Source organism: Paenibacillus sp. 01T442, from assembly GCF_056398345.1.
On the sequence record NZ_JBFTPF010000052.1, the window covers coordinates 1 to 43,548 of the forward strand.

General features: G+C 44.4%; 37 protein-coding genes. 34 read left to right on the plus strand and 3 right to left on the minus strand.

Features of this window, described 5'->3' with window-relative positions; all coding sequences use genetic code 11:
* Nucleotides 1-83: 83 nt before the first annotated feature.
* The 8 genes from AC1DLM_RS26415 to AC1DLM_RS26450 all read left to right on the plus strand — a co-directional run bounded on the left by AC1DLM_RS26415 (nucleotide 84) and on the right by AC1DLM_RS26450 (nucleotide 9,647).
* A complete protein-coding gene (locus tag AC1DLM_RS26415; protein ID WP_441990617.1) occupies nucleotides 84-1,097 on the plus strand; it encodes a transposase in 1,014 nt (337 codons plus the stop codon).
* A gap of 145 nt (nucleotides 1,098-1,242) precedes the next feature.
* Nucleotides 1,243-1,677, plus strand: a complete 435-nt coding sequence (locus AC1DLM_RS26420; protein ID WP_441990618.1) for a hypothetical protein — start codon at nucleotides 1,243-1,245, stop codon at nucleotides 1,675-1,677.
* Nucleotides 1,653-6,482, plus strand: coding sequence for a sugar-binding protein (locus AC1DLM_RS26425; RefSeq protein ID WP_477571635.1), 4,830 nt, complete (start codon nucleotides 1,653-1,655; stop codon nucleotides 6,480-6,482). Before AC1DLM_RS26420 ends, AC1DLM_RS26425 begins: the two co-directional genes overlap by 25 nt.
* A gap of 54 nt (nucleotides 6,483-6,536) precedes the next feature.
* On the plus strand, nucleotides 6,537-7,151 hold the full coding sequence (locus tag AC1DLM_RS26430; RefSeq protein WP_441987187.1) for a polysaccharide deacetylase family protein: 615 nt from the start codon (nucleotides 6,537-6,539) through the stop codon (nucleotides 7,149-7,151).
* A 173-nt stretch (nucleotides 7,152-7,324) separates the two neighbouring features.
* Nucleotides 7,325-7,702, plus strand: a complete 378-nt coding sequence (locus AC1DLM_RS26435; protein ID WP_477571636.1) for an HAD family hydrolase — start codon at nucleotides 7,325-7,327, stop codon at nucleotides 7,700-7,702.
* On the plus strand, nucleotides 7,584-7,907 hold the full coding sequence (locus AC1DLM_RS26440; RefSeq protein ID WP_477571637.1) for an HAD family hydrolase: 324 nt from the start codon (nucleotides 7,584-7,586) through the stop codon (nucleotides 7,905-7,907). The genes AC1DLM_RS26435 and AC1DLM_RS26440 overlap by 119 nt, the downstream gene beginning before the upstream one ends.
* Nucleotides 7,908-8,249: 342 nt before the next feature.
* Complete coding sequence (locus AC1DLM_RS26445; RefSeq protein ID WP_477571638.1) at nucleotides 8,250-9,161, plus strand: aminoglycoside phosphotransferase family protein; 912 nt, start codon at nucleotides 8,250-8,252, stop codon at nucleotides 9,159-9,161.
* A gap of 90 nt (nucleotides 9,162-9,251) precedes the next feature.
* Entirely contained in the window at nucleotides 9,252-9,647 is a 396-nt protein-coding gene (locus AC1DLM_RS26450) for a VOC family protein (protein ID WP_477571639.1), read from the plus strand.
* Between the two features lie 434 nt (nucleotides 9,648-10,081).
* Here AC1DLM_RS26450 and AC1DLM_RS26455 read toward each other — a convergent pair whose 3' ends face one another.
* Complete coding sequence (locus AC1DLM_RS26455; protein ID WP_477571640.1) at nucleotides 10,082-10,417, minus strand: hypothetical protein; 336 nt, start codon at nucleotides 10,415-10,417, stop codon at nucleotides 10,082-10,084.
* Between the two features lie 132 nt (nucleotides 10,418-10,549).
* On the opposite strand from AC1DLM_RS26455, the gene AC1DLM_RS26460 reads away from it, so the two are divergent.
* From AC1DLM_RS26460 to AC1DLM_RS26555, 20 genes are all read left to right on the plus strand, one after another.
* A complete protein-coding gene (locus AC1DLM_RS26460) occupies nucleotides 10,550-10,852 on the plus strand; it encodes a hypothetical protein (protein ID WP_477571641.1) in 303 nt (100 codons plus the stop codon).
* Nucleotides 10,853-10,918: 66 nt separating this feature from the next.
* Nucleotides 10,919-11,665, plus strand: coding sequence for a hypothetical protein (locus AC1DLM_RS26465; RefSeq protein ID WP_477571642.1), 747 nt, complete (start codon nucleotides 10,919-10,921; stop codon nucleotides 11,663-11,665).
* Nucleotides 11,666-12,582: 917 nt separating this feature from the next.
* Nucleotides 12,583-13,686, plus strand: a complete 1,104-nt coding sequence (locus tag AC1DLM_RS26470) for an amidohydrolase family protein (protein WP_477571643.1) — start codon at nucleotides 12,583-12,585, stop codon at nucleotides 13,684-13,686.
* Nucleotides 13,687-13,698: 12 nt separating this feature from the next.
* Nucleotides 13,699-14,622 (plus strand): ABC transporter permease, encoded by a 924-nt coding sequence (locus tag AC1DLM_RS26475; protein WP_477571644.1) that lies wholly within the window; start codon nucleotides 13,699-13,701, stop codon nucleotides 14,620-14,622.
* Entirely contained in the window at nucleotides 14,623-15,498 is an 876-nt protein-coding gene (locus tag AC1DLM_RS26480; RefSeq protein WP_477571645.1) for a carbohydrate ABC transporter permease, read from the plus strand.
* Between the two features lie 22 nt (nucleotides 15,499-15,520).
* A complete protein-coding gene (locus AC1DLM_RS26485; RefSeq protein ID WP_477571646.1) occupies nucleotides 15,521-15,916 on the plus strand; it encodes a Rieske (2Fe-2S) protein in 396 nt (131 codons plus the stop codon).
* A gap of 74 nt (nucleotides 15,917-15,990) precedes the next feature.
* Nucleotides 15,991-17,490 (plus strand): extracellular solute-binding protein, encoded by a 1,500-nt coding sequence (locus AC1DLM_RS26490; protein WP_477571647.1) that lies wholly within the window; start codon nucleotides 15,991-15,993, stop codon nucleotides 17,488-17,490.
* A gap of 98 nt (nucleotides 17,491-17,588) precedes the next feature.
* Complete coding sequence (locus AC1DLM_RS26495) at nucleotides 17,589-19,898, plus strand: AraC family transcriptional regulator (protein ID WP_477571648.1); 2,310 nt, start codon at nucleotides 17,589-17,591, stop codon at nucleotides 19,896-19,898.
* A 15-nt stretch (nucleotides 19,899-19,913) separates the two neighbouring features.
* A complete protein-coding gene (locus AC1DLM_RS26500) occupies nucleotides 19,914-21,365 on the plus strand; it encodes a glycoside hydrolase family 88 protein (RefSeq protein ID WP_441987173.1) in 1,452 nt (483 codons plus the stop codon).
* A gap of 117 nt (nucleotides 21,366-21,482) precedes the next feature.
* Nucleotides 21,483-23,432 carry a PAS domain S-box protein gene (locus tag AC1DLM_RS26505; RefSeq protein ID WP_441987172.1) on the plus strand — a complete coding sequence of 650 codons (1,950 nt, stop codon included), beginning with the start codon at nucleotides 21,483-21,485 and terminating at the stop codon, nucleotides 23,430-23,432.
* A gap of 1,049 nt (nucleotides 23,433-24,481) precedes the next feature.
* Nucleotides 24,482-25,378 (plus strand): AraC family transcriptional regulator, encoded by an 897-nt coding sequence (locus tag AC1DLM_RS26510; RefSeq protein ID WP_441987171.1) that lies wholly within the window; start codon nucleotides 24,482-24,484, stop codon nucleotides 25,376-25,378.
* A 74-nt stretch (nucleotides 25,379-25,452) separates the two neighbouring features.
* Complete coding sequence (locus tag AC1DLM_RS26515; protein WP_441987170.1) at nucleotides 25,453-25,863, plus strand: GNAT family N-acetyltransferase; 411 nt, start codon at nucleotides 25,453-25,455, stop codon at nucleotides 25,861-25,863.
* An 80-nt stretch (nucleotides 25,864-25,943) separates the two neighbouring features.
* On the plus strand, nucleotides 25,944-26,435 hold the full coding sequence (locus AC1DLM_RS26520) for a shikimate kinase (RefSeq protein ID WP_441987169.1): 492 nt from the start codon (nucleotides 25,944-25,946) through the stop codon (nucleotides 26,433-26,435).
* 83 nt (nucleotides 26,436-26,518) lie between these two features.
* Entirely contained in the window at nucleotides 26,519-26,821 is a 303-nt protein-coding gene (locus AC1DLM_RS26525) for a hypothetical protein (RefSeq protein WP_441987168.1), read from the plus strand.
* A gap of 211 nt (nucleotides 26,822-27,032) precedes the next feature.
* Nucleotides 27,033-28,013, plus strand: a complete 981-nt coding sequence (locus AC1DLM_RS26530) for an NAD-dependent epimerase/dehydratase family protein (RefSeq protein WP_441987167.1) — start codon at nucleotides 27,033-27,035, stop codon at nucleotides 28,011-28,013.
* 33 nt (nucleotides 28,014-28,046) lie between these two features.
* Entirely contained in the window at nucleotides 28,047-28,604 is a 558-nt protein-coding gene (locus AC1DLM_RS26535; protein WP_441987166.1) for an NAD(P)H-dependent oxidoreductase, read from the plus strand.
* A gap of 85 nt (nucleotides 28,605-28,689) precedes the next feature.
* A complete protein-coding gene (locus tag AC1DLM_RS26540) occupies nucleotides 28,690-30,165 on the plus strand; it encodes an MFS transporter (RefSeq protein ID WP_441987165.1) in 1,476 nt (491 codons plus the stop codon).
* A gap of 6 nt (nucleotides 30,166-30,171) precedes the next feature.
* Nucleotides 30,172-31,641: a multicopper oxidase family protein gene (locus AC1DLM_RS26545; RefSeq protein WP_441987164.1), complete on the plus strand. Its 1,470-nt coding sequence runs from the start codon at nucleotides 30,172-30,174 to the stop codon at nucleotides 31,639-31,641.
* Between the two features lie 79 nt (nucleotides 31,642-31,720).
* Nucleotides 31,721-32,275 (plus strand): SRPBCC family protein, encoded by a 555-nt coding sequence (locus tag AC1DLM_RS26550; RefSeq protein ID WP_477571649.1) that lies wholly within the window; start codon nucleotides 31,721-31,723, stop codon nucleotides 32,273-32,275.
* 125 nt (nucleotides 32,276-32,400) lie between these two features.
* The gene (locus AC1DLM_RS26555; RefSeq protein ID WP_441987162.1) at nucleotides 32,401-32,922 is read left to right on the plus strand and encodes a TetR/AcrR family transcriptional regulator; all 522 of its coding nucleotides are present in this window, start codon (nucleotides 32,401-32,403) and stop codon (nucleotides 32,920-32,922) included.
* A gap of 142 nt (nucleotides 32,923-33,064) precedes the next feature.
* Here the strand turns inward: AC1DLM_RS26555 and AC1DLM_RS26560 are convergent, their stop codons facing one another.
* Nucleotides 33,065-34,414 carry an MATE family efflux transporter gene (locus AC1DLM_RS26560; protein WP_441987161.1) on the minus strand — a complete coding sequence of 450 codons (1,350 nt, stop codon included), beginning with the start codon at nucleotides 34,412-34,414 and terminating at the stop codon, nucleotides 33,065-33,067.
* A 528-nt stretch (nucleotides 34,415-34,942) separates the two neighbouring features.
* On the opposite strand from AC1DLM_RS26560, the gene AC1DLM_RS26565 reads away from it, so the two are divergent.
* Both AC1DLM_RS26565 and AC1DLM_RS26570 read left to right on the plus strand, forming a co-directional pair.
* The gene (locus AC1DLM_RS26565; protein WP_441987160.1) at nucleotides 34,943-35,278 is read left to right on the plus strand and encodes a hypothetical protein; all 336 of its coding nucleotides are present in this window, start codon (nucleotides 34,943-34,945) and stop codon (nucleotides 35,276-35,278) included.
* 18 nt (nucleotides 35,279-35,296) lie between these two features.
* The gene (locus tag AC1DLM_RS26570) at nucleotides 35,297-35,716 is read left to right on the plus strand and encodes an NUDIX hydrolase (RefSeq protein ID WP_441987159.1); all 420 of its coding nucleotides are present in this window, start codon (nucleotides 35,297-35,299) and stop codon (nucleotides 35,714-35,716) included.
* A 72-nt stretch (nucleotides 35,717-35,788) separates the two neighbouring features.
* Here AC1DLM_RS26570 and AC1DLM_RS26575 read toward each other — a convergent pair whose 3' ends face one another.
* A complete protein-coding gene (locus tag AC1DLM_RS26575; protein ID WP_441987158.1) occupies nucleotides 35,789-38,497 on the minus strand; it encodes an MGH1-like glycoside hydrolase domain-containing protein in 2,709 nt (902 codons plus the stop codon).
* 148 nt (nucleotides 38,498-38,645) lie between these two features.
* Here AC1DLM_RS26575 and AC1DLM_RS26580 point away from each other — a divergent pair, with 148 nt between their 5' ends.
* The 4 genes from AC1DLM_RS26580 to AC1DLM_RS26595 all read left to right on the plus strand — a co-directional run bounded on the left by AC1DLM_RS26580 (nucleotide 38,646) and on the right by AC1DLM_RS26595 (nucleotide 43,277).
* Nucleotides 38,646-39,539, plus strand: a complete 894-nt coding sequence (locus AC1DLM_RS26580; protein WP_441987157.1) for an AraC family transcriptional regulator — start codon at nucleotides 38,646-38,648, stop codon at nucleotides 39,537-39,539.
* A gap of 209 nt (nucleotides 39,540-39,748) precedes the next feature.
* The gene (locus AC1DLM_RS26585; RefSeq protein ID WP_441987466.1) at nucleotides 39,749-40,666 is read left to right on the plus strand and encodes an ABC transporter permease; all 918 of its coding nucleotides are present in this window, start codon (nucleotides 39,749-39,751) and stop codon (nucleotides 40,664-40,666) included.
* Between the two features lie 14 nt (nucleotides 40,667-40,680).
* The gene (locus tag AC1DLM_RS26590; RefSeq protein ID WP_441987156.1) at nucleotides 40,681-41,553 is read left to right on the plus strand and encodes a carbohydrate ABC transporter permease; all 873 of its coding nucleotides are present in this window, start codon (nucleotides 40,681-40,683) and stop codon (nucleotides 41,551-41,553) included.
* A 131-nt stretch (nucleotides 41,554-41,684) separates the two neighbouring features.
* Entirely contained in the window at nucleotides 41,685-43,277 is a 1,593-nt protein-coding gene (locus tag AC1DLM_RS26595; RefSeq protein ID WP_441987155.1) for an extracellular solute-binding protein, read from the plus strand.
* The last annotated feature ends 271 nt before the right edge of the window (nucleotides 43,278-43,548 follow it).

The following is a 43,548-nucleotide window of genomic DNA, read 5'->3' on the forward strand; positions in this document are numbered from 1 at the left end:
CTACGACTGACCAATTGACTAACAGGTAATTCCAAATCCTCTGTCGAATTAGTTAATAGCTAATTTGACGGAGGTCTTGCTCTATGCCATTACCAAAAAACCGAATCATTCCTGAAAAGAAAGTTTACTTTCACCCTGAAATTCTTCATTGTCCAGATTGCGGAATAAAACTAAAGAGGCATCATACCGCTTGGAAAAAGAATATTTCTACTCTTCAAGGCGTTATTCAAGTTTGGAATATGGCCTATTTCTGTCCAAGTGAAGCTTGTGGTCCTCTTAGACGGTACTTTCGGTCTGCGCAGGCCGATGCCTTATGCATGAAGCACACTTCCTACGGTTTTGATGTTCTTGCCTTAGTCGGAGACCTACGGTTCAAACAACATAAGACCATTGGAGAGATTACTGAAGCGCTAAACGAACGCGGAGTCGCAACATCGGAGAGAAATTCCATGAGACTGTATGAGCGGTATTTAGTGTTGCTACGTGCTTCTGTGACGGATCATACCCGCATTCAGTTAGAAAAAGTTGTTCAAGAGAACAAAGGTATTATGTTGTCCATGGATGGCGTCCAACCCGAGAAGGGAAACGAGACGCTCTATGTTGTACGTGAAGTTTTTAGCGGTACAATTCTAGCGGCAAAAAATCTCAAAAGCGGATCAGCGAGCGAGCTCATGGCCCTTTTGCAACCTGTAAAAGACATGAACTTTCCTGTAATTGGGCTGGTCAGTGACGGCCAGCAATCCATTCGCATAGCTATGGAAACCATGTGGCCGAATTCACCCTACCAGTACTGCCAATATCACTACCTAAAAGATATCGCTAAGCCGGTTGTTGACATCGATCGTAAGCTTAAAACCGGTATTAAGAAAACGCTACGCGGAATCCGTGAAATCGAGAAGGTAGTAGAGAAAGACACATCCGATGAAGCCGAGATTGCAAAAGACTATCTAGCGGCTGTTCGTTCCATTTTGCTTGAAGATGGCAATCCACCTTTGGATTTGCCTGGTATTCGAATATATGAAAACGCACAAGCCGTTCAGAAATCGCTGGAGAACTGCTTGAGTAAAAAAAGAGCTTCCTCTCCTGAAAAAGGTTAACAGAATATTCAGTAAAATCAACGATTTTCAGGAAGCCTACAAAGCAGTCAGCCGCTGGCAGCTTGTTATTACACATGTGGCAAAAATATTTGAACCCGCGCTTGACCAGACAAGTGAATCCGTTCGTTTTCACCTAGAGAATCTATTGAATTGGATGCAACAGACATATACGGAGAAAGGTGATGAAGTGCTCGTAAACAATGTAAAGAGCTATTCAAAAGGATTTTGGAGAGGCCTCTTTACTTGTTACGATGCACCTCATGTCCCCAGAACGAATAACGATCATGAACGTTTTTTTCGTCAAACTAAAACCCGTCATCGCCGGATGACTGGACGCCGAAGTTGGAATGATTACATCCTTCGAAGTGGAGAGTTTGTTGTGTTGGTTGACGATGCTCTTAAACAGGAGAATGTATTAGAACGTCTCCAACTTGTTGATTACAGCACTTTTGCTCAAGAACGTGACAGGTGGAACGAGCGTCTTCATGAAGGAATTAAGCGTCAACGCTTTAGAAGAAACCCTATCCAATACCTCAAAGATATTGAATCGAGGGCTTGTGCGTTAATTGGTCAGTCGTAGAAAATGTTAGCATCGGTGGTGGCGGATTTGTAACTGGAATTGCCATTCATCCGACTGAGCCGAATCTCGTCTATATTCGCACCGACGTCGGCGGGGCCTTACGGTGGGACTCGGTTAATCAGAAGTGGATTCCACTATTGAATGCGCTTCCAAGAGAAAAATACAATCAGTACGGCATTGACAGCATCGCCCTTGATCCAGCGGATCCGAATGTGGTTTACGTTGCAGCGGGCAAGTTCGACTATGTAGGAGCTCCTTCGGATATTCTGAAATCAACAGATCGGGGAATCACATGGACGTCAACCGGGTTCGCTCCCAGGCATTATGGCAACGGGCCAGGACGAGATTTGGGTGAACGGCTTGTGGTAGACCCCAATAATAGTCAAATCATTTATATGGGAACTCGTTATGACGGGCTGTGGAAAAGCACATCGGGGGCCAGCGTAGGCTCATGGGAGCAAGTTACTAACTTCCCGAGCATCGGTGCTGCTCCGACTGGACTCAATTTCGTTTTATTTGATAAGAGTACAGGATCTCCCGGCATTACGACACAAACCATCTATGTCGGGGTCAAAGGAACTGGTATCTACCAGAGTGTGAATGGGGGGACAACATGGGCGCTGATGAATGGAAGCCCGCTTACTCCACGTCGGGCTGTTCTGGCGGATGGCGGCACCCTATATGTCACTTATGAATCTGGTGTCACTAAGTTTGCAAACGGCGTATGGACCGACATTTCGCCTCCGGCGGTAGGAAGATACAATGGCATTACGGTAGACCCTACAAACCCGAACATCGTGATGACAGCCATAGAAGATGGTTCGAACACGCCGGCGCCGATCTACCGGTCGACCAATGGAGGCGTGAATTGGTCGCAAATCACCTTCGTCAAACATCAGAATGTTCCCTGGTGGACGAGTAACTGGTTTGCTGCTAATACATCGACCTTGACCATCGATCCCCATTTTCCAAATCGGGTATGGTTAACCGACTTTTACGGCACATGGCGCACAGATGATATAACGGCAAGTCCGTCCCACTGGTATACGTACGAAGAGGGCCACGAGGAAGTGGTGACGTTCGCTTTACGCAGTACGCCGATCGGTGCACCGCTGCTTAGCGGGCATGCGGATGTCGATGGTATGCGTCATACGTCGCTTACGACGTATCCAAGCAGCAAATTAGGCAGTCCGTCACTAGGCGATACGGTTTCCATCGATTTTCAAGAGAGTAATCCGAACTTCATCGCTCGGGTAGGTTCCACCCGTTATGCCGGCTCAGGGGGCGGCGGCTACAGCACCAACAACGGTGCAACCTGGACGGCATTTCCCAATCCGCCCGGAATCGCAGGGCGCATCGCCGTATCGGCTGGCAGCGAAACGATGGTCTGGGTTCCGCAACACGGAAGTCCGTTATATTCAAATGACCGTGGACAATCATGGACACCGGGAACAGGTGCACCATCCGGAACCGTACACGATTTCTGGGTCTGGTACCAGCCGCTGGCGTCCGATCGCGTCAATAGCAATACGTTCTATCTATTGGAACGTAACACGTGGAAACTATTCCGCAGCACAGACGGTGGCGCGTCTTGGAATATTGCGTCCACGATGCCAACAATTCCGGCGAAAACACCCGCGTATTTCAGCGTAAAGGCAGCTCCTGGGAAGGCGGGCGAAGTGTGGGTTAGCCTGGATGGGGGAGGTCTCTGGCGTTCCAGCAACTCCGGCGATTCTTGGACACAGCTGCCGAATGTGCAGCAGGCGACATTGTTTGCATTTGGTAAAAATAAGTTAGGTTCTCCAGATCCCACTGTCTTCGTCTATGGCAAGGTGGATAATAGTGTGGGTATTTTCCGATCCGATGATTTCGGCACGACCTGGGTGAAGATTGACGTCATCGATCCGGCGATTGGCGCTGAAGCCAATACGATGGAAGGCGACCGTCAAACATGGGGGCGTGTTTATATCGGAACGAACGGAACCGGAGTTTTCTACGGCGACACTTTGATGAGCGAAGGAATCGATACGGAGCCGCCGACACCTCCTTCGAACCTGTCATCTCCGTCGCATACGTCTACAAGCGTCAACCTCTCTTGGACAGCTTCAACCGATAACACCGGTGTAGCGGGGTACAACATTTACAACGGAGGCGTCTATGTCGGTGCCACGACATCGCTTTCGAGTACAAACTATACTGTAAACGGTTTGACGCCTAGCACCACCTATTCATTTACTGTGAAAGCCAAAGATGGAGCGGGCAACCTCTCAGCTCTGAGCAATGCGCTGACTGTGACAACAGCGCCTCCGCCGGCACCGCCGACGAATCTGACAACGACATCAGCGTCACTCACTACGCTTAGTCTGAGTTGGAGTCCGCCATCCAATCTCTCTGGTGTAGTCGGTTATGCCCTTTACGTCGGATCCAAACAGGTGGCTTCTACCTCGGGCACTACGTATACACTCACGGGACTGCTGCCCGACCGAACATACTCGGTTACAGTTCGTTCCGTAGACGGTGCAGGGAGCGCGTCTGTATCTAGCAATACTCTGGCTGCGACGACTGCGGCAGGCCCGGGCACGCTCGCCTTCAGTGACGATTTTCAGGATGGAGTGGCGGATGGCTGGACCCCTGCGAACGGAACTTGGTCTGTCGTAACATCAGGCGGGTCCAAAGTTTATAAGCAATCTTCCTGGCTGGGGACGAATGCGTTCAGCACAGTCGATACCAGCACTTATACCAACTATAGTGTGGAAACGAATATCAAACTTACTCAAAATGATATTGATTTGGCAGCCGGTATTACGGCTCGTTATCTCGATCCGAACAATTTTTACTATTTCCGGATCAAAGCAGGCAAGCTGCAGATTGGCAAATCGGTGAACGGAACCGTCACGATCCTGATTCAGAAAAATTATACGATGACAACGAATGAAGTTTACTCTTTCACCGCAGTTTTAAACAATAGCACACTCGAGTTATATGTGAATGGGTTCAGGGAATTATCCGTTACGGATACGAGCCATGTCTCGGGCAAAATCGGTCTCTATGCCTTCAAAACGAGTGTTGAATTTGACAATGTGAAAGTCGTTCATAATCGCGATTTCACGCCGCCGACAGTTCCTGGGAATTTGCGCTTATTGGCAAAAAGCGAGACTACGGCAGATTTGTCTTGGGATGTATCCTCGGACAATACTGCTGTAACCCAATACGAGGTGTATCAAGGTTCAGCTTTGATAGGAACCGTAACATCCAACACGTATTCCGCAACCAATCTTGCAGCGAACACCGCTTATACGTTCAGCGTAAAGGCAAGAGATGTAGCAGGCAACATGTCCGGAGCGAGCGCGCCGCTTAGCGTCACGACAGACCCATATCTGTTTCAAGCGAAGAAAACGATTACCGCCATTACCGTTAACGGATCTCTTGACGAACAAGTTTGGTCAACGTTCAAGCAATTAAAGAAACCGGTTATTGGCACTCCGAACAATACGGCGGAATTCAGCTCGCTCTGGGACAATACTTATTTGTATGTTGGCGTCAAAGTCATCGATGGCAATCTGTACAATACATCTGTGCAACCTTATTATGATGACTCCATCGAAATCTATATCGATAGCAACAACAATAAGAGCGCAACTTATGACAGCTATGACCAGCAGTATGTCAAGGGTTGGAACGACAGCACGCTCTGGCTGCAGAGAGTGATGCCGAACGGAGTGCTGCATGGATGGGCGCAGATTCCAGGTGGATACAGCGTGGAGTTGGCGATTCCTTGGAGCACGCTCGGCCTTACACCATCCGCCGGCATGACCATCGGCTTTGACGTCGCGAACAATGACACCGACACCGGAACCGGCAGGGAAAGCCAGCTGATGTGGGCCGGAACGAACGACAACTGGACGAATACGTCCGCATTCGGAAGCCTGCAGCTTTCCACGGTCTCCATTGGGGATACGCAGCCGCCTTCAATTCCATTGAATTTGACATCGCCTTCACACACGGACCGAACTGCAGTATTGTCTTGGACGGCTTCTACTGATAATGTAGGTGTTACCGGATACGAAATTTATAACAGCGGAAACCTAGTTGCAACGGTAACTTCGACGACCTATACGGTCAACGGGTTAACGCCGGGAACTAGCTACAGTTTTACTGTAAAAGCGAAAGATGCGGAAAACAATGTGTCGGCGGCGAGCAACTCAGTCAGCGTCACGATGGATGCGTCTTACACGCTGATCCCTGTTACTAAAACGAGTTCCACCATCCTAGTCGATGGCTCGCTGAACGAAACAGCATGGGCAATAACGAAGCAAGTGAACAAAAACGTGATCGGAACTTCTAACAACCAGGCGCAATTTGGGGTATTATGGGATGATACTTATTTGTATGTCGGGGTCATCGTCACCGACGGAAATCTGTATAACAATTCGGCGGAGCCTTACTCCGACGATTCCGTTGAGATTTATATTGACGGTAATCATAACCAAGGCGCAACATATGACAGCTATGACCGGCAATTTATCAAAGGTTGGAACGACTCCGCTCTGTATGAGGCTCGAAGTCTCACGAACGGCGTGCAGCATGCATGGGCCACGATACCAGCTGGATACAGTGTGGAGATGGCAATTCCGTGGAGTTCACTTGGCATTACACCATCAGCGGGGATGATGATCGGCTTCGACGTGGCGAACAATGACGAGGATGATGGAAACGGTCGACAAAGCCAGACAGTATGGGCAGGAACATCCAATAACTGGTCGAGCACGTCGGCATTCGGAGAGTTGAAGCTGGTATTGCCATAAATACCTATGGCGTCGAAGGAAATGTAGAGTTCAAACAGATGGAGGGCTAGACGCATGAATATCATTCAGCAAGTTTCAACAACACAAAAAGTTATTGCTTTTACATTCGATGATGGCCCTAACCCCGTGTATACGCCTCAATTGTTAGATATTTTCGACGAGGTTTCCGGCCATGCTACCTTTTTTATGATGGGAAAACAAATCGAACTATATCCCGAGACTGCGCTTGATGTTCATGTCAGGAAACATGAAATTGGGAACCATACTTACTCTCATCCTTTTATGACCCAAATCAGTTTAGAGGAAAGTGAGCGAGAACTTCTCGATACGGACGCCATAATTACACAGGTAACAGGAACTAAGCCAGTTGTCATGCGTCCACCTTACTTGGATTTCAACGAGGAGGTTCAGACGATTACTGCCAAAATGGGGTATCCCGTCATTGGTGCCCTCAATGGAAGTGCAAGGGACTGGGAGATGCCAGGGGTAGAACATATACTTGAGGCAACCCGAGAGCAGATCGGATGCGGGAGTATCTTGCTCTTTCATGATGGCTTTGGAGACCGCTCCCAGTCGATAGAGGCTGTTCGAATTTTGGCAAAGGAATTAACAGCCGATGGTTATCGACTTGTAACGGTTAGTGAGTTATTGCAAATGTCGGAGTCATAATTAGGTCATACAAAATGAATATTGAGAGGAAGTTGAGAAAAGCTGCGTAGAATTTAATTTCTATGCAGCTTTTTTATGTGAATAGGGGACGGCATAATAATTCAAAATTGAGTCTATCTTCTCTCCTGGAATTAGGTTATATTTGGAAGAATTATTTGTGAGGAGAGATGCAGATGTCGGACATACAGGCAATTGTATTAGACTTGGACGGAACATTGCTCGGTAGTGACAAATCCATATCACCTAGAAATTATCAGAGTGTTAAAAGATGTTTTGATTCTGGCATTCATATTATTGTTGCCACTGCGCGACCGCCTAGAGCAGCTAATCAGTTTGTACAGAATTTTCCTTTTGTAGACTGCTTTGTTTATTACAATGGTGCCCTAGTAACATGCAAGTCTAAGCAAACTCAGCTTCACATTAGTATCCCAAATGAGATTTGCCAACAGATTAACCAATTCATCGAGTTACAAGCTCCTCAATGGCGGTGCATTAATTCAAATCATGCAAAAATCAGCATCAAAGGAAGAAGCTGTGCAATGGGTACTTAACGATATCGGGGTGAAGTCAGAAAATGTAATGGTATTCGGGGATGACTTTAACGATTTAGGGCTATTCCAAATGTGCGGAGTTCCAATTGCAATGGAGAACGCGATCGTTGAACTGAAAAATTGTGCAGCGCACGTAACCGATTCGAATGATAACGATGGTGTTGCTGTTGCAATTGAGAGATTTATGGGTGTAATCAATTGCTGATAATTAACGAGCTATAAGTAAGGAGTTCATTTTTTTATGAGATATGTAAAATGGTGCATGGCCTCTATATCACTTTATACACTTTTAACAATCTTAGCTTGGTTCATTGATGAATTAGGATGGAAAAAGGGAGTAACAGAAGGAAATTACCAAATATACGCAAACTTATTTTCAAACATTCAATTCCCTATTAAACAGCTTCTAGGAATGGATGATGTGATAAATTATAACTTTAGACTTTTACCGTATATAATGGGTGCCATCTGTTGGATATTTATAGCAATTTTGTTTTGTAGGCTGAGAACTAGTACACATCATTAACCTGAAAGGAGCCATTCCGGCATGATTGTGATCCCCGATACATTTATAAAAAGAATGCACGAGCTCCACGGTGAGCAAGGTGTTGCCTGGTCGGAGGCGCTGCCAAGGCTAATCGCGGATTGTGCAAGCCGTTTCGACATTAGCCCTGAAGTTTCATTTCCTAATTTATCTTATAACTTCGTGCTCCGCGCAACGCGCAGTGATGGGAAACGAGTCGTCCTTAAATTATCTTTCAAGAAGGATGAGCTATCTAGAGAAGTTAGTGTTCTTCGTGCCTTTGAGGGCAGAGGGGCAATTCATGTGCTTGATGCAAATGAGGAATGGGGAGTTGCACTACTGGAGGGCGCCGTGCCTGGCATACCTTTGTCGACAATTGAGAATGATGCACGTGCGACGGATATCTTTTGCGATGTGTTTCGCCGCCTTCACCTTTCTCCACCACCGGGGAGTCTGTACCCGTCAATGAAGCAGCATTTTGCGGCAATTGAGCGATACCGAGAGCGAATCAATGACATGGAAGTTGAAGGACCACTGCCACCGAGTTGGGTGGAGAATGCCGAAGAATGTCTGGAATATCTCATCGCGACCACGAATGAGAATCTCTTACTGCATGGCGATCTGCATCATGATAACATTCTTCGCCAAGACGAAGAGAAATGGGCTGTCATTGACCCCAAAGGAATCATCGGTGACATCCATTTTGATACGATCCAGTATCTGCTTAACTACGAGGATCGGGGTGGTGACTGCGAGCAGTTGCTGCAGAACAGGATAGCGATTATGGCCGATCGACTTGGTCTTGACCCTCGCCGAATCGCGATGTGGGGTGTGGCACGAGGTGTGTTGGAGGCGTGCTGGACGATTGAAGACGGAGGAACGGATTGGCACAGAGGCATCCAAATCACGGAACGCTTTGCTAAATTTCTGGATTAAATGAACCGTCATAGTAGCATTGACAATGGAATGGCAAATTCGTATGATCCAAATAGGATTGTAAAAAAGTGTAAATGAGGTTGAATATGGATGGCGACAGCGGACTGGGAGAAAAAAATTACGGAAATCACATTATTTGTTGAAGATTTGCATCGGTCAAAGGTATTTTACCAAGAGACGTTCGAACTTGCGATCATATATGAAGATGAAAATTGCACGGTGTTTGATTATGGCAATACAAGCATCAATCTGTTAAATCAATCGAATGCACACGAGTTGATTGAGCCGGCGCAGGTAGGTCGCAGCGGAGATGGCGCGCGGTTTCAGTTCACGATCCAAGTGCCAGATGTTGACCGGGTTTGCGATGAGCTGGAAGTGCGGGGCGTTAGGTTATTGAATGGACCGATAACTCGCCCTTGGGGGCGGCGGACGGCTTGTTTTGCTGATCCAGACGGGCATGTGTGGGAGATTGCGCAGGTGCTATAGTTGGGCTACTTGGCGGGTAGCGTAGATGAGGCTTTCAATTATGATTTAATGGCAGCTGGTATTTAATCGGCTGCCGTTTTTTTTGAAGTAATGGGCAATTTTCTGGAACTTTTATTACATCTCTTTATAGAATTTGAAACGGTAATACGAGCAATATCCAAGGATAAACAGATAGGCAAAAATCAATAGCAATAGTATTGTTAAATCTATATCCATCAAGGCAAATGGTATAATTAAGGCTCCAAACATAAAGACCATCATGTTATATGCTTTCGTTTTTGCCCGACTATTTCTCCCATGCCATGACCGAAAATACTACAGCCAACCCCAAAACAGATATAAGGCAACGCTCGCAGCATACCTTGTGGATCTTCCATTGTTTTGATGAAGTACAGACTACCTGCAAATAGTGCTAAGCATACAACGGAGAATTACTACCAGTTAAATTTACCGAAAAATATGAGTTCACCGTTCTCCGCAGGTAGGTCATAAACTCCATATATAGCAATCATAGGCGGGGATTCGATATAAGTTTTGGATAAGGTGGAATAAACTTTAACCTCAATCGTATCACCGGCTGCTATAGCGTCCTCTTTCGTTTCCCAATAACTTATTGCACAGAACTCATTCGTTATATCTTCTCCCAAAAATGTAATACCTTTAAATCCCTTTAATGTTTGATGGACAATGTTAGTTTTCTCAGCCCATTGCTCTGCGAATGATATTGGGGCATCAGGTCTTAATCTAAACATACTTAATCTAGCGTACATTAGGAATCTCCACCTTCGACAGTCAATATTAAAATTTTATGTGAGATCAGTTTAAAAAGTGTATGTTTAATGATTAAATATGAACGAAACAAATACATAGCGAGTACGTCAGATAATGTAAGGGGGGAATCAATGAAAAAAACAATATTTATCGTGGCCGGACTTGTTGTTATCGTCTCAGGGTTTTTATTTTCACCGTGGGTAACTGAAAGTTTTGCAAAACAGAGAGCTATAGATGCTTTTGAGGACAAGTGGAAAAACGTACAAGACGGATGTGGGTTTAACTGCAAAGATTGTGGTGTTAAAACCTCAGAAAAAACGCTGTTGGGTCGAAAAGTAGTTATAGAGTATGCATGTGGTTTATTGCCCTCTGATTCCCCTGAATACCACAAGAAGAAAGAGCTGTTTGTATCATTTTTGGGAACCGTCCATTAAGATTGGCGTTATTTTTTAATCTAACTGTGGTTCGAAAGCGTCCAGCCGCAAGAGGAGGCTAATAGAATGAAAAACATGATCACCCTGGGGTTATTATTGCTCGTCCTTATGCTCACAGGATGTGGGGACAGCGGAAATAGTGCAGATACGTCTGTATCGTCCATTTCCCCAATGCCTGCAACATCTGAATCGCCTCCCAGCTCAACGCCAGTATCGCCTCCGCTTGCTACAGAGACAAACTTAGCGAAAGAAGATAACTCCATCAGAGCAATAGGTACGCATTTGGATGGACGACTACTCGTCAAACCTGCGAACAAAGCGAGCATAGCTCCTTTGGGGGCACCTAGCTGTTATGGGGTGGAGACTGATCTCCATTGGACAGGAGATTATGAGGCGGTGTGGGAATCCAAACCTGAGGGAAGTGCAACTCCAATCAGTACATTTCCAATAGACTTCGAAATTGTACAACAAAATGACTCACCAGTCATCATGCAGCCATTTACTCTGGAAGATATGGATATGTTCGCTTATGTTCCTCGTTACACCGATTGTCATGGTCTCGAAACTTACCTTTTCGGAGTAAGTAATAGGAAGGCTTTTCCGATAACGTTTGAGATAAAACCAGGAGTGAATTGGGCTTCAATAAGCCAATTGCCGCACCATCCATTCAAAGTTGTAGGCGGAGAATTTATTGTGACTGGCGGATATGGGGCGGGACAGGATTTCATTACCATCTATCATTTCAGATATGATCCAAAGAAAAAGTCAATGATTCTGAAAAGTACAAATGAAGTGAAGCCTAACGATATATAACTACTGTGAAGAAATCCTATTCCTGAGCTTTCAGAGATACTATACGTAAGTAACCTCCAAATCAGAGGCTGCCGAGAGAACCGACAGCCTTTCTCAACGTGCATGATAGTGTTCAATAAGAACGGGCATTTTGTAAAGTAACCTGCGCGAATGTAAGGATTCACCTAACACAAAACTATAGTTTGAAAATGGAAGGGCAGAGGAGTACAACTGCCCTTTTTTGAAAGATAAGAATTTATATGTTTGGGGTTTACGAGAATCACGTTAGGGGTGTTGTGAAAGCGACCCCCCCTTTCTAAAAAATGGGTAGTAGGGAGACTTCACCTAGGTTAACCGTTGCTGTTGGGATAAGAGCAGATGAGGGGGGAACCAGTTGTGATGCAAGGTTAGCTTTCATTTTTTCTGAGTTACGGACAGGGGGGCCGTTATTTAATGAGAAAAGCAGGGAGTCCAAATGCTAATGGACGCCACGGCGGTTATTTAGTCCCTTGCCACGCATGTTGGCACACAAATCAGTCAATAACGCCTCTGGTGTCCATTAAAAATCAAAACGGCCTCATATTTAGCTATTAGAGGCTGTCATGTCCGTTAGAAAATTCAACCATCCTCTTTTCGCGATACTCTTTAGGTTTGGGAAGAATATGCTCGCCTGTTTACCTTGAAACATGGACAACCCTCCCTATACACATCAGATTGGGTTTTTACTAAGGACCTGAGGCAGAGCCTCAGGTTTATTTTGTCATGTGATGTAGTCACGTAATGATTATTTGTGTGAAGGTAGGGATTACTTACGTCTAAAAAACCTTATGCCGCTTACGTTTCTGGACTGTCAGGTATTGATTATAGGCGGTAAGTAAACGACGGGCTAAGATAAATAGCAAGCAGGACATCACAACGACGAGGAAAGGTGAAAACAGATGAATCACAACGATATTCAACATGTACCTACACAGTCGATGCTCATTGATACCGATGTGCACAATGGGATTAGAGACCCTCAAGATTTGCTTCCTTATTTAGATAAACCGTGGCATCAACAATGGATTGGCGCTGGGACAGGTGTAGGTACACCTTATTACTCACCAGTAGGCGTGCTGAGAAAAGATGCAATTCCTGAAGAGGGCGTTAGCTCTGGCAGTGACCCGGTCTTCATGGTGAAGGATCACATTGAACGTTATGGCTTTGATTATGTGATTTTAACAGGGCAAAATGCCCTGGAAATGTCGCTCAATCCCGATATCGATTATGGCAATGCGGTGATATCCGCCTATAACGACTATTTAATTGATCATTGGTTATCTATAGATGATCGCTATAAAGGCGCTATGGTGATTAACCATTCGGATCCCTTGTACGCTGCAAAGGAAATTATGCGAATCGGCGGGCATCCGGATATTGTTGAAGTTATCATGTGCAGCGGCAGTACACGCTTATATGGGAATCGTTTTTTTCATCCTATTTATGAAGCAGCAGAGAGGATGGGCTTGCCTGTATCCATCCATCCAGGGACAGAGGGACGCGGTACAGCTGGAACGCCGACACCTTCCGGTTATCCATCACGCTATATGGAATGGCATAATATTCTCCCGACCAATTATATGGCGCACATCAATAGCATGGTGTGTGAGGGGGTTTTCGAGAAATTTCCGGGTGTAAAAGTGGTCGCGATTGAAGGCGGTATCGCTTGGCTGCCTCATCTGATGTGGCGAATGGATAAGAACTACAAAGCGTTGCGGGATACGACGCCATGGCTGACAAAGCTGCCCTCGGAGTACATTCGGGAACATGTCTATTTAACGACACAGCCGATTGAGGAACCGGAGGTGCCGGAGCATCTCGTACAACTCATTCAGATGTGCATGATGGAGGATCGCATTCTATACTCGAGTGATTATCCGCATTGGGATTTCGATCATCCCAAGATGGTGCTCTCTGCTTTTCCTAAGGATCTTCGCAAGAAAGTTCAAGGTGGAAATGCGGCAGCCTTATATGGTTTGCATAAGAAGGAGAATTTGAAGTGAGGGGGATTATCGGTGAAGGCATCCAGCATCAGAGTAACATTGCTCAAAGATATACGACGTGATCACTGGCTGTACATTATGGCCTTGCCAGGTATTCTCTATTTTATCTTGTTTAAATATTGGCCAATGGGCGGCATCATAATCGCCTTTCAGAACTTCCAGCCATTCACCGGTTTCTTCGGAAGCGAATGGGTAGGATTGAAGCATTTTCATCGCTTATTCTCAGATCCTGATTTCTTAATGCTGTTGCGCAATACGTTAATGCTTTCGTTCTATCAATTGGTCTTTGCCTTTCCGGCGCCAATCATACTGTCCTTAATGCTCAATGAATTGCGTCGTGAGTGGTTCAAACGCTGGATTCAGACGCTCGTCTATATTCCGCATTTTATGTCTTGGGTCGTTGTTGTCGCGATGTTTTTTGTTATCTTTGAATCGGAACAAAGCTTATTCCAATCCTGGATTGCCTCGCTAGGTTTCGAAAAGTTTTCGATCATGATGGATCCCGAATTTTTCCGTCCCATGTACATTCTGCAAGTCATCTGGCGGGATAGCGGATGGGGAACCGTTATTTATCTAGCTGCGCTGGCGGCAATAAGTCCAGAGTTATATGAGGCAGCCAAAATGGATGGCGCTGGACGCTTCCGTCAAATTTGGCACATTACGTTGCCCGGCATACGCAGTACGATTGTGATCCTGCTTTTGCTCAAAATAAGTGACATATTGGAAACAAGTTTTGATCATGTCTTCAATATTGTCAACTCGTTGACGCGTGATGTGGGGGAGGTATTCGATACCTATGTGTATCGCGTGGGTTTAGTTAACGGGCAGCTTAGCTATGCGACTTCAGTTGGCCTATTTAAGGGTGTTGTAGGCCTCATCCTTGTCGTGCTGGCAAACTGGCTTGTGAAGAAATCAGGCGAGGAGGGTCTTTACTAAATGACGGATAAACGTTGGGGAAATTATTTATTTGATGGAATCAATATCATTCTGCTTAGCTTGTTTGCATTAATTACGGTAGTACCATTTATCCATGTGATTTCCAGTTCCTTTGCCTCTGTTGCCGAGTATAACTCACGATCGTTTCTACTGTTTCCAACGGAGTTTTCCTTGAAGGCCTATTCGTACATCTTTACAACCAATGCGCTGCCCAAAAGTTTAGGGATTACCGTAATGATTACCGTTGCGGGTACGCTGACAAGCTTATTGTTAACGACGTTGTTTGCGTATCCCTTATCTAGGAATCGCTTTCACTTCCGACGCAGCATCATGTTTCTCATTGTTGTGACGATGATCTTCCAAGGCGGCATGATTCCGGATTATCTTGTCGTGAAAGAGCTTGGCTTGCTGAATTCCTATTGGTCGCTGATTTTGCCAAGGGCCATTATTGCTTTCTATCTCATTATCATGATTAATTTCTTCAAGAACATTCCCGAGGAACTTGAAGAATCAGCGAAAATCGACGGTTGCGGGGACTTGCGTATGCTTTTCCGCATCATTATTCCACTTTCGTTACCGGCGATTGCCACACTAACTTTGTTCTACGCTGTGCTTCAATGGAACACTTATATGCATGCCATTCTGTACATTAACGATACGGAGAAATGGCCCATCCAAGTGCTGCTTAGACAGATTGTCATGGTTTCTCAGGCAGGCTTTGTCGAGCAGGGCTCGATAGCCGGGGAATCTGCGATACCCCCAGAAACAGTGAAAATGGCCGTGATCACGGTGGCAACTTTGCCGATCTTAATCGTCTATCCATTTTTACAAAAATACTTTGCAAAGGGTGCCCTAGTTGGCTCCGTGAAGGGATAGCCGAAAGGAGGAACACGTTCTAATGGAAAAGGTTTGGGTAGCTGCAAAAGATGAGATTATGGAAGGTACTTGTAAAATTGTTACTGTCAAAAATGCCGAATACGGCATTTATAAGGTGAAGGGCGAATATTACGCATGGCGCAATGCGTGCCCGCACTTCGGTGCTCCCGTCTGCAAGGGAATCATTACGGGGACGCGTCTTCCTTCTCTCGTCTACGAGTATAAGGTTGGACGTGAAAATGAGATTGTCAGGTGCCCTTGGCATGGCTGGGAATTCGATCTGATGACAGGTGAGCACCTGGTTGATCCTCAGACCAAGCTTCGTCAAGGAAAGTTGGACATCACAGGTGCGGAGCAGGAAAGTTTAGAGAAAGCAGAGCTGGAATTGAAGACAGATGGTATTTATATGTGGGTATAAGGGTGTCAAAGCGGCTATACTTAGACATACAGCCGCCTTACATAGATATGTTCAACAACTAAGGAGGAGTAAATGTGAAAAGCAAAAAAGTGGTTAAGTCATGGGGGCTCTCACTCACGATGGTTCTAGCTGTTTCCGCTATACTATCGGGCTGTACATCATCAACCGACACGTCGGGGACATCAAGTCCAAGTGCAGGTGCAAGTTCCGGACCTGCAGCGAGCACGGCTACGCCAACAGGACCTGCTAAAGTGTCGATGTTGAATGTGTATTTATCGAACACGGCACCGAAAGCAGATGGGCCTGTTGTCAAAGAGACAGAGCGCATCGCGAATGCGAAGCTGGATATTACGTATGTGCCGTTCAACGTGTACAGCGAGAAATTGAATGTTACGATGACTTCAGGTGAGATGCCTCAAGCGATTATGGTTGAAAATCCATTCATTACTTCGGTTCTTAACGGTGTACGGTCCGGCATGTTCTGGGATTTAACGCCATACTTAAACGAGTTTCCCAATTTGAAAAAATACGATGCGAACATCTTGAACAATCTCGCTATTGATGGGAAATACTACGTGATTCCGCGTCCGCGTCCACTTGTACGGATAGGTACGATTATTCGCAAGGATTGGCTGGATAATGTGGGTCTTGCGGAACCGAAGACGATCGATGAATTTTACAACGTGTTGAAAGCATTTAAAGAGAAGGATCCTGATAAAAATGGTGTCAATGATACGTATGGCCTTATGCTCTATGAAAATGGTATCCCAGCTGATATGTTCGCATGGTTTGGCGCACCGAACAACTGGATGGTAGATAAGAGTGGGAATTTCGTCAAAGATGTGGAAACCAAAGAGTATCGAGAAGGTTTGACCTTCATACGCAAATTGTATAACGAGAATTTAATTAATAAAAACTTTGCTATCGTTGTGCGAAATGAAGCTAGAAAAGATTTATACAACAATAAAGTGGGCCTCAGTATCGAATCCATTGATGCTGTCGTGCCGTTCTACTATCTCCAAATGGCAGATACCAAAAATAAGTACCCAATGACCGTAAGTCCGCCTATCAACGGTAAATCGTATGCGGCTGCTGGCCATTTCGGCGGTGCTTTGATCCCGAAAACGAGTGTTAAGACAGAAAAAGAACTTCGTGAGGTTCTTCGTTACTTCAATACAGAGAATAGTGATGAAGCCAAAGCAGAATTTGTCCGTATTTCCCAAGAGAATGACAAAAAGCCAGCAGCAGAGCAATTTAATGTAGACGACCTCAAAAACTTGATTACAACGGATGCGATTGTGTACCCAACAGGTACGACAGATACCGATGTATTATTGAAAAAGCGGATGACCGAGCTTGCTGCCGCAAGCGTTCAGGATCCATCCATGGGTCTGATTTCGCCAACCCAAACAGAGAAGGACGCGCAGTTGAAAACTCTCCTAATAGATGCGCGAGCACAGTACATTATGGGTAAAATCGATGATGCCGGCTTCGATGCGGCTGTCCAACAATGGAAAAAAGTTGGCGGCGATCAAGTAGCTAAAGAGCTTTCCGAGCTTTATAAGAAAAAGTAAGCAAGGCATAAAGGGGCGTATCTTATGGATGCAGCCCCTTTACTCCCTTCCATGATATGATGAATGGTGTAAGGAATATGGGGAAGAGCGAGGGGCTTATGATGAGTAGATTCCAGACATCCAGATTTTTCAAAAACTTAGTGTTGCTTAGCTGCATTATCGGGATACTGCCTGTTGTGCTTCTTGGCTATCTCTCCTTTAATAAATCCTCAGCCATTCTGGAGGAAGAGATTATCGCCAGCAATAGGCTCATCCTGAAGCAGAATAAGGAGAAAGTCGAATATTTGCTTAAAACTATTGATACTTTAGCGACACAAACGATTAGCGGAACTGTCATGACGAATGCGATTTCGATGCAAACGGTATTGGATGCACCTTTTGACTATGAATACCATGAACTCTTTGAGAAACTGCTCTATGAGCTCGTCCATATTCAAGTGTTTGAATTGGGTATTCAAGATGTGCATGTGATGAGTTACCGTCAGGATTGGATTGTTGAGGGCGGTGCTGTCTATCCGATGAAAGACCGACCATTGATCGAGACGCATGATAAACGTCTATATGATTTGCAAAAGTTATTGATCTCCTATCGAGATGACTCTCGTCGCTCCTATTGGAAGCTGACAGAGGATGAGAAGTCCGGTTATGTATTTAAGCTAATTAAGCATATTCCGTTGAATGCGATCAACCCTGACGGCATTATTTCGATCAATATTCCTTTGCAAGAGCTCAGTAAGCGTCTTGCTGGTGATGTCAGTAAAGGACGTACATTGATTATCAATGAACTAGGATCTGTCGTCGCCAGCCTGAACAATCATGACATCGGAACAAATGTGAAGGCAGAGAACTATTATCAGCAAATGCTCGCAAGCGGTGAGCAGGAAGGTTTTTTCTTCTATAAACAGGATGGCCAGGAGTTTGTCATTCATTATAATCATGCGCTATATAACAATTGGATGTATGCATCCATTACCCCTTTGGAGTATGTGATGAGCAAATCGAATGGCATCAAGTTCTATACGATTATTTTTGTAGCCATTTTGATCACACTTGTTATCACTACATCTTTCTTTTTTTCACATAAGTTATATTCACCAATTAATCGAATCTATCGCTCTATTCAACCGGATCACAAACAGAGGCAGAATAATGAGTTGACCTATATCAGCGAGCATTTGACTCATTTGACGAAATCAAGTACGAAGCTAAAAGAGGAAATGGTATTTCTGCACAGCCAAACGCGTGAATTTTTTGTGTTTAAGCTGCTATCTGGCGATATTCGGCTAGAGTCGATGGAAGATCAATTAGAACGCCATGATTTTCCAATCAATTGGGATCATTGGTGTGTACTGGCTCTGCAAATTGATACGATGGAAGGGACACGCTACACCGAAAAGGATATAGATCTGATGCTTTATGCCATTCATAATATGATCGAAGAAATTGTCCCTCAGTCCATGCGTCTCAGCTCTATTGTTCAGAACCAGGGAGTCTTTCTTTTCTTAGGTGGCGGCCTAGAAGATGATACGCCATTAAAAGTGCAGGTCTTTAACAAATCGGAAGAAATACGCAATAGCATTAAGCAATATTTGAATCTGAAAATAAGCATAGGGATTAGCAGGAGGTACTCGAATTTTATGTATGCACCGCTCGCTCATCAAGAAAGTCTGGATGCCTTGGCCTATCGCGTTAGACTGGGATCGGAGTCCATTCTGTTCATTGACGAAGTGGAGCCAAATAAAGCACAGATGTTCCGTTATCCGAAAGAGCTTGAATTTCAGATTATGGAGGCTATCAAGCAGTCGAATGAAGAGCAGGCGCAGGAAAGATTACAGGCGATTATTGCAGATTTTCTGAAAAATCAGATGAATCACTACGATTATCAGCATTTTATCGGACGTTTATTTAACAACTTAACGGGGCTTGTTCAGGATGCAGGTGAATCCGTACAAGAAGTTTTCCAAAAGGAGATTTTCACTTCAGAAATTTTGGTTCGCATGCATTCGGCCAAGCAGATCGAGGAGTGGTTCTGGAAACAGATTATTGGGCCGCTTCTTGCATGGACGGAGGAGCGTCAACGTAAGCAGGATGTGAATATTTCAAAGCTGATGATTATAGAGATCGAGGAACATTTTGATCAGGATTTAAGTGTCGAGATGTTTGCCGCGCGGTTTCATTACCATCCTAGTTATATTAGCCGTGTGTTTAAAAAGGATACCGGTGTGAATTTCTCAGAGTATGTGTCGAACCATCGCATCGAAGTTGCGAAACGCTGGTTACAAGAGACCGATATGAAGATCGCGGATATTGCAGAAAGGCTGCAATACAGCACGCCTTCAAACTTCAATCGGAATTTTAAAAAGGTTGTACAAGTTACACCGAGCCAATATCGGGATCAATTCAAATAGGGAGCGGGATGGAAGATGAGACAGGTTCATTATTATCCGGCGCTCGTTATCAGCGAGTCTAAGACTCTACTGCCTGAGGGAAAACAGATTGCAAGAGGGTGGCGTGCGGTACACTTGGGAGAAGGTCAGGAGCAACTAACCTTGACATGGCACCTGCAAGAGGATCAGTTAAAGCAAGCAGCAGGACAAGGCAGTCGTTTGCGGATCTCAATCGCATTAGATTATCGGGATGCCCAGAATGTTGATGTAATCTTGTGTCAATCCAATGAACGGATTGGAGTCATAGATATTCGGTATGCCTATGTATTTCAGCCCTTTGAGCTTCTGCTAACGGAGGAACAGACTGCAGCCGTGCTAAATGAGGGAGTGCGACTTGAGCTCATAGGTGGCAAGGAGCCGCTTTGGGTATTTGATGCACATGATGATGTGACGGAACGTGTGCTATTCGCTCCACACTTGTTGATAGGAGAACCAGATTCACGTGTCGATGAAGCTTTGAATACGATGCTCTCACTATCCTCGTTACAACCTTTCGGGTGGATGGAGGGATGTGTGTTGGATGGGCTGCACAGTTTACAGCCGATTCTGGGGGAAGAGCGAGTGAATCCCATCTTGGATTTGCATTTCAGCCAGTTTTTTAACGAGCAGGGAGATTTGCTCTATGAGGACTTGCACGGACAACAGGCTGACGGTACGTTTACAACGATTGAAGCAACCCTGCCACTGGCAGTCATTGCCAAATACCGCAGGGATCATCCTGTGATTCTCAAAGCGCTTGAATTTTTTGAAGCTGCAGGTCGCAGGAACGGTGGCGCTGTCATTGATGAGGACATGGTCACAGCAGAAGGCTCATATACAGTGGCGTACCCGCTTGCCGTAATAGCGAGGCAATTTAACCGTCAAGATATGGCGGAGCAAGCTATTGCGCAGATCCTGCTACGACGAGATTGCCTGGCACGCGAGCAGCATGTGTTCCTGCGCTATCATCGGAAATCACAAGAACATACATTTCGCAGCTGGGCGAGGGCTTTTGCTTGGTATTGCCTAGGTTTAGTCAAAACTTGCATCGAGCTGAATGATTCTCAATTCGCGAATCTGGCAGGAATGGCTGAGTTAGAGGCTGAAATTATTCGCATTGCTCAGGTGGCCGTAGCGTGGAGGCAGCCTGACGGATTGTGGTCTTGCTTCCTGGATGATGCCACGACAGGCATTGATACTTCGGGATCAGCAGGGATTTCGGCTGCATTTGCATTGGCTGCTAGTCGTCAATTGTTGCCGAACGAGTACATGACGCTGGCCCGGCATAATTTCCTGGAGCTATCTACATATTTGACGCCTGATGGTATTTTGACAGGCATTGCCCAACATAACGCAGGAGGAATGGCGTTGCAACAGAGCGGATATCGTGTACAATCGCAAATGGGACTAGGCCTGTGGGCGCAACTTTATGCGTATACGAGGTACTAGGAAACCTAGATAGATTAAGCTAACGGACAGCTACTCCTTTTATGGTAATATAGGAGTAGCTGCCAAGGGAAAAGGAAGAGGCTGCTATCGCGTTAATTCAAAAGGAGGAATACGTTGATGCAGGATCTAAAGTTATTTGACCCTGAAGCTTTATTTGAGCATTTATATATAAATGCACCGATTGGGATCGCTTTAATCTCTCTGGATCGCAAATGGATGAATGTTAACCCTGCGGTTTGCCATATTTTCGGCTATTCGAAAGAAGAATTCATGAACTTTACGCCAGATGATATTCGACATCCTGATGATAAGAACAATACCAGAGGTTTACTAACAGAATTATTGGATGGCGTAATTCCTTCATTTGAATTAGAAAATCGGTACTATAATAAAAATGGCCATATCGTTTGGACCTCCGTCTATGTTTCATTAGTTCGTGATAAGAATGACGGGAAGCCTTTATACTATATTACTCAATTTATCGATGTAACCAAGAACAAGCTAGCAGAGCTAAAGCTGCAAGAAAGTATTGAGCGGTATACGTCGCTAAAGAAATACAACCACGATGCTATTATTTCTTTTGGTTTGGACGGCATTATTATCAATGGCAATAATATGGTACAACACATGACCGGATATCTCATTGAAGAGTTAATCGGCAGTGGAATGTCCAAACTAATCGGTGAAAAAAATTCAACGAATTTGCTTCTAGCTTTAAACGATCATGTAGAAATCGAAAGAGTTGAAAAAGAAATCACGTTGATTCAACACAAGGATGGTTATTCAGTTGAAGTGTTGGTAACGCTAGCTCCAATCATCATCCAGACCCAGACGAAGGGCTTTTACATTATAGCGAAAGACATGACGGAGCAGAAGAAGTTGATTATTGAGAAAGAAGCCGCCGAAAAGACGAATAAAGCCAAAAGCGAGTTTTTGGCCATGATGAGTCATGAAATCCGTACGCCTATGAACGGGGTTATCGGTATGACGGATGTGCTACTAGAGACCGAATTGGATGAAGAGCAGATTGAATATGTTCAAATTATTAAAAAGAGTGGCGCTACGCTGCTTATGATTATCAACGATATTCTGGACTTCTCCAAAATCGAATCCGGCAAAGCCGAATTAATGGAAGAACCTTTGAATGTGAGAGATATTTTATCAGAAACGCTTAATTTGGTCATGTCTAAAGCTCATGAGAAAAATTTGGAGATCACGACATTGATATCGCCTAAGGTTCCTGACTTGGTTCATGGTGATATTACGAAGTTGAGACAAGTTTTGATGAATTTACTCAGCAATGCCATAAAGTTCACGCCGAACGGAGCGATTTCGATCAGTGTTGAACCTGTGTCGCAAGAACAGAATTCAGTACGTCTTCAATTTGCCATCAAGGATACAGGTATCGGCGTACCGAAGGAACAAGTAGGTCATTTATTTGATCCCTTTTATCAAGTTGATCACTTTATGACTCGGCGAACAGAGGGGACCGGCTTAGGATTAGCTATCTGTAAAAAGCTTGTTGAGCTTATGGACGGTGAAATCTGGCATGAATCATCCAAAGATCAAACAGGATCAACTTTCCTGTTCACGGCGAACTTGGGGGTCCAATCGAATCAAGCAGACTCATCACACTATGATATGTGGCCCCAACCTGATGACATTGTCGAAAATTCAACGGAACAATCCTTGAAAATCTTGATTGCTGAAGACAATGAAGTGAATCAAGTTGTGATAAAGAAAATGTTAGAGAAACTCGGGCACAAAACGACCTTAGTACATAACGGCAAAGAAGCGGTGGAAGCAGTTAAGCGTTATCCTTATGATATCATCTTTATGGATATTCAAATGCCTTGGATGGACGGATTAACGGCGACGAAATTAATTAATGACATGTTAAACGGTAAGAAACGCCCGTACATTGTGGCAGTGACAGCTCACGCTATTAAAGGTGACAGTGAGAAATATCTGTCTGAAGGTATGGATGCCTACATCAGCAAGCCGATCTGCATTAACGTGATAGCAGATGTCATTGATAAATATGAGAAGATGAAATTTATATATTAGATAGTAACAATTCATGGGAGTTAGTTGATATACGTATGACACTATATTCATGCTTTGGCTACTGCTATAAGTCTGCGTTATTGGATTTGTTGCTTCAAAACGAGAGTTACATAGAGAACCAAGATGAGGCTGCCAGCATGATTGGCAGCCTTTTCTCAAAATAATAGGAAGTAAAGCGCAAGGAAAGTATCCCGGTCGCTCGTCGCACACTAGCGCACAAATATTGTGCGCAAGAGAAGTATGGCGGTCGGTCATCGTAAGCTAGCGCACAAATATTGTGGCAAGAGAAGTATGGCGGTCTGTCGTCGCACGCTAGCGCACAAATATTGTGCGCAAGAGAAGTATGGCGGTCGCTCGTCGCACGCTAGCGCACAAATATTGTGCGCAAGAGAAGTATGGCGGTCGGTCATCGCACGCTAGCGCACAAATATTGTTCGCAAGAGAAGTATGGCGGTCGGTCACCGCACGCTAGCGCACAAAAATTGTGCGCTAGAAAAGTATCCCGGTCGCTCGTCGCACGCTAGCGCACAAATATTGTGCGCAAGGAAAGTCCCGGTCGCTCGTCGCACGCCGCCTTTTCTTACGGGCAGATTAGCTCCAATATATGGTAATATAAAATTAAAGGTTTAGGGAGGCATCTAAACTTGATATTAGTTTTTGATCCGTTTGATCCAGTTGCAATTGGAGATGAGGAATATATCGAGGTTAGCGGTCCTGGAGGTATTGACTTCATATTTAATCAGTTGGTTATTTTATAGATAATTTCAATGATTTAAAGAACTGAAAATAGTTTCTGTATTCAAAAATAGCACTAAAAGACGGAGAATAAACGAGGGGATTCTTACTTTAACCGTTCATCATTAATGGATTATGGGTAAATTCCCCATATATTGAGCCGTTCAATAACAAAGTTGTAATGGTAATTAGACAGGGCTGGAATCCTAGGGATAATGGTACCTTATGAAATGATGGACTAACTTACTTGTGCATAAAAAGTTGCGATACGAAGTCGATGTTACTTTATACTTCGATTGAGAGGAGGGAAAGGAATGGATTGGCTTACGAGGATGAATCGGGCAATAGATTATATCGAAATGAATATATCTGGAGAAATTGACCTATCGGAGATAGCAAGTCAAGCTTGCTGTTCCTCGCATCAGTTTCAAAGACTATTTTCCTTCATTACGGATGTAACATTGGCGGAATATATACGGCGCAGAAGGCTTACTCTGGCAGCGATTGATTTATTAAATAGCAATGCGAAAGTGATTGAGATTGCCCTTAAATACGGCTATGATTCACCGGTTTCTTTCGCAAGAGCTTTTCAATCGATGCATCGTGTTAATCCGGCTATGGCCCGTCAAGAAGGCGTCGCTTTGAAAGCCTATCCTCGGCTTTCCTTCCTTATCTCAATCAAAGGTGCTGAAGCGATGAATTATCGGATCGAGACCAAAGAAGCATTCCAAGTATTTGGCATTGAAAGAGTTTTTCAAACTAGTGGAAGTGGGGAAGGATTGACTACCCCTGGGGGATTTTGGAAACAATGCCACGCCAACGGCGAGGTAGAGAGACTTGCTGACAATGCGGGGGAATTGCCTGTAGAACTGAGCAAGGATTTATTTAAAGTACATGCAGTTTGCAGCTATCGAAAAACCGAAAAAGATACGTTTCCATATATGCTATGTTCATTCAAGAGCTATTCCAGTAAAACAGATGGATATTTAGAAATCACGATCCCTTCACACACTTGGGCTATATTCCCATCCGAACTGTTTACATGGAATCAATTTAACGATTCCATCGAGTCGCTTTACCGCCGCTTCTATTCGGAATGGCTGCCAACGGCGGGATACGAGCAGGTGGAAGGGTTGGAATTCGAAGTCTATGGAGGCAGAGATGGACTTAACTACGTTGAATTGTGGTTCGCGGTAAGAAAGATTTCCTAATAATGAAAGGATCAACCCAAACTGGAGGTTTTTTTAAACTTGCCTTGCAGATAGTACATAAGGAGTGAAAAGAAATGGAAATTGCTATTGCAACTAATTCTGACTATGGATATTTAAAAGAACGTGACCATCACATTCTACAGAGCTTACTACTGCACAAAATTAAGAGAAATGAAATATATATTCTTCGAGACGAAAATGAAAATAATATCGGATGGATGAGGTACGGGTATTTCTGGGACAACACACCATTCATGAATATGATATGGGTTGATGAACAAAATCGAGGTCAGGGTATAGGTAAGCAAGTAGTTCTATATTGGGAAGAAAAAATGAAACATATGGGTTTTAAATTGGTAATGACTTCTACTTTGGCTAATGAAGAGGCACAACACTTCTACAGAAAATTAGGTTATCGGGATTCAGGCTGTTTGTTACTTGAAAACGAGCCGTTAGAAATCATTCTTACTAAAAAAATTATGTAATCAACTTATTGAAGGAATATTTATGAAGATTGCCGAATGGATTAACGTAGCCAATCTCAATAATAATAGTGAGGAATTAAATGAATATAGTTCTTATAGGAATGTCTGGAGCTGGTAAGAGCACCTTAGGTGTTTTGCTTGCAAAAGCTTTAGAAATGGATTTCGTGGATACAGATATTGTTATACAACAACATGAAGGAAGGTTGTTACAAGATATCATTGATAATGATGGTATCCAGAAATTTTTGGAAATCGAAGAAAGCACTGTGTCTGAATTGCAACTAAAAAATTGCATTATATCTACGGGTGGAAGTGTTATATATTCAGAAAAGGCTATGAATATTCTTAAACAGGATGGTCAGATTATTTATTTACATGTCCCATATGAAGAAATTCAGCGGAGACTAATAAATGTAACAACTAGAGGCATTGTTATAAAGAAAGGAAATAGCCTTGAGGATGTTTACGAGGAAAGAGTTCCTTTATATATTCAATACAGTGATTTTATCCTGAATTGCTCAAATAAGAATATAGAACAATGTGTTAGCGAAATTATAGAACGATATACATAAAAAAATGAGGCTGCCGCTAGAATAGTTGGCTGCCTCTTGGCACATGCTTACAGCTAAGCTGCACCGATTAGGAGATTGATGACATGGCTTTCGGAATATCCAGACATGAACTGAATGAATGGAAAAGCAAATGCTCACAGGGAAAAATTGCCTTTTTGACGCATTATTGGGTAGAGCCTCGTTTTCCAGGAGTGAAGACGATCACGAAGGTGGGCTGCTGTGATCTAGAACGATTGAAGGAATGGTGCTTGGCGAATGGTTTAAATCCAGCTTACATACATTTTCGTGAAGAATATCCACATTACGATCTAATAGGGAACAAGCAGATTGAAATCTTAAAGAAAGAGCATTTGACCGATCATTTGCTCAGATTCAAGCTTTGGTAACGAGAAACGAGAATTCAATAAAAATATGAAAGGCAGTCAGTCCAGGTGGATTGGTTGCCTTTTCTCAAGCAGTCTAATGTAGATTTTCTGGACATGTATCAAAATAAGAGGACTGCTTCAATTATTGTTATTGACTGATCAATAACTACATGGTATATTGGTTTTAAGTTAGTGATTGATCAATTACAAATATAAAAAAGAGGTGATTCCTATGGAAAAAGCAATTGTAGTAGGAGCAACGGGTGGCACGGGTGCTTCGGTTGTGGAAGAGCTGGTCAAGCGAGGAATTCAGACGGTGGCTTTCGGGCGATCTCGCCAGAAATTGGAGGATCTTCGGGCTAGATTGGGTTATGCCGAGCATTTGACGATTGCTGTAGGTGATGCTTTTCGTCCAGATGATATCGTCACTGCTGCGGGAGGTGCGGACGTCATGTTCCACTGCGCTAACGTACCATATAACGAGATGGTTACTAAGCTAATTCCTCTAGGCGAATCCTTGATGGAGGCCGCTGATCGGCTGAGCATAAAAATAGTCGTGATTGACGGCATCTATCCCTATGGAAGAAGACAGATGGTTCGAGCGACGGAGGAGCATCCGAAGCAGCCGCATACGAAGAAGGGGAAGACCAGACTCGCGTACGAGAAGATGTTATTCGATATACGGTATAACCGGGCTAAGGTTATGATCGTCCGCTTGCCTGATTATTACGGTCCAACGGCCAACGAGGCTTCGTATCTGGGTTCGACACTTGCTGCTATCGCAGCGGGCAAGATGGCCTTTTTTATAGGTAATATGCGTGTTCCCCGCGAGTTCGTCTATTTACCGGACGCGGCATTCATGATCGCGGAGCTTGCGCGCAGGGATGACGCCTATGGGCAGAACTGGCATATTCCTGGCGCGGGCTTGATCTCGGGCAATGAAATCGTGCAAATTGCCCAGCGTGCAAGTGGTAGCGCGAAGTCAGTCATACCACTGGGAAGAGTTGGACTGTCCCTGCTCGGAATGGCTGTACCCGTAATGAAGGAGATTGTGGAGATGCTTTATTTGACAGAAGAGCCGCTTGTCTTGAGCGGAGATAAATACGAGCGGTTGATTGGTCCGGTGCGTGCAACGTCCTTTGAAGATGGAATCACGGTTACAGTTCACGAGTTGCAGAAAAAGAATGAATCTCTTTCGATTCCAAGTAATTGATCAATCACTAAATGAAATTTCGGGAGGCATCATATGAATCATTTAATCATCTATACACATCCAAGAAAGAGTAGCTTCAATCATGCGATTTTGGACGCGGTCACGAATAATTATCTACAGGAAGGGGAAGCGGTTATCGTTCGGGATTTATATGGCATGGGTTTCCAGCCCGCCCTTGGCGCAAGCGAAATGCTCGGTGGGGTGGGAGAGGATATTGTTCGTGAACAAGCCTATGTATCGTGGGCGGATCATATCGTGTTCATATATCCGTTATGGTGGACGGGAATACCTGCGATGCTGAAAGGGTATATAGACCGCGTATTTTCGTACGGATTCGCCTACAAGTATGACAAAGGAATTAAAACTGGGTTACTTGCGGGAATGAAAGCGACGATCATCCATACGCAAGATAAGTCTCAAGAAGAATACGAAGCAAGCGGCATGGGGAATGCTCTGCGGCTTACGATAGATGAAGGAATTCTCACGTATTGCGGCCTCGAAGTGACTCATCATCTCGTATTCGATTCAATGCATGCTTCGACCGCTGCGGAAAGGAAATCTTGGCTCGCTCAGCTTTCGAAAATGATGTGAAAATCGTCGGATACGTGAGAAAAGGCATAAGTAAATTTTTTAGTAAATAGTTATTAATCAATCAATAACAAAAAAGGAGGGAAGTATGATGAATTCCAAGTCTCAACAAATGTCAACGTCATCGCGAGCAATCCCCTATCGTTGGTGGGCGCTTATCGCACTTGCGCTTGCACAATTCCTTGTCGTACTGGATGCATCCATCGTAAATATTGCTCTTCCGTCGTTGGGGGCGGAACTTCACCTGGATACTTCTACGCTTAGTTGGGTGATCACAGCTTACGTATTGCCGTTCGGAGGGTTGCTGCTTCTGGGCGGGAGACTTTCCGATAGGTACGGACATCGCAGGTTATTTATGGCTGGAGTTGCTGGATTCGCGGTCGCTTCTGCAGCAGCTGGATTCGCGAACTCGGGAGCGTGGCTGTTGACTTCAAGAGCGGTGCAAGGTGCTTCGGCAGCTCTTCTCGCTCCCGCGGCTCTAGCTCTTCTCACCAAGCTTTTCATGGATCCGCAGGATCGGGCGAAGGCACTTGGCATCTGGGGAGCGGTTGCTGGAATTGGTAGCGCCGCGGGCGTATTACTCGGTGGGGTGCTGACTTCTTCTTTCGGGTGGTCATCCGTGTTCTATGTGAATGTTCCTGTAGGCTTATTGGTTATCCTTGCAACACCGTTTCTCATTGCCAAAGATAAGCGAGGCGAACGTGCAAGTTTGGATATGCCGGGTGCAACCGCGGTTACCGCCGCCATCGTAACCTTAGTATTCGCTCTCTCTGAAATCGAACGAGTGGGTTGGACATCGCCACTAACGTTGACGCTTGCAGGTGTATCGCTCATGCTGCTCGCCGCGTTTGTACGCATTGAGCGACGTGCGGCAAACCCGCTCGTGCCGCTTGGCATTTTTCGTAACAAATCTGTACTAGGCGGTAATCTCGCAATGTTCCTTATCGGAGGTGCGACAACTGGACTATTCTTCGCACTCTCGGTCTATATGCAGCAGGTGCTTCACTATGACGCAATGAAGGCGGGACTTACGCAGCTTCCGCTCGCTGGAGCGCTGGTTGTGATAGCGGGAGCCGTACCGGCACTTGTTAAGAAGTTCGGAACGCGACGCACGCTTGCCTCTTCGTTACTTTTGCTCGCCGCAGGTTTAATCTGGCTGTCTTTGGCGCCAAGTGATGCATCGTTTGCCGCACATTTGCTTGGACCTAGTGTCGTGATCGGAATCGGATTGGGAGGAGCTTTCGTCGCTGGGACGGAGTTATCGGTCCATGGAGTGGACGACAGCGAAGCTGGTATGGCCAGCGGACTAGTCAATACGAGCCAGCAAATCGGTGGTGCTATTGGGCTTGCTGTATTAGCAACCATCTCGTCGACCAGAACAAGAGATTTATTGAGTAATGGAATAGCCGAGCCGCAAGCGTTGACTAGTGGTTTCGCTTGGGTGTTCCTCGGAGCGGCGGCATTCGCCATCATAGGCGCGGTTATTGTCCTGCAGGTAGTTCGGCCTTCCTTGTTAAGTCATGATGATATTGATGAATCAATTACTAAACGAGTTAGAGGGTGATCAGCCATGGTTAAGAAGAAAAGCTCTAAACGTTTGTACTATTTGGGAGTCCCTTTGCTACTCCTAATCGGTGTGATGATGAGCATGTATTTCTGGCAAATGAGGCTTCAGAAACCGATAGAGGTCAATATGGCCAACCATGAGCATAGCTCAGGCACGAATTCCGAAACTGGCATGCATATGCATGCTGTGACAGGCGTTTCTTGTGGCTCGTTTGTGGCCAAAGAGACTTCAGGATCGACCCGCAAGTTCGATCTGACGGCAGCAAAGACGGTTTTGCAGCTGGATAATGGAAAAGCGGTCGATGCATGGACCTTCAACAGCACTTCTCCGGGTCCTGAGCTTCGCGTCACAGAAGGCGATCGCGTCGTCGTTACGCTCCACAACAAGGACATCGAGGATGGCGTTACGCTTCACTGGCACGGGATTAATGTTCCTTGCTCGCAGGATGGCGTTGCGGGGGTGACGCAGGACGCTGTGCAGTCCGGGGAACAGTTTACGTATACTTTTGTCGCGTCGGCGCCAGGTACTTATTGGTATCATTCCCATCAGATGAGCTCGATTCAGGCGAAGAAGGGCCTCCTTGGCTCGATTATCGTCGATCCCCTTGATAAGTCTGCTTCTCTCTCTTCTGTGAAGGAAGTAACAGCACTTTATCAACGTTTAGATTCTAGTATGCTATTGAACGGCAGCGCTAAAGGACTGAACGTGCCTGGTAAAGCAGGCGAACAAGTAAGGTTGAGGCTAACCAATGGAGACAATGAAACGTTGAACTTCTCGGTCGACGGAGCGCCCTTCCAAGTTATTGCGATGGACGGTCACGATTTACATGAACCCGGCCTCTTGAAAGGCACGAATATTCCTGTAGGAGCCGGCCAACGCTACGATCTGCTCATCAAGCTTCCCGAATCAAGTAAGGTCATCGTAAGAAATCAAACGGCTAAAGGTCTGTCGATTACGATCGGCAGTGGCAGCGAACCGGAACCGACGGAAGGCGGGGCGATGTTCTCGTTCGTCGATTATGGCACCCCGCTGCAGGACGATCCTAGCAGCAAGAACGTGCCTGACCGCAGCTTCGAACTAAGGCTTGGCCAATCCCTCTTCGTCAAAACGATAAATGGCCGTTCGTTCCACGAAATCCCTCCCATGAACGTGAAGGAGGGAGAGCGCGTGAATATTACGCTCGTCAATGAAGGAGGCGGTGATCATCCGTTCCATACCCACGGCCATACCTTCCGCGTGCTTAGCAAAAACGGAATTCCATTGAAGGGCAGCCCCGTCTCTCTGGATACGCTTCTGTTGAAAGATGGCGAAACCTTCGAGGTGCAGCTGATTGCCGATAATCCAGGCTTATGGATGGCGCATTGTCATAATCTCGGGCATGCCTCGATGGGGATGACCATGATGATGAACTATGTGGGAATCTCTACGCCATATAGAGTTGGAACCAAGTCAGGCAACCTTCCCGATCTATGAGAATTGGCAGCACGCTGATTGAGAGGTTATAGTGATTCTTTGGAAAAAACAATGAAATTAATTTATAAGGAGATGTAACATGTCGAAAAAATCATTTAAGTTAACCGCATTTATCAGCACTATTTTATTAATATCAATTTTAATTGCAGGGGTCATTTATAGAACAACAACGGATAAATCCAAGTGGAGCAACTTCGATGTGGATCGCAACGCTCAGGTTATTGTTGACCTGTCCATCGTTATCGACGCTACTCTGCAGACCGTATGGCGGCTACAGACAGGTATCGACCAGTGGCCTACCTGGCAGAAAGACATCACCCAGGCGCAGATGTCCGGTCCACTCGCAGCGGGCAGCTCTTTCAACTGGGTAACTCACGAGCTGCCCGTTGTCTCCACAATTCGCGAGGTAGACCCTATGCGCCGCATTGTCTGGGGAGGCCCAGCACTCGGCATTGACGGCGTACACGTGTGGGAATTCAAAGCGTCCCCCAACGGAGTCGTCGTGCACACCACTGAGTCATGGGACGGTCCTCCTGTTGCTGCCGATCCTGAAGGAATGCGTGCGGCACTTACTTCCTCACTCACCGCTTGGCTCGCCGCGCTAAAAACAACTGCCGAGGCTGCAAACGAATGATCGCGTGCCGCAGTTTGATCGACTACGTAAGTATTAATCTGTTCGAACAGTAGCATTGTTTTGATACTATTTTACATGATATAATTATTGATGAATCACTAACGGTGTAAGGAGGCTGCATTCTGATGGCAAAAATGGATACAACCATAGTTAATCGAAAAGCGGACATTATATCGGCGGCTATCGAGGTGTTTGCGGAAATCGGGTTTTACCGTGCAACAACTGCACAGGTTGCAGAAAGGGCCAAAATTTCACAACCTTATATTTTTAAATTTTTCTCAACAAAGGAAGCATTGTTGCTGAACGCTCTGGAGGTTTCTTGGACGCGAGTGATTGATTCCTTCCGTAAGGTCGTGGAATCTGCACCAGCAGAACAATTGGAGTCCGATCTAATTCAGGCATATGTGGATATCCTGGACATGAATCAAAATGAAGTTCTTCTCCAAATGCAGGCGCAGACAATTCGTGAAGATTCGATCCAGGAAGCGATGCGCCATGGATTTGGGGAAGTACGTCGAATGGTTTTGGACGCTTTCCGTGCAGCTAACATTCCGAATGCCGAGGAAAGAACGATGTTGTTCTTGGCCCGGGGTGTGCTGTGCAATATTTCAGTAGCGCTGGCTATGCCCGAACTGATGGATATATGATGAAAGGGGTTAGTCGTGCGATCATTGTCAGGTAACAAGAATTAAGGTGGTATCACGGGGGATTCTCGTCCATTGAAGGAGGGAGAAGCCCCTTTTTTTGTATATCATGAGGACCGCGGCAGCCCTCTATTTTCAGCCCCAATTAAGCCATTTCCTCTCTACTCACCAACACTTTCTTCTCCCATGCTCTGCTCCGCCAGCGCAATAATAACAGAAGTCCTCTCAACCCTTCGTCCATGATGAACACGCACCACATCCCTGCCAACCCGTACCCCAGATGGACACCTATCCAATACGTTAGCGGGACACACAGTCCCAATATGACACTTGAGCCGACAAAGAGTAGAAATCTCGCGTCACCAGCAGCTCGAAGAGCTTCTCCAATGACAATATTCAAACAGCGTACAGGTTCTAAAAGGAAACCGTAGGTCAATAAAAATGCACCTAATGTGATAATTTCGACGTTGTCCGTGAACATACCGATCAGCTGTTTTCTGAACAACACGGTCAACGTAACCGCGGCAAGTGATAGAAATAAACTAAGTATCAAACTACGAAACAATTGCTTGTAGGCCTCTTCCTTTTCTCCTGCACCCACCAATCGACCAATGATGATTTGCGTTCCACGTCCCAAGGAAATGGCCAGCACCATGATGAACGTCATGATATTTTGTGTGTAAATCCGAGTGGAAAGCATCTCAGCACCGAGTTGAGTGATAAAATAGGTCGTCATCAATTGGCTAATTGCGTATATGAGCTGGCTTCCCGCTGTGGGAATACCGATTGATAAGATCTTTTTTATTTCAGCAAATCTTGCTTTATAAAAGTCACGAAAGGATAAGTTCAATCGAACGATTTTCGTTAAAATCATGCTATAGATAACCAGTCCGAGCAATTGGCTGAATACAGCTGATATGGCGACACCTGGTATACCGAGCTTAGGAAAGCCGAAAGGACCGAAAATAAATAAAATACTGCCGGTCAAATTGACGAGATTGATTCCCAAACTGACTATCATTGTATATCTCGTATAACCATGCACCTGTGTGATGGCCGAAATGGTCAGATTGATGGCTTGAATAAATAAGGAACATCCCACGATTGATAAAAATATGCGCGCTTGCTCTAATGTCGCAGGTTCCAAGCCGAAGGGTTGCAGCAGCTGCTTGCTGAAACAAACGATACATACGCTAATGAAGAAGCCGAAAATACAATTAATCGAAATAGCTCCAGCGGCAAACTTCTTTACATCTCTAACTTTATTCGCGCCCAAATATTGAGAAATGACGATGGCCGAACCGGTTGAAACGACTTGAAGCAGTAAGAATAAAAAGATTATAAGCTGGTTGCTGACGCCAACCGCGGCGACGGCTTCATCCGACACATGACTGACGATGAACGTATCAGAGGTTCGCATAAACACGAGAAGTGACGATTCAATAAATAAAGGCCATGTAATAGCAAACAAACTTAACTTTTTAGGATTCGTCATGGGGATGGAACTCCTTCGATAGTCCTCGATATGGATCTCTTCTTTATTTTGAGGTATAACGAAATCGTTTTCATTGCGAAATTTGCACAAATGAATGCTTAAATTGATGGGAATTCGTAATCGATTGCTGGTTAGGGAGGGATTGCTGGGATAATCTAGAAATTTAAATAGTAGAAAAAGAAAGGTGCTGTGATGACGGATGTTTTTAGTTAATTCTCGTGCAATTATTGAAAAAACCTTTAATGGATCCATCCAAATTGTGGTTCAGACACGAAATAAACCTGGAGAATTGCAACGGATTGAACTTCCTGGAGCTTTGAAGTGGAATGTATGCAACCATTTGGAGCGTATCAAATTTTCATAAAAATGTTTGAATGGAATGCGGGATTCGAAATGAAGAGTAAACCAAAGATTTTGGATATGTTCCGTCAGGATAAGATGAAGTGTCTGATTATAAAGAATAATCGTAGGATAGACCAATACTTAAATGAAGTCTAACAACGAGGTGTTATCGTGGAGGGAATGGGAATGAAAATAACGAAGCTCATTGGTTTACTCGCTTCTATTGCTTCTATGTTCCTTTGGATAATATTCGCTTTGTTCAATCCATACACCCATGAGCATGTCGAGAATGACGTTTTGGTCATTACTTTATTTACGCTTTTTATTCCAGCAAGTGTAGCATTGTTAGGGTCCGTTATTAGAAGGCCATCACTTATGTTAATAGCATTTGTTTGGTCACTTCCTATAAGCCTATATACCGCAATGACACCAAGTTTGTTTAAAATGTTTGGAATTACTTCAGTTATGTATCTGATTTCGGGTATTTTGATGATTAGGGATGGTAGGTCTCGACATAGATAAAAAGAGGAGGTCACTTAGATGACGCCAAAACATTTTCTTTCTGCAGCAGCAATTGTACTTAATGAGCGTAACGAAATTTTATTAATCAAAGGCCCCGAACGAGGTTGGGAAATGCCCGGAGGCGTGGTTGAAGAAGGCGAATCGTTAAAAGATGCAGCGATTAGGGAAACTAAGGAAGAGAGTGGAATTGATATCGAGGTAACCAAATTTTGTGGTATTTTTCAAAATGTCACTCAGAATATTTGTAACACGATGTTCTTAGGTAGACCGATCGGAGGAGAGTTGACAACGAGTTCTGAGTCTCTTGAAGTAGGCTTCTTCCCAATTGAAAAAGCCTTAGAGATGGTGACTTTTCTAAATTTCAGGCAGCGCATAGAATATTGTTTAAATGAAGAGAATCATCCGTTTTGTGTGGACTTTTCAGAAATTCCGCTGTAAGTCGGGGGATAATCCCGAGGACTGATGCGGGAGAGACAATCCTCGGGAGCCCTTCTTATGACTATTATTTCATTACCATTCAACAGGTTGAATCGATATCTCCGCACGTGGCAAGCAGTCAATTATGATCAATGCCAATCCTCCGCTGGTTTGAAGCGAGCTTTGTACGTTACAACCCGTACCAACAACCATATACGATACTCCCTCAGTTAGATTGACCAGCATGCTAAATGGCTGTTCAGCTTCCCCAGCATAGTGAAATTCCGCACGATATTCCGTGAATTCTTCATTGAATTGTTGTTGCAGCATCCACACGTTGAATCCAATAGTAACTTTGCCTAGTTGATAATAGGAAGCGAACCAATTGATGACTGGAGCCGATAAACCGCCGAAATGATGCCATCCTGCGCCACGTCCTGTCTGTACGATAAAATGTTCATAACAGTTGTAAGTAGCCTCGGTCTCACGTTTCCAACATTCTAGAGCGGTATTGGCTATGCGGAAAGCATAGTCTGGCCGACCTAAGTCGAGCATTGTTTTCCAGAAAAACCACTGATGCGGCATCCAGACCGCACCGTTCCAATAACCATCCGCTCGATAATAAGGTGCGCTTTGGTCAACAGTTGATAAGCCAATTGGTGTCCAGAAGCGGCCATCATCGAACAGTACAGTAATTAAACGGTTTGCACGATCGCGATCACAGACACCAGCAACCAACGGGTAGAGGCCATCCATCCCCATATTATAATTAGCCCCAGAAGCATGATACAGATGGCCCTCAGAATCGCCCTGCTGATTATGTACAACATAGCCGTAATAACCGGCTTGTTCATCCCATGCGTGGGCTTCCAACGCACCGCTCCATAGCCGAATATCCTCCTCGTATCCCCGAATATCCATTTGCCAATCATCAGACATTGCCGCCGCCATCTTAAGAATTTTGGCGATTCGAATCGCTTGACTCGTTGTAATGATAGGAGCAACTGCAGCTTCCAAGTTGTGCTCATGCACGTATTTTTGTGGTGGATAGTCGTCCCAGCCCCCTGAGTTATAGAAATAATCCCATGTTTTCAATAGGCCGGTACGTAGTGTATTGGTCGTTGAACTGCTGGTCTTTCCAGCTAAAAACAAGTAATATTGCCGCAATCGCGGGTAAAAATGTTGCAGAAAGTCAGGAGATTGTCCGCGATTCCACAACTCCTGGAACACATAATGCTGCACAGGTACGGGGCTGCCGTGATGAATGAAGGCGGTTTGAGAGTCACCTGGCTCCGTCATATAAGCATTCAAGCAATCCAGTGCTCGCCGAGTATCGATATCGGAGAAGCCAAGTCCAATAAATCCGGAATCCCACGTATACAGCGAATCCCACCATCGGCCAGGCGTGCTGTGCCTTATGTATGTACGTTTCGTATAGACGGGATAGACGGTATTCGTTAGCAGAGTGGCACGCATGAGTTGCTGGCTGAACGCATAGCGATCACCGGATGGATAGGAAGGAGGCGGATTCAACTTAGTACGTTCAGCTTGGTAGATAGACTCGCATTTATCATAGTCAAGTGTAAAGTTGGACATGCAGCCATGCACTTCTTCGTAAGTCCCAGAGCAAACCATACCGTGAAGAATCATAGAGGAACCTGGGATCAAATGAATGGGGCGCATAAACACATTGGTGTAGTGTCCCTTTCCATTTCCTTGCAAAATGTCATCGACATGATTATGCACGGTATGGCGGGCATAGCGATCCAGCTCATCATTTCTGAACTGTCGAATCTGGGCATCTGAATAGTCCCACAGAAGGCCATAAAAACATGGACTGTCCGGATAACGAAGAATAAGACTGCTCGGAACAGGACCTGCAAGTAATTCAGGCTCAATCTGCCAAGGTCGATCAAGGAAAGTGACATCTTTGCATGCGCTGCGCTCAATAAGTGTGAATCCATCAATGATCATTGGACTTGAGCCCGAAGTATGCATGCTAATAGTGACTTTGCCAGCAGCAAGTATTCCCACGGGAAGCTCTGCTATGATTAATGTATTGGACGGCTCCAAAGAAAGGCGATATCGCTGATGCCCAAGCCCAATCTCAAGTTCTCCACCTTGCGCCGCTTGATAGCGTAACAGTAACTTACCATCCTGTAAGGGTGTTGTGAGAGTCGTCTCATAACGCAGCATGTCTTCAGCATCCCCTCCGAATTGGCATCCGATTGCCGATCCGCCTGTAAAATGCTGTCCACGAATCTCTCCACGTATAAATCCGTCATAGACCAATCCATCGGATGGTCGCGGTTGTGCGAAAGTCAATTCGCTGTAATCTAGCGCATCCACCCACTTGGCGTCTTCAGGAAGCTGTGCATCAGTGAATACATGTACTTCACCGTGTCCCGGGAGCCGAGGCGGCTGAAGGGAAGCCATCCAGTGCAGCACTAGATTCTGCGGATGCTCCGTCTGATTGGCCAAAGCAGCGCGGATGAGACGGCTCTGATCGTCGATCCGACTGAAGGAAATATCCGCGTAGACACGATCTTTCCATTCCAGTTCGTGACGATGGGCAAAGAAGCTGTAATCTGGCGTAGCTTCCCACGGATGATAGCCGGATTCCCAAAGGACACTGGGAATATCTATTTTTCTTCGATAGAAGCCCGGCATTAAACTTAGATCAAAGCGCACACCTCTCGATTGATCATTAATATGGGAAATACCCATATATTGTTTGGTGTAAGGTCCCCAAGCAGGCAGTCTTAGGTCATGGTCAGTGGGGAGGTTCTCAAATTCATGCATGGATCATCGCTCCTTTTACAGATGTTGTATTCTCTTTATTTTAAAATAATTGAAGGCTAAAAGCCTCTTGATAGCGGATCATTTTGTCTTGAAAACGGACATTCGTGATATGATAGCAGGAGTACATGGAAGAAAGGACAATAACAATATGGCAGTGAATTTGACCGCTTACGATAACGAACAAGTCGATTATGCAGACCCGAATTTCAGGATGAAAATATGGACCATTCGACATCCAATCCAAGTGTCCATTCAATACGGTCCCTGGCACTACCATGAAGAAGTAGAGTGGATCACAGTTCTGAAGGGCACGATGACCATTGAGACAACACAGCAAACATACACATTGCAAGCCGGCGATGTGGTGATGTTAGGCTCGAACGAGCTTCACCGATCTCACAAATACGTACAATCTCAATTGATCTACATCGTTTGCCATGTGGATATGTCCGCTTTCTTGGACCCTTCGTTGCTGACCTATCAGGCAGCTTTTACCGGTAGATCAGCCAATTTAACACGGCTGAATGACGCGCTGAGGAAATATCCGTTAAGCATTCAACTCATCCATGAGCTCCTTAATCAGATGCTTCGAGAAATAACGGTTAAAGGGAGAGGCTACGAGTTTGCCGTAAATGCTAATTTGAAAAAACTCCTGTACACGCTGATTCAAATTGATGATGAACAGATCATTGAACCGATGGATCATCAACTAGCCGTGAAATTGCGTCCAGCGTTAGCCTATATTGAACAGCTGTTAGAATCGCCTTGCCAGATTACTGATATCAGCAGCAAGTTGAACTATAACAGTAGTTATTTTGCCAAGCTGTTTAAGAAAGGAATGGGTATGACGTTTACGTCCTATGTGCAAATGCGTAGAATGAAACGAGCGGAACAGCTCCTGTTGACAGAGACATGTTCGGTAACAGAAATAAGCGGTAGAGTCGGCTTTACAAGCCCTGCCCAGTTTTATCAGTTGTTTAAAAGGCATTTCGGCTGCAGCCCGAGACAGTTTGTTGAGAGAAGGAATCACCAAAAAATGTGAATAATGCCTTTACATATATAATAGCCCCCAGCATGGTGGGGGCTGTTTGACGTTTTTTTTAATTCAAAAGTTAATTTATTACAAAATTAATTTAAATTAATACATTTTATTAAAAATTCAGGCGAGTATAATTTTTTACATGAGATATCCGATTTGTAGTGGGAGGGATGATATAGTTGAAAGCGGTTTTAGGGAAGTATCAGGACAACATGAATCTAAGAAGAAAGAACAGTATCGTATATTATTTAAAAAGAGATTTTCTACTATATGTGCTCTTACTATTACCAATGGCTTACTTATTCATTTTTAAATATGCGCCAATATACGGTGTAGTGATGGCATTTCAGGATTATAACATTTTCGAAGGAATTAGCGGGAGCGAATGGGTTGGGCTTGACGTATTCAAATTCATTTTTGAACAAAGTAGTTTTTACCGTGCGCTTAAGAACACACTTGTTTTAAACTTTCTAGATTTGGTAGCAGGTTTTCCGGCACCCATTGTACTTGCCATTTTATTGAATGAAATTCGGCATGTCAGATTTAAAAAAGTGACGCAAACCATTCTCTATTTACCGCACTTTTTATCCTGGGTCATTATTGGCGGTATGGTCTACCTGATGTTTTCTTCAGGTGGAATGGCAAATAGCGTCTTATCTAGCCTTGGTATTGGTCACATGGAGTTTCTTTCACAAAAAACCAACTGGCTAATCATGTATCTAGCGGTTGGGGTGTGGCAAAGTGCAGGATGGGGTACAATCATCTACTTAGCATCCATCATTGGCATCAATAAGGAGTTATATGAGGCTGCCGATATGGATGGGTGCAGCAGACTTCGTAAAATATGGCATATTACTTTGCCTGGAATAAAGCCGACCATTATTATTTTGCTTATTTTGCAAATTGGAAGAATGCTCTCTATTGGGTTTGATCGGCCTTTTGTCATGGGGAATTCTTTGGTAAGTGAATACTCCGATGTCATCAGTACATTTGTATATCGTATCGGAATTGGGTCAGGGGATTTCTCGCAAGCAACAGCTGTTGGATTGTTTCAATCGGTTGTAGGGTTAGTGTTTTTAGTGACAGCGAATTTTATTGCCAAAAAAATTGGTGAGCAGGGAATTTGGTAGGGAGTGTGAGTTTGTTGAAGAGGAAGCAGAAAACTAACTTCGTTGATCTAGTTATTATCGTATTCATCATAGGCGTATCCATTACCTGTCTCGTCCCATTTCTATATATGATTGCGCTTTCTCTGAGTTCCAATAGTGCCATTGTTTCACAGAAGGTAACACTTTGGCCGGTAGAATTCACACTCGAGACCTATAAAACGATCTTAAGTGATGTAGAAATGATCTATACGCTGGGGTATTCTATTGTGCTTACCATTGTATATACACTCATTTGTATGTTTTTAACGATATGTGCTGCATATCCGCTTACAAAGAAGAGATTGAAGGGAAGAAGCTTTTTTCTATCGATTTTGGTCATTACGATGTATTTTAGCGGTGGATTAATACCAAGTTATATGTTGGTGAAAAATTTAGGCATGATGAATTCCGTATGGAGCTTGCTTTTGCCTGGTGCGATGAGTGTGTTCAATTTGATAATTCTAAAAACATTTTTCTCATCACTTCCAGAAAGCTTGGAAGAATCGGCATCTATTGATGGTTGTAATGAGCTAGGGATACTTTTTCGAATTGTTCTCCCGCTTTCTTTGCCGTCGATCGCAACTTTAAGCCTCTTCTACGCGGTAGATAGATGGAATGGATTCCAAGATGCACTCTTTTATATAACCGATAAGAATTTGTATCCCATGCAATTAAAGCTGTACCAAATCATTACGGCGAATCAACAGTTAGACACCCAGCAAGGTGAAGGTAGTATTGGTGCTTATATTGTTCCAGAATCATTGAAAGCTGCAAGTGTCATGTTTGCCACAGTTCCTATCTTAGTGGTTTACCCTAAACTTCAAAAATACTTTGTTGAAGGTGTCATGACGGGGGCCATTAAAGGCTGAGAAATAGGTTGTTCAAGCAAGTTGTTTCTTGAAAAGCATGAAAGGTGGTGATTCTGTTACCGATCAGCTAGGATTAGATCATTATGTGAACGCTATTCGAAATGACTATGAGATAAAGGTGAGGTTGAACAATGAAAATTAAAAAAATGTTCGTTATATTACCAGTCTTGACGCTGCTAACAAGTGGATTAGTCGGATGTGGCAGCGATAATAAAAATGAAAGTAAAGCAACGTCAGCGGCGACTGCAACAGAAGCGGCATCTGCAAAGCCTTCAGGACCACCAACAACACTAACCGTTGAAGTATTTGACAGAGGAATTCAGGGACAGCCTGATCTGAACAATAATACGTGGACAAGGTATATCAATGATAATTTTGGCAAGCAAAATAATGCTATTGTTAAATTTATACCAGTTCCTAGGAACCAGGAAATTGATAAGCTTAATGTATTGATGGCAGCCAATGAGGCGCCAGATATTTCATTTACTTATGACAGCCCGACCGTCTCAAGATACGCTAAGGTGAATGGTATCCTTCAGTTGGATGATTTGTTAGCCAAGCAAGGTAAGGAACTAACGAATTATCTAGGTAAAACGGTTCTTTCTTATGGACTCTTCAACGGTAAACAGATGGCGATCCCTGCTAAAAGAACTTCGCTGGCATGGGGTGGTATGTTTATTAGAAAGGATTGGCTAGATAAATTAGGAATGCCGATTCCTACTACGAGGGATGAGTTATATAATACGCTAATTGCGTTCCGAGATAAAAATCCTGGTGGCGTGAGTGGTGTTATTCCATGGGGGTTGGCAGCAACAGGTTTTAATTATAACACTGGAAATTTATTTGAATCTTACTGGGAGAAACAAACAGAGGAAGAATTCGTTACAGCTCCGGGCTGGATAAGACCTGGAAATAAGGATGCACTCAAGTTTCTCAACAAGCTCTACAATGAAAAATTAATCAGCCCTGATTTTGCGTTAGATAAAACAGCAAAGCAAGCGGATGCAGATGTGACCAACGGTAAAGTCGGATTCTTCAGTGCAAACTGGGATTATCCATTACGTCAAAATATCAGTGTGCCTTTGAAAGCAAATGTGCCTAGTGCAAGCTTTGTACCCATCGATGCGTTCAAGAATTACGAAGGGAAATACAAGAAAATTGCGTACAATGAAAATGGCGTGAATGTGTTTATCCCTAAGAGCAGTAAAAATGCAGAATTGGCCATTAAATATCTAAACTGGATGTCTGACCCTAAAGTATTATTCTTCCTGCAATACGGTCAAGAAGGGGTTAATCATAAGATGGTCGATGGCATTCCACAGATCATCAATCAAACAGGTGATAATATGCAAACCTCCAATTTAAATCTTGATTATACCTTGATTGTAAATGGCGTGGAACTTGGCGATCAGCAGAAGAATATCAAAGCATTAGCATCATCGACTCCGGGACTCGAAGCTATTACAGAACAATCCTACAAAATAAATACGACTGATACGTATACAAGTTACTTCTTTGATACACCAAGTGAATCCAATATTAAGTTTGGCAAAACGCTTGGGGATATGAACAAACAAATGACGGATAAGCTAATTGTCTGTAAGCCAGCAGAATTCGATAGTTTGTACGATAAGCTCGTTGCAGAATATATGGCAGCAGGCGGGCAGGCCGTTATGGATGAGAATGTGAAGATCTACAGGGCTATGCAAACAACTAAGAAATAATAAATTTGCTTTATAGCGTACAAAGCCTATGGACATAACGGCGTTATATCCATAGGCTCTTATTGTGAAACGTCTACAGAAGTCAACTTGTTATCTCGCTACCAAAGAGTTAAAATTTTATAACGATCAATGAAGCTGACACAGGGGGCACTTATGAATCGTGTTATTATTGTAGATGACGAACCATGGGCGATAAAAGGAATACGAAACGCATTTAACTGGACGAAATACGGGTTTGAAATTATAGGCCAATTTACCAGTGTCCATAAAG

Coding starts and splice junctions, on each gene's coding strand:
- AC1DLM_RS26415 (WP_441990617.1), top strand. CDS start 84: ATGCCATTACCAAAAAACCGAATCATTCCTGAAAAGAAAGTTTACTTT.
- AC1DLM_RS26430 (WP_441987187.1), top strand. CDS start 6,537: ATGAATATCATTCAGCAAGTTTCAACAACACAAAAAGTTATTGCTTTT.
- AC1DLM_RS26435 (WP_477571636.1), top strand. CDS start 7,325: ATGTCGGACATACAGGCAATTGTATTAGACTTGGACGGAACATTGCTC.
- AC1DLM_RS26440 (WP_477571637.1), top strand. CDS start 7,584: ATGAGATTTGCCAACAGATTAACCAATTCATCGAGTTACAAGCTCCTC.
- AC1DLM_RS26445 (WP_477571638.1), top strand. CDS start 8,250: ATGATTGTGATCCCCGATACATTTATAAAAAGAATGCACGAGCTCCAC.
- AC1DLM_RS26450 (WP_477571639.1), top strand. CDS start 9,252: ATGGCGACAGCGGACTGGGAGAAAAAAATTACGGAAATCACATTATTT.
- AC1DLM_RS26455 (WP_477571640.1), bottom strand. CDS start 10,417: ATGTACGCTAGATTAAGTATGTTTAGATTAAGACCTGATGCCCCAATA.
- AC1DLM_RS26460 (WP_477571641.1), top strand. CDS start 10,550: ATGAAAAAAACAATATTTATCGTGGCCGGACTTGTTGTTATCGTCTCA.
- AC1DLM_RS26465 (WP_477571642.1), top strand. CDS start 10,919: ATGAAAAACATGATCACCCTGGGGTTATTATTGCTCGTCCTTATGCTC.
- AC1DLM_RS26470 (WP_477571643.1), top strand. CDS start 12,583: ATGAATCACAACGATATTCAACATGTACCTACACAGTCGATGCTCATT.
- AC1DLM_RS26480 (WP_477571645.1), top strand. CDS start 14,623: ATGACGGATAAACGTTGGGGAAATTATTTATTTGATGGAATCAATATC.
- AC1DLM_RS26485 (WP_477571646.1), top strand. CDS start 15,521: ATGGAAAAGGTTTGGGTAGCTGCAAAAGATGAGATTATGGAAGGTACT.
- AC1DLM_RS26495 (WP_477571648.1), top strand. CDS start 17,589: ATGATGAGTAGATTCCAGACATCCAGATTTTTCAAAAACTTAGTGTTG.
- AC1DLM_RS26500 (WP_441987173.1), top strand. CDS start 19,914: ATGAGACAGGTTCATTATTATCCGGCGCTCGTTATCAGCGAGTCTAAG.
- AC1DLM_RS26505 (WP_441987172.1), top strand. CDS start 21,483: ATGCAGGATCTAAAGTTATTTGACCCTGAAGCTTTATTTGAGCATTTA.
- AC1DLM_RS26510 (WP_441987171.1), top strand. CDS start 24,482: ATGGATTGGCTTACGAGGATGAATCGGGCAATAGATTATATCGAAATG.
- AC1DLM_RS26515 (WP_441987170.1), top strand. CDS start 25,453: ATGGAAATTGCTATTGCAACTAATTCTGACTATGGATATTTAAAAGAA.
- AC1DLM_RS26520 (WP_441987169.1), top strand. CDS start 25,944: ATGAATATAGTTCTTATAGGAATGTCTGGAGCTGGTAAGAGCACCTTA.
- AC1DLM_RS26525 (WP_441987168.1), top strand. CDS start 26,519: ATGGCTTTCGGAATATCCAGACATGAACTGAATGAATGGAAAAGCAAA.
- AC1DLM_RS26530 (WP_441987167.1), top strand. CDS start 27,033: ATGGAAAAAGCAATTGTAGTAGGAGCAACGGGTGGCACGGGTGCTTCG.
- AC1DLM_RS26535 (WP_441987166.1), top strand. CDS start 28,047: ATGAATCATTTAATCATCTATACACATCCAAGAAAGAGTAGCTTCAAT.
- AC1DLM_RS26540 (WP_441987165.1), top strand. CDS start 28,690: ATGATGAATTCCAAGTCTCAACAAATGTCAACGTCATCGCGAGCAATC.
- AC1DLM_RS26545 (WP_441987164.1), top strand. CDS start 30,172: ATGGTTAAGAAGAAAAGCTCTAAACGTTTGTACTATTTGGGAGTCCCT.
- AC1DLM_RS26550 (WP_477571649.1), top strand. CDS start 31,721: ATGTCGAAAAAATCATTTAAGTTAACCGCATTTATCAGCACTATTTTA.
- AC1DLM_RS26555 (WP_441987162.1), top strand. CDS start 32,401: ATGGCAAAAATGGATACAACCATAGTTAATCGAAAAGCGGACATTATA.
- AC1DLM_RS26560 (WP_441987161.1), bottom strand. CDS start 34,414: ATGACGAATCCTAAAAAGTTAAGTTTGTTTGCTATTACATGGCCTTTA.
- AC1DLM_RS26565 (WP_441987160.1), top strand. CDS start 34,943: ATGAAAATAACGAAGCTCATTGGTTTACTCGCTTCTATTGCTTCTATG.
- AC1DLM_RS26570 (WP_441987159.1), top strand. CDS start 35,297: ATGACGCCAAAACATTTTCTTTCTGCAGCAGCAATTGTACTTAATGAG.
- AC1DLM_RS26575 (WP_441987158.1), bottom strand. CDS start 38,497: ATGCATGAATTTGAGAACCTCCCCACTGACCATGACCTAAGACTGCCT.
- AC1DLM_RS26580 (WP_441987157.1), top strand. CDS start 38,646: ATGGCAGTGAATTTGACCGCTTACGATAACGAACAAGTCGATTATGCA.
- AC1DLM_RS26585 (WP_441987466.1), top strand. CDS start 39,749: ATGAATCTAAGAAGAAAGAACAGTATCGTATATTATTTAAAAAGAGAT.
- AC1DLM_RS26595 (WP_441987155.1), top strand. CDS start 41,685: ATGAAAATTAAAAAAATGTTCGTTATATTACCAGTCTTGACGCTGCTA.